The sequence below is a fragment of the Paenarthrobacter sp. FR1 genome (assembly GCF_051106045.1).
Lineage (GTDB): Bacteria > Actinomycetota > Actinomycetes > Actinomycetales > Micrococcaceae > Arthrobacter > Arthrobacter nitroguajacolicus_A.
Genome location: NZ_JBPFSF010000005.1, coordinates 280,517 through 336,691, shown reverse-complemented (window position 1 = coordinate 336,691; position 56,175 = coordinate 280,517). Strand labels below are relative to the sequence as shown.

The window sequence follows — 56,175 nt, the reverse complement described above, 5'->3', positions numbered from 1 at the left end:
AACAATGCCGTCAGCGACGCCAGGCACTGAAACAACCACCGGAACCCCCAAGAAAGCCGCGCTTGCCAGCTTCCTGGGCAGCGCCGTCGAGTACTACGACTTCTTTATCTTCGGCTCGGCTGCCGCCCTGATTTTCCCCCACGTGTTCTTCCCGGACGCAGACGCCAACGCGGCCATCATGTCCTTCGCGACCTTCGGCTTCGCCTACGTGGCCCGCCCCGTCGGCGCTGTCATCCTGGGCCACTTCGGTGACCGGATCGGACGGCAAAAGGTCCTCATGTTCACCCTCGTCCTGATGGGTGCCGCCACCTTCGTGATCGGATGCCTCCCCGACTTCAAGACCATCGGCTGGTGGGCGCCCGTCCTGCTGGTACTCGCCCGTCTTTGCCAGGGCCTCTCGGCCGCCGGCGAGCAGGCCGGCGCTTCCTCCATGACGCTGGAACATGCCCCGGACAACCGCCGCTCGTTCTTCACCTCGTGGACCCTGACCGGTACCCAAGGTGGCCAGATCCTGGCAGCCCTCGTCTTCATCCCCGTCGTGGCATTGCCGGACGAGATCAAGTACGGCATCGGCTGGCGCATCCCGTTCTGGCTGAGCGCCGTAGTAGTACTGGTGGCATTCTTCATCCGCCGCACCCTGCACGAGCCGCCGGCATTCGCCGAAGCCAAGAAGAACAATGAAATTTCCAAGCTCCCCGTTGCCGATCTTCTGCGCCTGCACTGGCGCGACGTTCTCCGCGTTGTCTGCTGCGCCTTCATCGCCGCAGTGAGCACGGTGTTTGGAACCCTGGCCATCAAGTACGCCCAGGACGTTGCCCACGTCAACAGCACCATCACCCTGTGGCTGGTGGTTGCGGCCAACGTGGTTGCCCTCGGAACCCAGCCATTGTTCGGCATGCTGGCGGACAAGATCGGCCGGAAGCCCGTCTTCATCTACGGAGCCGTAGCCAGCGCGATCATGACCCCGGTCTTCCTGCTGACTCTCGAGTCCGGCAATGTCCCGCTGATGTTCCTGGTCTCCATCGTGTTCTTCTCCTGCGGGTACGCTGCCGCCAACGCTGTTTGGCCGTCCTTCTACGGTGAAATGTTCAGCACCAAGGTTCGCTTCTCCGGACTGGCCATCGGTACGCAGCTCGGCTTCCTCATGGCAGGCTTCGCCCCGGCCATCGTGACCGCACTGGGTGGCACCAAGCCCGGCGGATGGGTCCAGATCTCCATCTTCACCGCCGTCATCTGCGCAATCGCAGCCGTTTCGGCCCTGACAGCCCGCGAATCAGCCAAGGTTCCCACCGCCGAGCTCGGCTTGCATAAGTAGGAACCCTGCGACGCAGAAATGCCCGGTATGTCTCCTGACATACCGGGCATTTCTGCGTCCTGCCGAGCCCAACAACCTACCGCGGGTTCAGCACCACGGGCTTGAACTTTCCGGCCCCTGTGCCGGAGTACATCAGCAACGTCCCGTCTCCGGCCACCCCCACCACCGATGGATCGCCCGTTCCCGTGAAGCCGTTGCCGAGAGCCGCGTAGGACGTGAACATGTTCCAGCCGGAACCCAGGGAGGAACGCGCCAGGAAACCACCGTTTCCGTTGCCGGGGTAGAGCCAGAGAACACCGTCCGTCCCGCGTGCCATGATGTCTTCCCGACCGTCGCCGTTGAAGTCGCCACCCTGCATGACCGCGTTGAAGATGTTCCAGCCCGTGCCGATCTGCCGCCACGGCTGGAATCCACCGGCACCATTGCCCGGGTAGAGCCACAGGGCCCCATCAGCGGCCCGTGCCACGATGTCAGCCCGGCCATCTCCCGAGAAGTCGCCCGGAGCCAGCACCTGGGTGAATCCTTGCCAGCCCGTTCCGATCTGCTTGCGGGCCAGGAACTGCCCCTTGCCGTCGGTCGGGTACAGCCATAGCAGCCCATCGGAAGCCCTGGCAATGAGGTCGGGGCGACCATCGCCGTCGAAATCGCCGGCGCTCAGGACCGCCGTGAAGACGTTCCATCCCGATCCGACCTGGACGCGCGGCAGGAAGCCGCCCGAACCGTTGCCCGGGTATAGCCACAACGCACCATCGGTGCCGCGGGCCAAAATGTCGGCGACAGCATCGCCGTCGAAATCTCCCGCTTCCCAGACCTGGCTGAACTGGTTCCAGCCTGTGCCGATCGTCAAGCGGTCGGCGAAGCCCGCACCGTCGCCCGGGTAGAGGCTCAGCTGGGAACCATTGGCAAGGACATCAGCGATTCTGTCGCCGGTAAAGTCCTGGCCGCCCATGATGTCACCGGCCAGGTTCCAGCCTGTCCCGACGGCGGCACGCGGCAGGAAGCCGCCCTTGCCGTTGCCCGGGTAGACGTAGAGGGTGCCGTCTGTGGAGCGGGCCAGGAGTCCGGCAGACCCTCCGCCGAAGGAACCTGCCGGGGCGAGGTTGTTGAAGGAGTCCCAGCCTTGGCCCACTTGGAGTGGGGCTTGGAACCCGCCCGCGCCGTTCCCGGGATACAGCCAGAGGCGGCCGTCGGGGTCGGCGGCCATTACGTCGCTTCGGGAATCACCGTTGAAGTCGCCCGGAGCCAGCAGTTGGGTGAAGCCCTGCCAACCCACACCTACTTGGGCCCTGGGCAGGAAACCGCCCTTGCCGTTGCCCGGGTACAGCCACAAGGCGCCGTCGCTGGATCGGGCAAGGATGTCCGGGAAGCCGTCGCCGTTGAAATCGGACGTGCCCAGCACCGCGTTGAAAATGTCCCATCCCGACCCGATCTGCACGGAGTCCTTGAGCCTGTTGCCCGGAAGCCCTCGGAACAGGAGCAACGAGCCATCCGCTTCGCGGGAAATCATGTCGGCCAGTTTGTCGCCATCGAAATCGCCGGCTGAGAAGCTGATCCGCGTCTTCAGTTTGGGATCGGCGTTGATGGTGATTGTCGCAGAGGTTTCACTGACCGCATTGATGGTGACTTTGGTGCCCGTGTAGGTGGTGAAAGTACTTCCGGCCTGCCAGGCGTGGTTCTTGCTGTACCAACCCGCGAAGGGTGTGGTGCTGGGCATGAGGATGAGCGATGAGGCAATGGTGGCGCCGCCGCGCTGGACGATTTTGACGCCCTTGTTGCCGCCTGAAAGGTAGCTGTCGTAAGCCCCCACAGGCTGCCGAAGTTCCAGGTAATAGACTTCGCGGCTGACGGGGTCGGTGAACTTGATGGCGCGTTGGGCTTCGGTCCCGCCCCACGGCTTCAGCGTGTAGCTCTTCACTCCCGTGGCGACCCCGACATCGCGGATTTCGTCTCCCCGGCCCAGGCCTGCGTAATCCCAGAACGTGGAACTGACCACCGGCTGGGCATACTGGGCCGCGCCCATGATGTCAGTCGTGTCGCCGTACTCGCGGATGTAGCAGGACGGGTCGGTGAACTGCCCGCTGCTGTTGACCCCCACGTCGGATGCACCGCTGGCGCACTGCAGCGCATCAGCGTGCATCAAACCAATGACATGCCCGAATTCGTGGCTCATGACGTTGTTGGAGAACGCGCTGATCTGCGGCATGAGTACGCGTCCGCTGTAACTGCCGCTGCTGTAGCCTGCGCCAAGAGCGTTTCCGGACAACGTGGCCGTGGGGATAAAGATGACCAGCGCCGTGTACGGAGTGGCTGCCCACTTCAGCTCACTGGTGATGGTGGACATGATGGTGCTGTAGCTGTCCGTGGACCTGGCTTTGGACTGGTGTCCGGCTACCTTGCTGTTCACGGTCATGGACAGCTTGTTGGCCGTCATCGCCTTCCAGTAGTTACTGGTTGCCACCACTGCCTTTTCGGCCTCCGCCATGGACACCGGGTTGGCGTTGTCAGCAAGCTTTGCCGTCACCAGCCGGACACGGATGTCCCCTCCCGGACCGGCCGCCGCCGCGCCGTCGCGGAGGAGGGACTCGACGTCGGCCTGTCCCTTCGGCGCCGCGTCAGTCGGAGGCGCGTCGAACGTATGCTCCGAGTGCGGCGTTCCCTCCACGAACTGGACATTCGGATTATCCGGTCCCGGTGCTGGTACGGCCGTGGCAGGGGCCTGTACGAAAAACAGGCCGGTGGCAAGCACCACCAAGCCTGTGGACAGCGCGATTGATCGCCGCAAAACACCCATGAAATCTCCCGGGGACGGAGCCTGTGGTTCCTGTGAGTCTCAAGAACCGAGATCAGGCTACAGCCGCCGCGGCAGTGTACCCGGAAGGCAGGGCTGGGCAGGCGGAAACGCAACCATCCCGGAATGCTAACCGGACCCTAACCACGCCGAAATACCGTGGCAACAATGCACCGCCACACTGGAATAGCCGGCAAGTGCAGGCACCAGCTCCAGCCAGGAGGACACCATGCTGAAGGAAGCCAAAACTCACACAACACGAATACGAGCGATCAGCCAGCTCCACCGCGGAGACGAGATCGAAGCCCGCCTGTCCGTGGGTCCCGCCTACGATGACGTGGTCATCCGCCGCGGACGGGTCCAGGAAACGGCACCGGGAATCGGCGTCGTCTGGATCATGGACCACGTCTCGGGCATGAGGAAAGCCATCAATACCGACGAATGCAGCGTTTGGCGCGTCGCCTGAACCCCGGCTCGACCCCAAACACCCGCTCAGCCACCGGCCACGGACTGGATAATCAAGACCTCCTGGCCGGCCGCAACCTCCGTTTCAAGACCTTTCCCACGCCGGATCTCGTCGCCGTTCACGTAAATATTCACGTAGCGGCGCAGCGCCCCGGTTTCATCACGCAAACGCCTGGCCAGCACCGGATAATCCCCGGTTACCGAGTCCAGCAACTGTCCAACGGTCACAGCCCCGTCGGCGGACGCAGTCAGATAGGACTGTCCGCCGACGAGCGGCTGCAGGACGCCAGGCAACAGGACCGTAAAGTCAGCCACAACGGGCCTAACCGGGTACCGGAGCGCTGGCATGTGCCGCACGCGCGGCGCTGCTTTGCTGACCAACCACGACGGCGGCCCTGACGCACAGCACGTCCGGCAGGTGCGATACCACTTCAGTAAAGGTGCCGCCCTCGTCGGCGCTGGCGTACACGGACCCGCCCCGGGTGCCGAAATACACGCCCACGGGCTCGGCGGTATCCACGGCCGCGGCATCGCGAAGCACGGCGTTGTACTCGTGGTCCGGCAGGCCCGCATGGAGTTCAGTCCACGAGTTGCCGGCATCATCGGTGCGGTGCACGCTGAGCTTGCTGTCTGGGGGGATGCGTTCGCCATCGGCCTTCAACGGAATGACCCAGGCCGTGCCCTCTCGACGGGGATGGGTCAGCATGACGAACCCAAAGTCGGCGGGCAGCCCCTCCGCGATGGAGTCCCAGTTCTCGCCGTCATCGTCCGTGCGGTACACACCGTGATGGTTCTGCGCGTACAAACGGCCCTCGACGGCGGCATCCGCCGCGATCTTGTGAACGCACTGGCCGAATTCGGGGTTGGGATCGGGCATGAAGTAGGCAGAGATTCCCTTATTGCGAGGCTCCCAGGACGTACCGCCGTCGAGCGATCTGTAAACGCCGCCCGTGCTCATGGCGACGTGCACCTTCTCACCGGACGGGTCCACCACAATCGAGTGCGCCGCCGCGCCACCGTAGCCAGCACCCCACTCACTGCGGTGGGGGTGGTCCCAGAGTCCGCGGTTCAGCTCGAAGTGCTCGCCGCCGTCGGTTGATTTCCACACTGAAATCGGCTCGCAACCAGCCCATACAACGCCAGGGCGGGAGTCGGCGTCGGGGTGGATCTGCCAGACGCGCTCCAGGGCAGCGTCGGTGCCATCCGGGAACTTGATGGCGCCTTGCTCGGGCTCGGTCCAGGTGGTGCCGAGGTCATCGGAGTGGGCCACGGTGGGACCCCAGTGCTCGGAACGGACGCCCACCATAATCCTGGTTTTGCCGTCCCGCGTGTCTATCCCGATGCTGGGTATCTCGCTCATCAGGAAGTGCGGGCCGGAGAGGGACCATTCTTTTCGGTCTGGGCTGGTTGCGAGCCACAAGCCCTTCTTGGTCCCGATCGCTAGGACATAACTCTCTGCGGTAGCCATGAACCCCATCGAACCATCAGGGCGGAAGGGTGGCAACGGTTTATTGGTGGGTTGTGGAAAGGGGTGCCAGCTAATACCGTCGCGACAAAAGCGGTTGCTCACCACAAGCGGAGGTACCTCATGCTTACTGAAGTCGCTGATGGCGTTCTGGTTCACCAGAGCGAGTTCATCCAGAGCAATTCAATTGTTGTGCAGGGCAGGGACGGCGTCTTGCTCATCGACCCCGGCATCACGAGCAGTGAAATGACATCCCTGGCAAATGACCTTCGCGGGTTGGGCCAGTCCGTGGTCGCCGGGTTCTCGACTCATCCTGATTGGGACCACGTTCTCTGGCACGCAAGCTTCGGCGACGTACCGCGTTACGGCACGGCCCGCTGCGCGGCAGCCATGCGTGAGCTGCTGGGCAGCGCGGACTGGGAAGCCCAAGTGGCTGAGGGACTCCCGCCGGAGTATGCCGGGGAGATCCCCATGGACCTGCTGGGCCTCATCACCGGCCTGCCCGTCTCTGCTGCGGAGATTCCCTGGGCAGGGCCCACTGTCCGGATCATCGAGCTTCAAGCCCACGCCCCTGGCCATGCGGCGCTATTGATCGAGGAGAGCCGCGTCCTGGTGGCCGGTGACATGCTTTCCGACATCCTGATGCCGTTCCTCGACCTGGCGGCCGCCGACCCGATCGGGGACTACCTCGCAGCACTGCAGCTGTTTGAAGGCGTGGTCAACAACGTGGATGCTGTCATCCCTGGCCATGGTTCCGTGGGCGGCGCAGGTCAGCTGCCCGCACGCATCGAACAGGATCGCGCGTATGTGGAGGACGTGCGGGACGGAGGTGTGACCAGCGACCCGAGGGTGGGCCCATCCGCTCCGCTGTATTGGCTCGCGGACATTCATGAATGGCAACGCCGGCAACTGACCCAAAAGGGGCAAAACGGGGCACCGGAATAGCAGTTTGTACACTGGGCGCTGGTCCTCGGAATGTAATTGTTCGTCCCCTGTTCACTAAAGGGAGAAAACATGCTTGACTGTTGGCTTTGCGGCCAAATTCGGCCACGGCAACAATGCTGGGGGATTAAGTGAATAACGGGGATGACAAGAATTGAGAACCATGGATGAGGGTTCCACGGTCGTCGGCCGGTAGCGGGACGACGACATGAGTGGAGTCTCAATGCAAGAAGGAGCCATAGTCCTTGACCCCTTCGCCGTGAGGATGGTCCTCGGTCTGGTGACTTTGATCCTGATAGTCCTCACCAGCGTCTCCTCCCGACGGCAACGGTCTCCTTACGCTGATTGGTGGCGGGTTGCCCTGTGCCTTTTCTTCCTAGGCAACGCCGCCTTCCTGCTGAACGGCACGCCGGCCCAACTATGGGCCAGCCCCATTGCAAAGGCACTGGTGGTGGCCGGAGCCTTCAGCGTGTGGGCCGGAGCCCGCACGCTCCGGAGCCACAAAGTAGGCCTGTGGCAGTTGTTGCCGGCGCCACTGATGGCTGGCTTGGCGTCGGTGGTGGATGACCCAGGGTCCAACGTCTGGTCAGGTGGTTTGGTTTACCTGATTCTGACGATGGCCGGAATCTTGATGGCCGCGGTAGAGCTCTGGTTCGCGAATCCCACGCGGTCCAGAATCACGAAATTCCTGTCCATCATGGCCGGAATAACCGCCTTCTATTACTTGGGCAGGGCCATTGCGTATGCCTTGGAAGGTCCGGCGGGCGAATTCTTCCGAACGTATTTCGGTTATGCACCAGCGGCCCTGATGCACCTGATCCTGCTGGTGGCGGTGTCCTCCACCATGAACACGCTCAGCAACAAACAGCTGATCAACCGCCTCCGGGAACGCGCCGAGCGCGACCATCTGACGGGCCTGCTCAACAGGGGCGCTTTCCTGGACCTGGCCGCCCGGCACCTTGTACGTGCCTCACCCGAACAGGGCGGGGCCCTGATCCTGGCCGACCTGGACAATTTCAAGGCAGTCAATGATGAGCACGGACACTCCGCCGGTGACGCCGCCCTCCGCGCCTTCGCCGACGCCTGCACCGCCTCGGTCCGGTCTACAGACCTTGTGGGTCGGTACGGCGGTGAAGAGTTCATTCTCTTCCTTCCGGGAGCCACGCAGGAGCGGGCCGAATCCATTGCCTGGGAGATCAGCAGCCGCCTTTCGGCAAAGCGCGGTCCGGATGGCCTCCCGTTCCCCACTGTCAGTTACGGCGTTACCTCTACCGGACCGGATGCCCCGGACCTGGCCTTCATGATTAACGTGGCAGACGCCGCCCTGTACAGTGCCAAGGCGCAAGGCAGGAACAGGGTGGTGGGAGCGGACCCGGTAGAGGCAGACTCGACAGAGGACCACACAACTCCGTAGCCGGTCAGCTGGCGCTGGTCCCCGCCACTGAGTGAACCATCGCGGTCTTCGGGTAGTTCCTTGGTTCCCGCTGTTCCGTGGCTGGAAATTCAAAGAGGTCGATCATGAGCTGCTGTTCGTAGGCCAGCTGTTGTGGGCTGTTCATGATGACTTGTCCGTCCACCGTGAAGTCCACTCCGTCCCCGGACCACCGGACACCGTAAGCGTGCGGCTTCGTGGCATCGATGGGTAGCTCGATGTCGCGGACGTCGTCGGTCAGTCGAGGATCATGGTGCGCTTTGATTCCCACCCGAACGGTGCTGCTGAGGGGACCGATCCTGTCGCCGAAAAGTTCGGCGACGCACAGCTCCCCGGAATCTTCCGGACCGGACTCCTCGAATCCCACCAGCCAGATTGCCAGCATGCAGGTCGAGTCGGCAGAAGCGCTCACTACCACCTCCAGTTCACCGGACGAGGGCGTCCACAGCCGGCGAGTGACCTGCGGAGTTTCCACCAGAAGCCCGTCGAGCCGGTGACGATGCGTGCCACGGGTGGTGCCGACAGCCCCGGAGAAGGTCCCGGTCTGGAGGTTGCTGACGCGAAACGATCCGTCGGCGTCGCGCCATGGCATCTGGTCGGCGTCGATGCGCAAGCGCAAACCATCGGTGGTGAAGTCGTAGCGGGCCCGGGATCTGGCGGGCTCGGACCACTGGGGAAGATAGTGGTCCACCCAGAGGTCCTGGTTGAGGGTAGGACCGGTAAAGCGTTCATCAAAGGATTCCGTGGGCACACGCAAAGCCTAAGCCAGCCCCAGGGAAATCCCCGGCGGCGTCAGTCGACGAACTCCGACTGCGTCTCGATGAAGTCCCAATCCTCCAACGTCAGGACGCCACTGACCTTGTCCGGATGGGGTCCACCGGCCTCGGCAATATGTTGGAGAACCTGCAAGGGAAGTTCTTCTGCGCGCAGGTTTTCGCGGAGCCATTCCTTGCTGTCCAAGTGCAGATCAAGCCACCACATGTAGATTTCCACCGCGGGACCACCTCTCGTCGAATTAACCGTAGGCCGGGGCCGGGGTGTCTTCAAGAGCCAGCACCCGTTGGGCCCTTGTAAGGCGCGAAGCGAAGGGCCAATCTATTCGTAAGGGCATCCGGCCCTCTGTTCTGGAGCCGGCCCACCCTTCGCAAAAGGGATCCGCGATGGACTGTGACATCGAGCTGGAAATAGATACCGGCTCCGCACGCGGTGAATACACGGTGCACGTGGTCCGTGCACCGGCGGGAGGCCACGCGTCCGGAGTGTTCACCTTGGATGTGGATGGCATCCTGGACCGGCTTCCGCAGCTCGAAGCCACTGTCCTGGCGTCAGCCGTCGCGGCCCGGCGGACCATGCCCGTGGCCGAGATGGCCGTCCGCGAAGTGGGCCAGGAACTGTTCCAGGCCCTGTTCACCCGCGAGGTTTACGGAACGTATCGGGCTAGTTTGGGCGCCGCCCAGCACGCCGGCCAACAACTCAGGGTGGTCCTGAGATTGGCGGCCCCCGAACTTGCCACCATGCCGTGGGAAACCCTCTTTGATCCGGAGACTGAGACGTACCTCTGCCAGACCGAGCCCTTGCTTCGGCACGTCCCGGCGCCGGATTACCACCAGAACCCCCTGGATGTGGCTCCCCCGCTGCGCATCCTGGGAATTGTTGCATCTCCCCGGGACCTCCCTGCCTTGGACGTTGCCGCAGAAAAGGAACACTTGGGCAGGGCACTCGCTGGGCCGGTGGCGGAAGGCCGCGTGGAGCTGGTCTGGGCCAAGAGCGGGACGTGGGATGACGTGCAGTCCATGCTGCTGGCGGGTCCTTGGCACGTAGTTCATTTTGTAGGCCACGGCGACTACGACTCCCGGACCGACGAAGGCAGGATCGCGCTGGTCGGCTCCGATGGCAGGGCCTCGATGGTCCGCGCCGTCCGCTTGATGGCGCTGCTCAGCGTCGCCGCGCCACGGCCACGGCTGGTGGTGCTGAATTCGTGTTCCTCGGGTGAAATGGGCCAATCGGATCTCTTCTCCGGCACCGCCTCGGCCCTTGTTCGCAGCGGAATTGGTGCCGTGGCCGCCATGCAGTTCGCCATCAGCGACTACGCGGCCATCGCGTTCGCCCACGGTTTCTACGCCGCCATAGCCAACGGCAGGACAGTGGACGAGGCCGCCCGCGTCGGCAGGATCTCGGTGATGGCCAGCCCGGACGGCACGCTCGAATGGGTCACACCGGCCCTCTATGTCCGTGGCGGTTCCACGCAGCTGTTCACCCTGAAAGGCACGCCGCGCGCGCCGGCTTTTGTTGAAGGCACGACGGCGGCGGCGTTCCAGGGCGGTCCGGCTCCGGTTCCAGCTGCCACGGGTCAGGCGGCCCCCACCCAAGCCACGCAAGCCCAGGCCAACGCCGACCAAGCAATGAAGCGCGCCCAGCTCCGGGCACTCTACGTGCAGGCGTCCGCAGAGTTGCGCGCCCGACGCTTCGAGCAGGCTGTTGAATTGTTCGACGACCTCCTCACCCTCGAACCGGACTACCGGGACGCACCTGCGCTGAGGGACACTGCACGCAGACGCCTGGACATGGCCCGCGCATACCGCGAAGCGCTTGAAGCAGAAGAGGCGGGCGACTGGCTGGCCGCCGCCGACGGGTTCGCCGTGGTCCAGGACGATCCCGAGTTCCCCGAGGCCGCGGCACGGAAACAGGACTGCGAGCGCCGCCAACGCATCTCCGACCTGCAGGGCGAACTGCGCTACCACTCGTCCCTGGGCTCTTGGGAAGCGGTGTTGGATGTGTCTGCGGAACTGGAGTCAGTGGATGCCGCTGCGGCCGACCCCGATGGACTCGCTACTGCGGCGCGGGTTGAGATCGAGAAAGCCAAGCCTAAGGAACCGCCCAAGCCTGAAGCACCTGAGGTCGATGCTGAGGCACATGGTTCATATACCGCCGTATCCCCGCCGCCAACTCCACCAACGCCACCGCGGAAACCGCCGGAGAGCGCCGCTGCCGCAGCGAGCGCCAGGCAAACAGCGAAGCCAGCCACAACCCCACCCCGTGCAGCGCCGCTTGCTGGTGTCCCGGCGTCGGACGCTGGCGTTTCGGCGTCCCGCCTCGACTCGGCGCCTCGTCCTGGCCCGGCGCCTCGTCCTGGCCCGGCGCCGCGTCCTGAACCCGTGCCGATGCCGCTCGCTTGGGTTCTGCTCGCCTGGGGCGGTGCAGCCCTGGCCTTGGCGGGCGGACTCGGGGCTTGCTTCGCGATCTACTTCCTGTGGTTCGACGACAACTACTGGTACGAGAGCGGCGGAGATGGCTCCCTCCGTGTGGTTTATGGCTTGGTCGCGCCCTTTGGCTACCTGCTGCTGGCGGTTGCCGGACTTCCGGATCGGACCATGCTGGGACGGCTGGTGATGGCCGGCGTGGTGGTGTCCATGGCGGTTTTCGGGCTGTCGGGGCTCAATTACACCGTGGAACTGACCGCCGTCGTGGCCAGCTTTGTACACGCGGGCTTCGGGCTGTGGGCTGGGATCCTGGCCATCCGAGCGCGGAAATCCCAACCGTTGGGATGGTTGCTGTTGTGGCCCACGGTGACCATTCCGTTCGTCTGGATCGAGGACAAAGGGGTGTTCCTTGAATCCTGGTATCGGACGCACGCCTACTTCGTCTTGATACAGCTCTTGGTGGTGTGCGCAGCCGGTATCGGCCTCTTGGTCGCCGCCCGCCGCCTGAGGCCACGGTCGGCAGAAAGGACTGGAACATGAGCAGGTTGGTTGAGTTCACCACTGACGACGGCGGCACGGTGGTTGTGGAGGTCGCGAGCGCAGCGGGGAGCCTGGTGACAAGGGGCGGCGACCACGCGGGCGACCATTCGGGCGTGTTCGCGAGGGCCCAGCAGACCTTCGAGCGGGCGTTGGCGCATGTCCGTCCCGCGGTTCAAGGCGTGATCGACGAGCTGCTGAGCCTGGAGAACCGGCCGGACGAGGTCAGCGTGGAGTTCGGCATCGACCTTCATGCGGAAGCAGGGGCGTTTATTGCCTCGGCCAGTACGGCGTCCAACTTCAAGGTGCGGCTCACGTGGAACAAGCCATCTCCGCCCACCTAGGTTGGGTGGGAGACAGCCTGTTCAACGGCACCCCGCGGCGCAACAATAAGGGTATGGCTGCGGAGAATTTCAGCGGACGGATTCCCTTGGTGGTGGGCGTCTTGCCGGACCAGCATTTGGAAGTGCTGCAGACCGCCCGGACTCTCGCCGAGCAGCTCGGCGTGCCCTTGGTGTGCGCTTATGTGGATGAGGCCAGTTATCTGGTGGAGTGGGACCCGTCGCGCGAGACACACCGGATGTCCCTTCACCCGGAGAAGGATGACGAGGATGTCGCCGCCGTTCGTGACGGTCTTGGCAAAGTGATCGGTGACGCCATGGGTGGCGGCACGGCGGATTGGACGTTGCGGTTGTTGGCCGGCGATCCCGCCCGTGCCCTGGGCCGCTTGGCCTCCGATATCAATACTTCCATGATCATTGTGGGTACTCCCGAGCCTGGTTTGGGCCATCGGATTTCCGAGGCCTTGAACGGTTCGGTGGCGGCGTGGCTCAGCCATCACCAGCGCCGCCCAGTGCTGATCGTCCCCCAGAAAAAGAGGCCTGAAGCGGCACATAAAAACTAAAGCGAAAGTACTTATTCGAGGTGGTGGCAATGGGGTCTCACGCGACGTAGAGTAATTACTGCAGGACGGCGAAAGCCCCTGCTCAAAGACCGCTCCGGAGTGCGTATCCCCCAATAACGCACTCCGGAGCTCTTTGTTTTAAGTGCCGGTTTCAGGCTCACCAAGTCACGACGCCGGCACCCGGGTTGGGTGCCGCAGGGTCACCTGACGAACGTGTACAGCAGGGCCGCCATTCCGAAGCCCACAATGGACAGCACGGTTTCCAGCACGGTCCAGGTCTTCAAGGTGTCCTTGACGGACATATTGAAGTACTTGGAAATGATCCAGAATCCGCCATCGTTGACGTGGCTGGCGATGATGGAGCCCGAGGAAATGGCCACCACGATCAGCGCGAGCTGGGGTTGCGAGTATCCCGAGGCCAGGCTCGGCGCGAGAATGCCGCCAGTGGTCACGATCGCAACCGTGGCCGAGCCCTGCGCGATGCGCATGCCGGCGCTGATCACGAACGCGGACAGGATGATCGGCAGGCCGGCTTGGGACAGTGAATCCGCCACGGCTTTGCCCACACCGGTGGCCGAGAGGACTGCTCCGAAGAAGGCGCCGGCACCGACAACCAGCAGGATCATGCCCACCGGACGCAACGAGGAACCCGTGATTTCGCTGAGCTCGGCGGAAGTCATGCCGCGCCGGATACCCAGGAGCCACATGGCCAGGAGCACGGCGACGGTCAGCGCGATGGCCGGGTTGCCGAAGAACTGGAGGACGTCACGGAACGTGCCTGCGGGAGCGAAGATGTTGCCGAAGGTGCCGCCGAGGATCAGGATCATGGGAAGGCCGATGGCCAGGAGCACCAGGCCGATGGACGGTTCGTGGCCCTTGGCTTCCTCGGCCTCGGGAACAATGCGGTCCTCCGGCACGGAAACCATCACACGCTTGCCGATCCACGTGCCCCACAAGATGCCGGAAGCGAACCAGGCCGGGATACCGCAGATGAGGCCCATGAGGATGATCCAGCCGAGGTCCACGCCGAACAGGCCGGCCGCAGCAACGGGACCGGGGTGCGGCGGAAGGAAGGCGTGCGTCACGGAGAGGCCTGCCAGCAGCGGCAGTGCGTACAGTGCCAGGGACTTGCCGCCACGGATCGCGGCAACATAGACCAATGGCGCCAGGACAAAGATGCCGATATCGAAGAACACCGGAATACCCAGCACAAAGCCGGTGATGCCCATGGCGAGCGGGGTGCCCTTTTCACCGAAGATCTTCACGAGCCGTCCGAGCAGCACCTCAGCACCACCGGAGCGTTCCAGGATGGCGCCAAGAACGGTACCAAGGCCGATGATCACCGTGATGTGGCCAAGGATGCCTGCGAAGCCCTTCTCAATGAGGGCGTCGCTGCTCTTGGTCGCCGAGCCCACCAGGGCTTCCACGGAGATCCCACCCACCAGGGCCACGATCACACCGGTTCCCACCAAGGCGATGAACGGTTCGAGCTTGACCTTAATGATCAGGAATAGCAGCAGGGCGATGCCGGCACCTGCCAGGAGGAGCAGGCCGGCGGTGTCGTGCCGCAGCCATTCAAGGAATTCAGTCATGACGAGTCTTTCTGGGTAAGTCCTACTTGAGGGTGCCGGTGAAGGCTGCGGCACGTGCCGCGATGTCTGCCCAGTCACCTGCAGCGACGGCTGCGGGCGGGACTACGCTGGTGCCGCAGCAGACTGCGGCAGCACCGGCGTCGAGGTAGCTCTTGGCGTTGGAGGCGTCGATGCCCCCCGAAGGCAGCAAGCGGATGCCCGGGTACGGGCCCTGCAGGTCCTTCAGGTACGCCGGACCGAGCTGCCGGGCGGGGAAAATCTTGACGGCGGCCGAACCCAGGTCCAGGGCTTGGGCCACCTCGGTGGGGGTCATGGCGCCGAGGCTGAACGGGATTCCCGCAGCCACGGCGACGGCGGCGACCTCCGGCCTGAGGCCGGGCGTCACCAGGAACTGCGCCCCGGCGTCGATCGCTGCGCGGGCTTGGTCGCCGGTCATCACCGTGCCGATTCCGACGGCGGCACCGTGGTCCGCCGCCGTCTCCGCCGCGCGCTTGACGTGCTTGAGCACATCCGGCGTGGTGAACGTGAGCTCGACGCTGCGGATGCCGCCGTCGGCCAGTGCCCGGCAGAGATCCGCGGCATCGGTGATGGACGGCGCGCGGACCACGGCCAGGGTGCGGTCCGCTTCGAGCTGCTGGAGGAATTGTTCGGGGGTCATTGTTGTCCTTCTCGGGTGAGGCCGTCACTGTGTCGGCGCAGGGCACGGCCGGCGCGGGCGCCGGTGGGCTGGCCGCCGTCGATCGCTGCGGTGCCGTTGACGAAGACGTACTGGATGCCGCTGGCGGCTTGGCGGGGGTTCTCAAAAGTGGCTTCGTCTCGGATGGTCTCCGGGTCGAAGAGCACGACGTCGGCTGCGTAGCCTTCGCGGACCAGTCCCCTCTTGTGGAGCTTGAGTCGTGCGGCGGGGCGGCCACTAAGGTGGTGGACTGTTTCCTCGAGGCTGAGCAGGCCGAGGTCGCGGGAGTAGTGGCCGAGGTAGCGCGGGAACGTACCCCAGGCGCGGGGGTGTGGTTTGGCGCCGACCAGGAGTCCGTCGCTGCCGCCGGTGTGGGTGCGGTGCTTCATGATGGCCTGGACGTTTTCCTCGTGACCGACGTGTTGCAGGATGCCGGTGCCGAGGCGGTCTTCCGTGAGGATGAGCGCGAACACGTCGAACGGATCCTGCCGGGCTTCGGCCGCGATGTCCCGGACGGTCTTGCCCACGTAGCCTGCGAGCGCCGGGTTCTGCACTCCGCTGATCTCCAGGGTGTCCCACTCGGCAACGACGCCGTGGCAGCCGTCGGAGCCGTAGACCTCCACGGCTTCACGGATTCTGGCTCTTGTTCCGGGGTCGGCCAGCCGGGCCAAGGTGGCCTCGGTGCCGCCGGATGAGGCCCAGCTCGGGAGAATGGCACTGAGTGTCGTGGCCCCCGGGAGGTACGGATACGTGTCCAGGGTGATGTCCACACCCTGGTCCAAGGCTTGGTCGATCAGCTCCAGGAGTTCCCCGGCACGGCCCTTGTTCTCCGCGAAGTTCATGGTGGCGTGGGACAGGTGCAGGGCGCAGCCGGTGTCGCGGCTGAGTCCGATCATCTCCCCGTAGGCTCCCAAGGCGCCTTTGCCGTAGGAACGGTGGTGGGGTGCGTAGAAGCCACCCAGTTCACCCACCGCGCGGAGGAGCCCGGCCAGTTCCTCGGTCTGCGCGTACATACCCGGCGTATAGGTCAGGCCCGAAGACATTCCCACGGCTCCCTCTTCCATCGCCGTGCGGATGACGTCCTGCATCTGCTGTTGTTGCTCCGGCGTGGGGTCTCCCTCGGCGAAGCCCATCACCATGGCCCGGACGGTTCCTTGAGGTACCAGGTAGGCGGCGTTGGTGGCGATGCGGCCGCCGTCTTCAACCCTGTCCAGGCGGTCGAGATACTCGCCCACGGTCCGCCAGTTCCAGTCGAAATCAGCCGGATTGTCGTTCCAACCAGCGATTTTCTCCCGTACACCGGCGAGGGTTGTGTCATCAACCGGCGCGTAGGAGAGGCCGTCCTGGCCCAGCAATTCCGTGGTGACGCCTTGGCTGAGCTTGGCGTAGTGGTCCCGGTTGACCAACAGTTGCAGGTCCGAGTGTGCGTGCATGTCGATGAAACCGGGGCTCAGGACCAGCCCGGTAGCATCGATGACACGCTCTGCGCCCGTGTCCGCTGCGGTGAGGCTTCCGGCGTCGACGACGGCGGCAATCACCGCACCGTCCAGCAGGACGTCCGCTGGGCGGCGGTCCGCTCTGGTTCCGTCCACCAAGGTGGCGTTGCTGATGAGGGTCTTCATGGCAGGGGTCCTAGAAGAAGGTGTGGATGAGGTCGACGACGGTCTGATCGCCGCCGGGCGTGGAATCCGCGAGGACGGGGATGACGGTCCACTTGTCGAACGCTGTGCACGGGTGGGACAGGCCCAGCCGGATCACGTCGCCGGGCCTGACGGTGGTGGTGCCGGCGTCGAAGGTCATGAAGCTGTGCTGGTCATTGACCGAGGTGATTTCGGCTCCAACCAGGGGCTCCATGGCTCCGCCGAGGGTTGAGCCGATGAGCTGCGGCTCGGGCAGGCCTTCGTCGAACGGGAGGTCGCGCTTGCCGGCATCGAGGATGGCCAGGCCGGGTTCCGTCTGCGAAACGACGCGCGCCCAGCCGTGCATTCCGGCCGTGAACGGCTGATCGCCCACGCGGGAGAACGGCGAGATTCCGCGGTAGAAGCCGTCGTCGTGGATGATGTAGGCGCCGCTGCGGATCATGAGGTCCACTTTCAAGGAATGAGACACAGTTGGGGCCGCCTCTGCTGTGGTGCTGATGCACGGTGAGAGGACCGTGACGACGTCGTCGAAGTACGCGCTGCCACCGGCTGTGATGATCACGGAGCCGGAACCGTAAAGGTCCGCGGCGAGTAGCTCCTCATGAAGGAGCCGCATCTGGGCGAGGTAGCCACGGACGGCGGCCAGGCCGGCGTCGTCCGCTGTGTGCGCGAGCGAGCCCTCGTAGCCACTGACGCCCACCAAGCGCAGGTTTGGCGAGGCCGAGATCGCGCGGGCAATGTCCATGGCGGCGTCAACGCCGCGGGCGCCGGTCCGGCCACCATGGGCGCCGAGTTCCACCAGGACGTCCAGTTCGGTGTCGGTGCCGGCGAGGGTCCGGTTGATGACGTCCACGGTTCCCAGGGAGTCGACCCAGGAAAGGATGGTGGCGTCCGCGGGCTGCTCGGCGACCCATTGGATGGCCTGCGGATCCGTGAGGCTGTTGGCGAGCTGCAGGTTCCGGACGCCGAACTCGCGAGCCACCCGCAGCTGCGCAAAATTGGCCAGCGTGATACCCCAAGCACCCCGGTTGAGCTGTTCGGTCCAGAGCTGGGGCGCCATCGTGGTCTTGCCGTGCGGCGCAAGCAGGACGCCGTGGTCCGCACACCACTCCGCCAGGCGATCGGCGTTGGCTTGAAGCGCAGCGGCGTCGAGGGTGAGCAGCGGCGTCTGGAAGTCGGACAGCGTGTGCTTGGCGGCCAGGAAGTCCGCGTGGGTGGCCCCGTTCTCGGCGGCGGGCACGGCTTTGTGGCGCCAGTCGAGACGGCGTTCAGCCAGGCCTGCCACGGCGGCTGCCGAGATGGCTTCGGAAGTGTTCACGCGTTTGGTTCCCTTCGCGGTGCTGCGTTTTTGAAGCTGCGTTGTGGGGTTGGTGGAGTGAGATTGCTTGCGTTGCGTATTTTGCAACGCTGGTTGCAAACCTGCTGGTGATATGTCTAACATGGTGGCGGATCGAGAGTCAAGGCCGCTGAGAAGCGCACGAACTAGTGGGAGAACGATGCTTTCAGCTGTATGCGTGGGCGAAACCATGGCCATGCTTACCCCTGTCCACGCCGTCCCCCTGCACCTGGCAACCGAACTCCACTTCGGGATCGGCGGCGCGGAATCCAACGTCGCCATGGGCTTGGCCGCCATGGGCCTGGACACACACTGGATCAGCCGGGTGGGCAACGACGGCTTCGGCACCCGAATCCTCCACGACCTCCGCGATCACGGCGTAGGAGTAGCCGGCGTCGAGATCGACCACGCCCTGCCCACCGGCCTCTACGTGAAAGTCCCCGCCCAGGACTCAGACCCCGACGGCGGCAGCTCGGTTTTGTACTACCGGCAAGGCTCCGCGGCATCGGCCATGGGACGCGACACGCTCTCCAATCCTGCCGTTTCCACGCTGCTTGAGAACGCTGCGCTCATCCACCTGAGCGGGATCACCGCAGCTCTCTCCCCCGAATGCCTTTCCCTGTTGGAAGCAATCCTCACCGCGCCCCGCAACGGCCGCACCATCAGCTTTGACGTCAACTGGCGCGAAGCCTTGTGGGCAGGCCAAGACCGTTCCGTCCTGCAGCGCCTGGCGAACCTGGCCGACGTCGTGCTTGTTGGGAAAGACGAAGCCGAACACGCCTTCGGCACCACCGACGAAGCAGAACTCCGCCGCCTGATGCCCGACCCGGAGGTCCTGGTCATCAAGAACGAGGCCATCAGCGCCATCTCCTTGGACCGGAGCGGCACCCGGGAAGAGGTTCCCGCCCTGTCGGTCGCCGTCGTCGAGCCTGTTGGCGCCGGTGACTCGTTCGCCGCCGGCTACCTCAGCGGCATGCTGTTCGGGCTGGGCCAGAAGGAGAGCCTGCGCCGCGGCCACGTTGCTGCTGCGTGCACCCTGACCGTCCACGGCGACCGCGGCCCCCTGCCCGACGCCGCCGAGCTCGCCGCCATCCTCGATTCTTCGGATGCCGCCTGGGCTGCTATCCATGTTGAAGACGGACAATTCAACACAAGAACCGGAGCGTGACACCGTGAGCCAGAGCCTCATGCGAGCCATCGACCTGCTCGGCGAGCTCGCCGCAAAACCAGCAACCCTGGACGAACTCGCCTCTAAGGCCGCCGTGCACAAGACCACGGTGATGCGGCTCCTGCACGCCATGGAAGAAAAGCGGTTTGTGGTGCGGGACGAAGAGCAGCGGTTCATGCTCGGTTCCAAGCTGTTCGAACTGTCCTCGCTGGCACTGGAACAACGCGACATCCGTAAGGTGGCCCACCCGCACCTGGCCGAGCTCAACGGCCGCACCGGGCACACGGTTCACCTCGCCGCCTTCGAAGGGAATGAGGTGGTGTACATCGACAAGTTCGAGTCCCACCACCCCGTCCGCATGTACTCGCGCATCGGCCTGACTGCATCGCTGCACTCGGCCGCTGTGTCCAAAGTCCTCCTCGCCGACATGCCGCGAAGCCGGCAGCAAAAGATCGCCGCGGGGCTGGACTACGTCAAAGTTACCGAGAACACCTTGACCTCGCCGGGGGCCCTGTTGGCCGAACTCGAGCAGGTCAAGGAGCAGGGCTGGGCCCATGACAACGCTGAGCACGAAGCCTTCGTGCACTGCATCGCGGCCCCCATCCGCGACGCCAGCGGCGCCGTTGTTGCCGCAGCCTCTTGTTCGGTACCGGTAGTGATGCTCAGCTATGAAGGCTTGCTTGAGCTGCTGCCCGACCTCAAAGCCAGCACCGAGGCCATCTCCAACGACCTCGGCTGGATCAGCCACGAAAGGAACTCAGCATGAGTGAAAAGACCGTAGTACTGACCGACAATGCCCCCGCCCCGGCGCACGTTTTCTCCCAGGGCATCAAGAAGGGCGGCATGTTCCAGGTTTCCGGTCAGGGCCCCATGGACCCCGCCACCAACCAGTACATCGGCGAGGGCGACGTCCGCGTCCAGACCCGCCGCACGCTGGAAAACGTGAAGGCCATCCTGGAAGCCGGCGGATCCTCCGTTGAAGACGTCCTCATGTTCCGCGTCTACCTCACCACCCGCGACGACTTCGCCGCCATGAACGAGGTCTACGGCGAGTTCATCCGCGAGAACGTCCCCAGCGGCCAGCTGCCCAGCCGCACCACCGTGTTCGTGGACCTGCCGCACGAGGTCATGCTGGTGGAGATCGACGCCCTGGCTGTCACCGCCTAAGGGACCCTCTCTCACATCCCTACCGTTTTCGAGGGACCCTCTCTCACATCCCTACCGTTTTCGAGGGGCCCTCTCTCACATCACGCCGGTAAGGCTCGACGGCGGCACTCACTTGGGTGCCGCCGTCGGGCTTTAAGAGGTTGCCGCCCTAGAAGGCGGTCACCCGTGCGGGTGCCTCCACCTTCTGGAAGCGGAGCTTCCACGGGGTGAGCGCGGATTCGAGTTGTTCGCGAAGGTCCATCTTGGATGCGCCTTCCACCCGCTCTTCAAAATGAATGGGAACCTCCATGATCTTCAGGCCGTGCCGGGCTGCCCGGTAGTTCATCTCCACCTGAAATGAATATCCGTCACTTTGAATGGACGTCACATCGATCTGTTGCAGCGCAGAAGCTGTCCACGCCTTGTATCCCGCCGTAGCATCCTTGACCTTCAACCCCAGGATTGCACCGACGTAGAAGTTGGCCCACGCCGAAAGGGCCTTGCGGTGCCAGGGCCATTCGGCCGCAGTGGAGCCGCCAGTGACGTAGCGCGAACCAATCACGAGCGCCGCCCCGGAATCCTGGATCCGTTCAAGCATGGTGGGGATTGCCGCTACAGGGTGGGACAGATCTGCGTCCATTTGGATGATGATCTCCGAGTTCCCGGCCAGCGCCTCGGTCATTCCCGCCACATAGGCCCGGCCCAGTCCATCCTTTTCCTTCCGGTGCAGGACGGACACTGTTCCCCGGGATTCCGCCGACAATTGATCAGCCACCACCCCTGTCCCGTCAGGTGAGTTGTCATCAACAACCAGCACGTGCAGATTCGGAATACTGAGTGCCTGGAGCTGGGCGACAAGAACCGGCAGGTTCTCGCGCTCATTGTAGGTAGGCACAACGACGGTAATTTTCGGAAAAACAGCAGTCAAAACGAGGGTCCCCAATTCGGTGTTCGCTAATTGCCGGGGCTCAATGCTGCTATGCGCGGCCCCGGGCACCGCCAGTCTATTGAGCCAAGCTGAAGAATCGTGGAAAGCTGTAGCTCCACGACCCGCTTTGAACTTGAAACGCCCCCGACACGCCGGAAACGACGGCGTGTCCCGGCACTCCCGGCTTGAAAGAGGGTCAGGAAGAGACGCGGCGCCCAACGACCGAGGCAGGGACGGCCGGAATTCGCTGCCGTTTGGCGTAGACCCTCGCCCGCTGGCTGGAAAGTGCCAGGAGAACCAGGATGTCGGTGGCCAGGCCTGAAAGTCCGGCTTCGAGGGTGATGTTCGTGCTTCCGGTGAAGTAGTCAATGGCTTGGACAACCACCGAAATGGAACTAAGGCCCATGGCGATCACCCGGGCTCCGTTGCTGCCCAGGAAAATCCGCCAGGCAAGGAAAATCTCACCCAGGCCGAACAACAGCACCGCAATGGCAACGAAGGTGACCACCGCCGTCGTGGTTTGCGGGTCAAGGGGGTCGCCGTCGGCGGTGAGGTCCGTGAAGACCTCGGACGAAGTCAGCAGCGTCAGGGCGAGGACGAAGGCAGCGATGGACCTGGCCACCACCAACGCGGCACCCATCATGGTGGGTGCCGGCCGCCTGTCACGGCTGTCAGTGGGACGGGAAGGCTGGCCGGCCGGGACAGTCACGGACCGCGCGTCGATAATGGGCAGGTCGCCGTCAGTGGAGATTGAATCCCCGCCGCCGTTCCGCGAGTGGTAGCCGGTGGAGAAGTCCTTGATCACGTGAACGGACACCGCGGGCCCGGCGTCGGAAACTGTCCGCACGATGTGGTCACGCTCAACGTCCGTGTTTTGCTCAATCTTGTGCGTGATCTGGAGGGTGAACAGCGAGAAACCGACGCTGCGGTCGTAGGTTCCGGCGGCAAGCCAGTCCACCTTGTGCCCGCCCGGCAGGAGCCAGCCTTCGGGGCAGCGCCAGAACCGGACGTGGTGGCGTTTGCCGGGGTTGTTGTCCACTTCCTGCTGATAAGCGAAATCCTGTTGCCGGTCGAACAGGTAGAGCGGGCTGACCGGCGCCTCGGAATAGCTTTGCCTGAAAATGGTGGAGCTGATGATGCGGCGGCTGCTGCCGAAGGTGACGTCGTCCGCCTGCGTCCAGCCGGCAGCGCGCATGATGGCGTGGATTTGCGGCTCGTGGCCGAGCAACGCGACGTTCACGGGATCGCCCAGGAGTCCGTCACTGGTCCGGGCGCGCCCGATGAAGTAGCCCGGAACGTAAATAGTGGTCAGGATGCGGTGCAGGCGGGGCAGGAGCAGATAAGCAAGAAATGCCCAGAAGAAGAAGTAGAACCACACCTGGCCCCAACCCAGATGGAAGCTCTCCCCCAGCAGCAGGAACGCCAGCCACACCGCAGCCGCCCCGCCCAGGATGAAGAACGCATGGTCCAGCCGGCTGTCAGTCACGTCCCTGCTCGGCGCCTTGTACACAGAGAGCCCCCTTTGCTTGCTTCAAGCTTCGGGCCTCGCGCGGGGTATGTACAGATACCGTTCAGGTTCAGGCGGGGCTGCTGACCTGGAGTTGCCCGTGGTCAACGAGCCAGCGCAGGGACTCGTGCACGGCCTGTTCGGGCTCGTAGCGTGGTGCGTAGCCCAGGAGGGATTTGGCTTTTTCGATGGTGAGGCAATGGTTGCGGGACAAGTGGGCCCAGCTCGTGTCAGCGTGTTCGGGCGTGCTGGTCCGGCGAAATTCATCCCATCCGACCGTCTCAAGATGCGGCTCCTGGCCGAACCAGGACGCCGCAATCCTGGCGTAGCCCCGAACGCTCAGGGCCGTGGGAGCAACGATGTTGAAGTCTTCGCCGGCCGCCGTATCACGGCGGTCGATGGCCTTCTCAAAGGCCTGGGCGAGGTCGTCGGCATGGACGTGATGCATCATTTCCGCACCGCTTCCCGGCATGAGCACTGTCTGTCCGCCGGAGATCTTATGCCACACCGTGGGATCGAAATTCCCAAGCGGTCCCACCGGGCGCCAACCCGGCCCCACGATATGCCCGGGATGCAGCGACGTCGTGACCAGGCCGCCGGACGCCGTCTCCTCCTTCAGCATGCGGGCGATGTCGCGTTTCTGGATGCCGTACTCATCAGTCGGTTCGAGGGCGGAATCCGAGCCCTCCGCCAACGGCAACTTCAAGCTCTCGCCGTACCGCCAGATGGATCCACAGTGCAGGAAATGTCCCACCTCGCCACGGAGACGGTTCACCAGCGCGGTGGCCGAGTCGAGCGTGAAGCAGACAAGGTCAACCACGACGTCGGCACCCAGCTCCGCGACCCTGTCACCGAAGATGCCGGCCCGGTCCTCCTGCTCACGGTCCGCGGCGACTTGGCGGACCTGCTGCCATTCGGGTGAATCCGTGTAGGGCGTGCTGGTTCCGCGGCTGATGTTGACCACCTCATGCCCCGCACGGACGAGCCTGGGAACGAGGAAGGAGCCGATGTGGCCGCTGCCTCCGACGACGACTGTCTTCATGGTGTCCACTTCGCCTTTGCTCCGGGGCCGGGAGTTCCAGCGTAGCCGGGCTTGGTGGTTTACAGCAGGGCGATGGCGTTCGCCGGCGAACCCGTGCCTCCCACGATGTTGAGCGGCTTGATGCTGACAAAGGCGTCCCAGTTTCCGGTGGACCTCATGTGCCGGGCCAACGGACCCAGTCGCCAAAGCTCACCGAGGGGCATGCCGAGTTTGGCGAGGAGTTGCTGGTGCATCATGCCGTTGTCATTCGGCGCCGTCTCCAGGAACGGGCTGCCTGCCACGGCCGGGAGGCATTCGAAGGCGAAGTTGTCGGCGGCCAGCAGCGCAATGTGGTTGTCCCACGCCCAGGCGACGAATTCCTGGGATTGTTCCACGCCTGATGCCTTCCTGCTGGTTCAGCCCAGTGGAGTCCGTCACCGACAAAGCGCTGAGGGCCGGCGTACCGGAACTCAGGCGTGCAGCGGGCCGGCTTTCGGAGCTGCTGGAAGGGTCCGTCTACTAACGCAGCAACAGTCTTCGGGCGGACATTAGCCAGTAACCTGACGACTCACTTCTCCCAAGTTCGACAAACCGCATGCGGTCGTGCCTAGCATGAATACTCCGGGTAAGCCCGGCTACGTGAACTCTTGAACGACCCCCTCGGACGGTCGGCGCCAGCGCCGGCCACGTAAAGGAGAATGCTGTGCGGGAGCCTGTAATCAACGAGAGCGCGGCAGAAGTCAGCGCTGATCCATCTGAATCACAGGAAGAACCGCAGGTAACTGAGGAAACCGCAACAGAGTCACCGGAAATCACGTTCGACGAGCAGTTCTACCCTGCGCGGCCCAAAGCGCTGAGGCCGATTGCCCGCCGTCGTCAGTTCTTTGCAGCCCGACCGTCCCTGGAGTTCGACGGACTGAACTCCACGTACGTCGATTGGCTGCGCAATCAGTCCATGCTCGGCGACGCCAACACCATGGCCCGGCAGCTTTCGGGGCAAGCCAGCATGTGGCAGAACTCCTACGCCAGGCCGAACCCGCGCTCGGCAGTGGAGCGCGCACCTGTCTGGTTCACGGCCTACCCCCTGTCCTTCATCACCAAGGACGGCCAGTCGTTCCTTTCCGCGCTCGGTGACCCTGCACTGTGGGACGCATTCAGCCAGATCGGCATCCGGGGGCTGCACACGGGGCCGGTCAAGCTTGCCGGCGGCATCCGCGGGTGGTCGCAGACACCCAGCGTCGACGGACACTTCGACCGCATCAGCATGGCGATCGACCCTGCGTTCGGCACCGAGGAAGAATTCCGGCAGATGTGCGAGGTCGCCGTCGAGCACGGCGGCACGATCATCGACGACATTGTTCCCGGGCACACGGGCAAGGGGGCTGACTTCCGGCTTGCTGAAATGAACTTCCGGGACTACCCCGGCATTTATCACATGGTGGACATCCCCGAAGAGGACTGGCACCTCCTTCCGGACGTTCCCGAGAACGAGGACTCCGTCAACATCAGTCCCGAGACGGAGAAGGCCCTCCAGCAGGCCGGCTACATCATCGGCCGCCTGCAGCGGGTCATCTTCTACGAGCCCGGCGTGAAGGAAACCAACTGGAGCGCGACCAAGGCAATCGTCGACACCACCGGCAAGAAACGCCGCTGGGTGTATCTCCACTATTTCAAGGCCGGGCAGCCGTCCATCAACTGGCTGGACCCCACCTTTGCCGGCATGCGCCTGGTGGTGGGCGATGCCCTGCATTCCCTGCTGGACCTTGGAACGGGCGCACTGCGCCTGGACGCCAACGGCTTCCTGGGTGTTGAGAAAAGCGCCGAGGAGGAGCCGGGCTGGTCCGAAGGCCACCCGTTGTCCGAGGCAGCGAACCAGCTGATCGGCTCGATGATCCGCAAAGTGGGTGGCTTCTCCTTCCAGGAACTCAACCTCACCATTGATGACATCAAGGCCCAGTCCGAGTCGGGTCCGGACCTGTCCTACGACTTCGTCACCAGGCCCGCCTACCACTACGCCCTGGTGACCGGCGATACCGAGTTCCTGCGCCTGACCTTGAAGCTCGCCATGGAGATCGGCGTCGACCAGGCGTCCTTGGTCCACGCACTCCAGAACCACGACGAACTGACCTACGAACTGCTGCACTTCGCAGCCGGCCACAGGGACGACATTTTCGAGCTTGGCGGGGAAGAACTGACGGGCGCGGAGGTGGCCGAGAAAGTCCAGGACACCCTGCGGGAGCGCCTCACAGGTGAGAACGGCCCTTACAACGCCGTCTTCACCACCAACGGCATCGCCTGCACCACCGTCAGCTTCATCATGGCCACTTTGGGGATCAAGGACCCGGACGCCATCACGGCGGAACAGGAAGGCCAGGTCCTGGACGCCCACGTCCTGCTGTCCATGTACAACGCTTTGCAGCCGGGCGTTTTCGCGCTGTCCGGTTGGGACCTCACCGGCATTACCGCCCTGGACCGCGAGACTGTCCGCGAGTTGACATCCCAGGGCGATACCCGCTGGATCAACCGCGGAGCCCACGACCTTATGGGGACCAGCCCGGACGCAAAGACCTCCTTGGCGGGCATGGCCCGGGCACGCAGCCTCTACGGCCCGCTGCCCGAGCAGCTCAAGGATCCGGCGTCCTACGCGCGGCGGCTCCAACGGATCCTCACGGTGCGGGAAGAGTCCGGGATCGCAACCAGCACGCTCCTGGATGTCCCGGACGTGTCCAACCGTGGACTGTTGGTGATGGTCAACCAGCTCGCTGACGGAGCGGTGCAAGTGACGGTCCTGAACTTCTCCGACCAGGACATCGCAGGCAGCATCCAGTCCTCGCATCTGGTGCCTGGCGCGACCGTCCACGATCTGTTCAGCGGCGAAGACGTGGGCCAGGTGGATGACCTCGGCAGCTTCTTCCTGGAACTGCGGCCCTTCCAGGGCACGGCCCTCCTGTTGAAGGATCCGGTCGCCGAGGACGAAGCTACCGAATAGGAAGCCCGACGTTCCGCGAGTTGGCATTTAGTGACAATGTTTCCCAAAAACATGGGCATTAAATGCCAACTCGCGGGCTCACCAACTCTGAACCAGGAACGCTGCACCGGTCGGAGAGCACACGCCGGGGTCCTTGGTGCCGGGCGCGAGTCCTCCTCCGAACGCAAAGTCTTCGCCCACATTGACTGCAGTTCCGTCGGGCAAAATGACTCCCGTCCCGGTGACCTGGGTTCCGAAGGGGAAGATGAGGCCCGTCGATGTTCCGTCCGGGCGGATTTCGGCGAAGCACCCTCCGCTGTTCAGGCCGAGCTTGCCTGAGTTGAGGGCATCCATGAAGACGTTGACGCCTTGATCCGTAGAGACGGCGGCCTTGTTGCCGTTGCCTCCGACGACGATTTCGGCAGCGCCCGTCGCCGCCTTGGCGCCAATAATTTCGGGCAATGATGGAGACGCGGACGATTCCGTCTCCGGTGCGGCAGCAGACGGGGTGACGGCTGGACCCGCCTGCTCATTGAGCGGCGAGGACAGGGACGACGCCACGAAAATACCGGCGAGGACTGCCGCTGCCGCCAACCCGGCCCCCGCAGCCAGCCGGAAACGTCGACGCGGGCGTCGCTGATGGAAGGCGTCGATGGAGCCGCCAGGTACGAGTTGCTCCGAGTCAGTGAACCTGACGGCAAGGCTTTTCTCCCGGCTCCGGGCCAGTTCCTCTTCCGTGACGGCCACGCCCGGATCGGCGTCCGTCAATCGTTCCAAAGCGGCCGTTTCCTCATGCCTCATCGCTGCACATCCTCTGTCTCTTGCTCTGCCCGAAGTAGTTGGCTGAGATGTCTTCGAGCCCGGTGCAGCCGCATCCTGACAGCGGTGGCCGAGACTTCGAGCAGTTCCGCAACTTCGGACGAGGTGAAGCCGTCCCAGTACGTCAGGAGGAGAACCTCACGGTCCTCGGGCTTAAGCCGGTCCAGCGCGTCCCGCACCTCGCCGTCGTCGCTAACCGGTTCCCTGGTCTGCTGCCGTTCCAGTTGCTGCGCGAGGTTCAGCGAGCGGACGGCGGAACGGTTGTGGTTGCGGAGAACATTCCGGGCAATACCGAACACGATCAGCACGGACAATTCCTGGTCCTGACGGCACTTCTCCCAGGCGATGCGGAAGACTTCGGCGCATAGGTCCTCCGCAGTGGACGGGTCCCCGGCGCGGCGTCGGAAATAGCGATAGACCTTGTCATGGCAGGCCGAGTGGGCTGCCAGGAAGTGTTCCTGTCTGGCCGGCTCCACACGATCTCCTCGGTCCGTCTGCACGCTCATACCCGGTTAATGTCCGGCAGTCAGAAGAATGTAACGGAACTTTTCAGGAAAAGCGCGACGTCGGCACTTGCGGTGAGTGCCGACGTCGCGCTTCGCCGGGTTCTGCGCGTGGAGCGACTAGTCGCCTACAGCGTCGCGGCCGCGTCGGAGGATCAACGGATCGGCCTCGAAGACCACCGTGGTGTCCTTGTCCTCGTAGTCGAACTGGTTGAGGAAGTAGCGCATTGCATTGATGCGGGCGCGCTTCTTGTCGTTGGACTTGATGGTGATCCACGGTGCGTGGTCCGAGTCCGTATGCAGGAAAGTTTGTTCCTTGGCGTCGGTGTATTCGTCCCAACGGTCCAGCGACGCAAGATCCATCGGGGAGAGCTTCCAGCGCCGGACTGGGTCGATCTGGCGGATTGCGAACCGGGTGCGTTGCTCTTGGCGGGTGACGGAGAACCAGAACTTGGTGACGTGGATGCCGGCGTCGACGAGCATCTTCTCGAAGACTGGAGCCTGGCCCATGAACGTGCTGTATTCGTCGTCCGTGCAGAATCCCATAACGCGTTCCACGTTGGCCCGGTTGTACCAAGAGCGGTCGAACATCACAATCTCGCCGGCGGTGGGAAGGTGCTGGATGTAGCGCTGGAAATACCACTGGCCCTGTTCGCGGTCCGAGGGCTTGGCGAGGGCCACGGTCCGTGCCGAACGGGGATCCAAGTGCTCGGTGAAGCGCTTGATGGTGCCGCCCTTGCCAGCCGCGTCCCTGCCCTCAAAGACAATCACGTGCTTGAGGCCACGGTCCTGGCCCCAGTATTGAAACTTCAGCAGTTCGATCTGCAGGCGGTACTTCTCAATTTCGTACTCATCCCGCGTCATGCGCTGTTGGTAGGGATAGTCCTCGTTCCACGTTTCCACTGCCGATCCACCCGGGTCGATGAGGTCCGGGTCTTCGCCTTGGCCCCCGCTGATGGTGTAGCCCAGCTCAACAAGATGGTCGATGGTCTCACGCAGGTTGTCCCTGACCCACCAATCGTCCAATGATGTGGCTGGTGGGGTTGCCTCCGACATACGGTCCTCCTGGTTTGCCTGCTGGTGCGCGGCAGCCTAGCAGTGCTTGGTGACGGGAACGTGAACGGGCCGGGAGGCGGTCAGCCGTGGTTGCGTTGGGCCTCTCTCTGTGAAAAGAGCAACCAGCTCAACCAGACCCCTGCCAGGATCGCGGCGCCAGGCAGCAGGTCTACAGGTGCGAGTTCCCGGCCAGCAGGGAGCACTCCAAAGGCAATCCAAACAGCTACGGCTACCACCGCCAGGCTGATGGCGTCCGAAATCATTACGACTGACCGGCGCCGCACAAGCTTGACCACCAACTCCCCTACCATGATCAGCACAATGGCCGCCCCCATTCCCAACGGATAGGCGCTGAAGCCCGGCACGAAGTCCTGGGTTGCAGTCCACGCCATGAAGACAAGCAGGCCCACAAACAATGCAAGGGACTTGATCAGTGAGGCAACGATGGTCATCGCTGTCATCCGACGATCCATGTCATGGCGCTTCCGGGGAATGTAATCCCACGCCCCGCGAGTGAGCTTGGCGCCGAGCCATCCCGCAATCACCACCATGATCAGCGGGACAAGAACGGGCGTAACGTAGTTGTTGCTGACGGCCCAAAAGAAGGCCAGGAGCGCGGTGTAGACCTGGGGCGTGGCAACGATTCCCAACCACCAGCCTGCCAAGAACTCCTTGCGGGCCCCTGGCAGGTCCAGGGGATGGACAAGAAATTGGGTCTGCGGGTCCGGCAAGTGGACCTTTTCTTCGATGGATTTCATGGCGTCCTCCATGGGACCTGTTCGATGTAGGGCGGACGAAGGCCTGCCCTGGCGATCTCGTATACCTTCTGACGCGCCACACCGAGCTCGCCTGCCACGGTCACAGCGCTGTATTCATCCAGGAGCTCGGCCACCGCCGCTGACCTGATTCCAGACGCCCTCGAGTTCACATGGGCCGCGAACATGCTGACTTCTGCAGACAGAAGTGCTACGGCCAATGGACCGCCGAAGGGTTCAGCCCAGCCTGCCTTGCCACTGGCCGCCGCAGCATAGAGAGCATCACCGCAGTCGGCCAGCACTGCCCTGACCTGGTTCGGTGTAATGCCTCGTTCAGCGAACCTCCTGGCTGCGATGTCGCGGGATCCGTCGTCATCAGAACGGTGGGTGAGGACGCGCAGCCATTCATTGTCGACGGCTTCGATGCCCCGCATGTCACCCCTGGGTTGACTGGTCATGCCCCCATGATGCCTGCGCTGGAACGCCAGCGTCAACCCCAGGGTGACAGGAGTGCTAGTTTGTTGGAGCAGCGAGGTTGATCCAGTAGCGACGGAAAAGGTCCCCATCGGCGTCAATTCGTGCATCTTCCAAAACCCCGCCTGCGCGTTCAATGGTCTTGGCGGAAGCGGCGTTCGAGTCATCGCAGGTCAAAAGAACGCGGTCCGGCTCTCCCTGGGCAACCAGGCGAGCACACAATTCCTGGAGAGCCCAGGACGCCACCCCTTGCCCACGTTCAGACGGTCGCACACCGTAACCGATATGCCCGCCCGAGTTCAGGAGGGCAGGGGTGAGGTGATGGCGGAACGCTATGGAGCCCACATACCGCGCGCCCTTGGTCATCCACAAATAGGTGCACGGAACAATCCCGTCCTTTTCAACAGCCCGTTCAGCGGCAAGCAACTTGCGGACCCAGGCCTCAAAACCCTCTTGACTGGTGATGTCATCGCCCGGGAACAGCCCGGTACCGTCCTGGTGGGCTCCGGCCCACTCGCTGTGGGACTCGGTAAACGACTGATAAAAGGAAGCATCCGGAGCAACAAGTGTGAGCATCACACGACTATATGCCGCTACGCCAGCCCATGCCCTCGCGGCAGTTTCCTGCCCTGCACGGCCGCGTGAGTCTTACGCAGCGCCGAGATGGACGCCTCGTACGAATGCTGGGCAACTCCCACGAAGAGGCAATCCACCACCATCATCTGGGCGATCCGACTCCCCATCGCGCCCGGCCGGAAGGGTGTCTCACGCGCTGCCGTGCTGAGCACAATATCGGCAGTCCGTCCCAACGGCGAGTCAGCATGGTTGGTGATGGCAACAGTGGTGGCCCCGGCTTCCTTGCCCGCCTTGAGGAAATCGACCGTGTCCACGGTGGTGCCCGAGTGCGAGATGCCGACGGCGACGCCAGCGCCGTCGAGAAGCGCTGCCGAGGTCAACGCCACATGCACTTCGGGCCAGTTGAAGGAGGTGAGGCCTATCCGGTGCAGCTTCTGCTGCAGGTCTTGACCGACCAGCCCTCCGGCACCCACCCCGAAGATGTCGATCTTCCGTGAGCGGGAAATGACTTCAACCGCCGAGGCGAGCTTATCGACGTCGAGCACCTGGGCGGTGTCAGCGATGGACATCGTCTCGTTGAAGGCGATTTTGGAGACGATGTCCTGCAGCGAATCAGACGGGTTGATGTCTTCATAGATCGCAGCGGGCGCGTTGCTGGCCGAACTCTCGCGAGCTGTTTCCCGGGCAAGGTCCAGCCGCAGCTCGGAGTATCCGCGGTAGCCCACTTTCCTGTAGAAGCGGACTACTGACGTGGTGGAGGTTCCGCCTTGCTCCGCAAGGTCGCCAATGGACAACATCGCAGCCCGCGAAGGGTCCGCAAGGACCAGCTCGGCAACAGAGCGCTCTGAGGGGCGCAACGCTGGCAGGGCAGCGCGGATCCGAACCAAAACAGTTCGCGATGCCTGCGTGTTCAGCTCCTGCTCCACGGCGGACTCCTTCCATCGGCTGGGCCCAAAGTACCGGGCCTGTAAATAATTTACCTAACCGCCGCAATGAAGGTAAGTCATTGACGCAGCTCCGCCGGGGGAATACGGTCGATGTTAGGAAAATCACAAAAGTTGTCAAGGAATCCCCACCTGAGCACGGCAGCACCTTTCCGAAAGGCACCCCATGAACCTCGACCGTAGAAGATTGATCCATGCCTCGGGGCTGGCCGCAGCGGCCGCCGTCGTGGCACCCTTCGCCCCAGCCGCCGTCGCCCAACCTCCAAGTACGCGTCCCGGAAAACCGGGTGTCCCCGTCAGCGGGGCCGACCTCGCCGCCGCCGATAACTGGAGCATTTTCGCCGGGCGCAAAGTAGGTGTCATCACCAATCCCACCGGCGTCCTGGCCAACTTCCGCTCCATCGTGGACGACATGGCAGACAAGGGCGTCGACGTCGGAGCAGTCTTCGGGCCCGAGCACGGCTTCCGTGGAACCGCCCAGGACGGCGGCAGCGAAGGCACCTCGGTGGACCCGCGGACAGGCATCACTGTGTATGACTCCTACGGCGCCGAAGTTGCCGACTACGTGGGCTTTTACGAAGCATCCGGAGTGGACACCATCTGCTTCGACATCCAGGACGTCGGGGCAAGGTTCTATACGTACATCTGGACCATGTGGGGAGCCATGCAGGCGGCATCCCGGACCGGCGCCACGTTTGTTGTCCTGGACCGCCCCAATCCCATCGGCGGCCAGGCGCGCGGACCGGTCCTCCAACCCGGGTTCGAGTCCGGAGTGGGACGGTTGGGCATCGCCCTGCAGCACGGCATGACGGTGGGCGAACTCGCCACCTACTTCAACGCTGTCCACCTGCCGGCCGCCGGTCTCACGCCCATCAAGGACCTTCACGTGGTGCAGGTTCAGGGCTGGCGCCGCGAAATGACCGGACCGGATAACAGGGCAGCCTGGATTCTCCCGAGTCCCAACATGCCCACGCCGGAAACCGCCACCCTGTATCCCGGCACAGCCTTGTTCGAGGCGACCAACATGTCCGAAGGCCGCGGGACCACCCGCCCGTTCGAACTCATCGGCGCGCCTTATGTGGACTACCGATGGGCCGAAGCGTTGAACGGCAAGGGTCTCAACGGCGTCACCTTTCGTGAGGCTTACTTCCAGCCCACGCTGTCGAAAAACCAAGGCCTCATCTGTGGGGGCGTGCAGGTGCACATCACCGATGCCACCCGCGTTGAAGCGCTTGAAGTGGGCACCCACATGCTGGTTGAAGCCAAGCGTCTGTACCCGGGCTTCGACTGGCGCGGCGACGGTGGCCGCTGGATGGGCCTGCTGAGTGGTTCGGCACGCTTTGCAGAACAGCTCGACGGCGGCGCTGACGCCAGGACGATCCTGGATAGCTGGCGGCAGGAACTGGGCCAGTTCGTTCGCGATACGCGCCAGTACCTCCTCTACAACGGACCACGCTAAGCACGCAGAAACACCAGCCTCAACCAACAACCAGGACGATGGGATTGGGATCCACATGCACAGAAAAGGAACTACGCTCATGACGGCGGCCGCCACGGCGCTGCTCATGACCGGCGCGGGCACCGCAGTTGCCGCCGTGCCCACCAGCACAGTGATGACGACGGCGGTCTCCGCCTCCCCGGATATCGACGCGACGATTGCGGGCATGACGCTGGACGAAAAGATTGGCCAGATGACCTGGACCCATGTCTATGGTTCGTCCGCGGATGACACGTCCATGGCGGCAAGCAACCAAGAGCGGTACGGCGTCAATACGCCCGCCGAGGTGGTGGAGAAGTACAACCTGGGCGGGGTCCTCTACTTCGCGTGGTCCGGCAACACGGCCAACCCCGGGCAGGTTGCGGGCCTTTCCAACGGCTTGCAGCAGGCAGCAGTGGGAGCAGACGGAAAAGGCATCCCGCTGGCCGTCACCATCGACCAGGAAGGTGGGCTGGTTGCCCGCATCGGCCCTCCCGCCACTGTACTCCCGGGCAACATGGCGCTGGGTGCCACCGGAGATGAGGACCTTGCCCGGGAACAGGGCGAAATCCTGGGTTCGGAGATGCGCGCCATGGGCATCAACGTGGACTTCGCCCCGGTGCTGGACCTCAACTCCAATCCGGACAACCCGGTCATCGGAATCCGGTCCATGGGTGAAGACCCCGCACTGGTCAGCAAACTTGGCGTCGCCCAGATCAACGGCATGCAGGCACACAACGTAGGGGCCGCGGCCAAGCACTTCCCCGGCCACGGCGACACCTCGGTGGACTCCCATTACGGACTGCCCACAGTTACCTACGACCGCGAAACCCTGAACAAGCACCTCCAGCCGTTCAAGGCTGCGATCGATGCCGGCGTGGACATGGTCATGACAGCCCACATCATCGTCGAGGCCATCGATCCGGACATGCCGGGCACCCTGTCCCACAAGGTCCTCACCGGGCTGCTCCGCGATGAGCTCGGCTTCAAGGGACTCGTCACCACGGACGCATTGGACATGGCCGCGATGGCCGCCGAATGGCCCCAGGAAGAAATCGCGGTGAAGGCCATTCAGGCCGGATCCGACATCCTCCTCAACTCCCCCGATGTGGATGCGTCGTTCGCTGGGGTGCGTGCCGCCGTCGAGTCCGGTGAGATCACCGAGGCCCGCCTCGACGAGTCCGTTCGACGGATCCTTGAATGGAAGGTCAAACGCGGAGTCTTCGCGCAGCCCATGGCCGACCCCGGCACCGTGGACACGCTTGTTGGCACTGCGGAAAACCTTGCCACCGCCAACCTGATCTCTGACCGCGCCGTCACGTTGGTCCGCAATGAGAACCGGGTCCTGCCGCTCAAGTCCGGCAGCTCGGTGCTCATGGTTGGTTCAGGTTCAGCGTGGCCGGAACTCGCGGGTCCCATGCTCAAAAAGCAAGGATTCACGGTCACTGAGGACTACGAGAATGGCGCTTCGCCGTCCGCGGCTTACCGCGCACGTGCGGTGGCCGCTGCCGGCGGCGTGGATGCCGTGGTCTTCGCTTCGTACAACGCCACCAGCAACGCTGCGCAACAGCAGATGGTGGCTGAGCTTGCTGCGACCGGGAAGCCGGTGATTGTCCTTGCAACCCGCAATCCCTACGACATCAACGTCTTCCCCGGTGCCGATGCCGTGCTGAACAGTTATGGGGTCAAGGAAGTCAACTTCCATGGCGCCGTCCGCGCCATTTCCGGTGCGGTTAACCCCAGCGGCAAACTGCCGGTGAACGTCCCGGAGGCCGACGGCGACGGGGTACTCCTGCCGCTCGGCTTCGGCCTCAGCTATGACACCGCGACGCCGGCAGCTGTCACCTTTACGGACCGGCCGGGCAAGGGCCAAGACGCGTACACCATCCCCGCAGTTCCGGGCGTGGCCTACTTTGTTGACGGCAAGGAGGTTGCAGCAGGGTCCTACAGGAAGCCTGCCGGTACCGTGACGGTCACGGCTGCACCTGCCAAGGGGTACATCTTCACGAATGGCGCAGTCACCGAGTGGAGCCACACCTTCACCACGGGGCTCCCCAACCCTTAGGGAAGAGCTACACCACCGGCGAGTTCATCAGTGCGACCGTGATGAGCAGGGCAATCCCGAACATCGGCAGGCAAAGAACTGCGTTGGTCAGGCGGTTGTCCCTCATCACGGCCACGAACTCACGAAGGAACGCGCTGGGCACAAAGTACCTGGCGGTCGGAGCACCCACCACCTCCGCGTTGATCTTCTGCCGACGGGACAGAAGGGCGGCGCGGAGTACGTGGTAATTGTTGGTGCACACCAGCAGCGGCCCCTGAATGCCTCTGTCGGCCAGCAACGCCACGGAGTACGCCAGGTTCTCACGCGTGGTGGTGGCTTTGTCCTCTTCCACCACGTCGCCCGGAGTGGCGCCCTTGGCCACCAGGTACTCCTTCATGGCCGAGGACTCGGGCCGTGGTTCATCCGGGCCTTGGCCCCCGGAAGGTACCAGGATGGGCCTGACCGATGTGACGCCGTCGTAAATTTCCAAAGCCTTGTTCAAGCGTGCGGCGAGCAGCGGCGGGACCTTGCCGTCAATCAAGCCGGATCCCAGGACGATCACTGCTGCGGGATTCGGGCTGAAGCGCATCTTGGAATACACCACCGCGTACCCCAGGAACACCACGAACGCGCAGCCGAGGTAGGCACAGAGGAAGAACGCGAGGGCTGCGATGCCGGCCAGTACGGGCTGCCCGCTCAGCACAAAAAGGAACGCGACCACCGGTGCGAGGAAGACCGCCATCCCCACTGCCAGCGGCAGAAAGCTGGTGATGCTCGTCCCTTCCCGGCGGACCATGGTGACGCCGTTCGCGATCAGGAAGCCGGCGAACACGAAAATGCTCACCACCGGCACCACCAACACCACAAGGTTCAGCCACTCGAACCACGGATTCAGGTCGATCAGGAAGTCCAGGAGGGCCTGCAGCAGGAACCACGTGGCTACCAGCAGGAGCACGCCGTTCCGGAGCCGGCGACGGTCCGATTGAAATGAGGCAAGGAAGAGGCCCGCGAAGAGAAGTCCTAGGACCAGGGTCAGCATGATCCAAGCCTATGCGGTGGCGCTACCGCTCACGGGGTGCCTCGTACGATTCGGGCATGAGGCCTTGGTCAGTGGCCACGTGGGTCTGCATACCGGGGACGATGTCCGAAGTCGGCATCCTCCACGAAGAGCTCTGCAAGGGCTCGGTCTCATGGAAGCGGTCCTTCGTAGGTGGCGAGGCAGGGAGTAAAAAACGTTCGACGGCGGCACTCAGGTGAGCGTCGCCGTCGAGCCTTACGTTGAAGGCAGCTGTTGCAGCCGCCACGCGATGATTTCGCGGATGAGCTCGGTGGGGAGTGGCGTTTTATGGGGCAGCTTGATGGCGTGCTCGGTGGTTCCGTAATCTGCCAGTTCCGCCGAGAAATGCGCGATCGCATCCGGCGTCGGATAGAACCCGACGTGTTGCTTTGTTCCGGTGAAGAAGAACAGCGGCTCTGTGCCGAGCTTGAAGGTGGGCATCCTCCAGCTGATCGATTCCACTGCATCATCCGGTACGGCCGTCCGGATCATTTCGTACACGGTCAGCAGCCGTTGCCGCACTTTGCCGTCGTACTGGTCGATGTACTCGCTGATCGAACCCGGTGTCATGGTGGCCTCCCCTTGAGCGATGGTGCACACCCGATCCTATTCCGTCTAGGGTGGAATGCACGGTCTCATGGAAGCCTCGGGCTACAGAACCACACTGGAGCTATTCCCAACGCCTTGATAGCTTCAAGCCCATGGCCATCAAACTTGAGAACGTCGGTATTGCGGTACGGGACATCGAAGAGACCATCGCGTTCTTCACCGACCTGGGTCTGACCGTGATGGGCCGAGACACTGTCAGCGGCGAGTGGGCCGATACCGCCGTCGGGCTTGATGGCAACCACGCGAAAATCGCGGTGCTCCAAACCCCGGATGGTCAGGGTCAACTTGAACTCTTCGAATACATCCACCCGGATGCGATCGAGACGCACCCCACCCGTCCGAACGACATCGGAATGCATCGCGTGGCCTTCTCAGTTGACGACATCGACGAGGCCCTTGCGATTGCTGCGAAGCACGGATGTACCCCCTTGCGCGGCGTGGCCACCTACGGTGACGTCTACAAGCTCACGTATCTCCGCGGGCCCAGCGGGATCCTGGTGATGCTCGCGCAGGAACTGAAGAAAGCCTGACCCCGCGGCTATCTAGCTTCCAACAATCCGCTGGGCGAAATGATCGAGAGCGGCTGCTACAGCGCCTGGATTGCTCAACGTGGCGTAGTGACCGCCAGGGATCTCTACCGGTTCGATTCCCAGCCGGTCGCGTATTTGGCGCCTCATGAACGACGGTGGAAAGAACAGATCGTCACGGCACAGAATCCCCAAGGTTGGCACGTCCGGATGCTTGCCGGGCCAAGGTCCTGCCATCCAGGCGCCTTGCTGGTCGCGCTCCCTGTCGGTGGCTTGCCTCGCCAAATCTTCAGGGACGAGATTGAAGTATGGCTCTTCGGGAATGGTCTCGCGGTCATGACCGGTGTTGGTCCACCAGTCGCCGAAGCTCTCGCCCGGCATCGGAATCATTGCCGAGAGGTACACCAAACCGTCGGAGCGGAGCTCTTCGCAGACCAATGGTGCCGTGAAGCCGCCCAGCGAGTGCCCCACCACGATGGTGCACTGAGCATCGCCAACTGCTTCCGTTACGGTACGGGCGTAGTCCTCCAGCCGCGCATCAACATCTTCGATGGGCAAGTCGACTGCCACCACACCATGCCCGGATGCTTCAAGCAGTGGGCTGACCAGATGCCAGTCCCACGCGGTGGAGCCACCACCGTGAATAAGGACGAAACCCGCCATCATGCCCCCGTTTCATGTCAGGCCTTGTGTGCTGTCACCAGCGCATCCGGCTTATTCTGAACGGCACCCGCCGCTGTTTCCACGGGTAGCCCGTTCCGAATCCAATATTCGATACCGCCGATCATTTCCTTCACGGAGTAGCCGAGTTCCGCGAAGGCAAGCGCAGCGAACGTACTGCCATTGCACCCAGGACCCCAGGAGTACACCACTATCTGCGATTCAGCCGGGATGAGGTTCGGAGCCCGCGCCGGAATCTGTGCAGTCGGCATATGTACGGCGCCGGGAATATGTCCATGGTCCCACGACGATTGCCGGCGTGTGTCAACCACCACCAGCGAGCCCGGCCCGGACTCTGCTACTTCCATGACGTCGATCTCGCACTGAAGCTTGGCGCGGAAGTATTCAGATGCAGTAATACTCATGCGAGTTTCGCCAGCTTCGCAGACGCCCGGCGGGAACCGAGCTTGGCGGAAATCCGGAGGCTCGTCTCCGCCGCCATCGGTCCGACTTCCCGGACGCGCTTGGCAGTCATACGCGACGACAAAGAAGACACGGACAACGCCGCCACCACGAGATCGTCATGACCAAAGATCGGGGCGGCTACGCAGCGAACCTCCGGCTCATTCTCACGATCGTCAATGGAGTAGCCGCGCCGCCGGATGGCTTCGAAATCAGCCCGGAGCAAGGCGGGATCCGTGATGGTCTTGTCAGTGAGCGGATGAAGCTCGGCGGCAAGGATCGGCCCCACCACTTCCTCAGGACTGAACGCGAGCATGGCCTTGCCGACGGCGGTGCAATAGGCGGGCATGGTGGCACCCACCCGCGACGCCATGCGCACCGTGGCCTCGTCCTCCACCTTGTCCAGGTAGACCACGTCGTGCCCGGAAAGCACCACCAAGTGGCACGTGCTTTCCGTGGCACGCATGAGGCTCCGGAGCTCAGCGTTGGCAACGCTGCGCAGGTCCACACGGTCAAGGTATGACTGCCCCAGCCGTAAACAGCCGTGGCCCAGACGGAACTTGCCGGTCTCGTGGTCACGCTCCAGCAGGTTTTCTTCCAGCAACGGTGCGGCCAGACGCAACAACGTGCTCTTGTTCAACCCGGAGAGCCGGGTGAGCTCCACGAGCGCAAGCCCATCACCGTTGCCCGGCTCCTCGGCCACCACAGTCAACAAAGCCAGCGCTTTGCGGAGTGATGCCGAGGAATTACGGGCATCCTTGCCTTCAGTAGTCACTCAGTTCCTCACGAGCTGCTCGGCGTCGTAATCGCGTTTCCAACCCTCCACGCCCGGCCGCTGCTGCCACGGCGCCGGACCGGACAACGGCCGGTATTCCACGCCCATGGCCTCGAGTCGCGCCAGATGTGCACCGTTGAGTCGCGTCAGGAACTCATCGTAGTCCCGGCCCTCGGGGTTGGACCAGAACACTTCTGAGATGGCACTAAGGCGCGGGTACGCAGCGAACTGCACGCGGCGCGGTGAATCCAGGTGCTCGCTCCAGATGTTCGCTTGGGCTCCCAAGAGACGGCCAGGGAAGTCCGTGCCCTCAAGGCCGGGTAGCGGGTCAAACTCGTAGACGGCCTGCAGGGTGGTCACGAAACCGACGGGTATCGGCTCGTCGTCGCCGTCGGCCTGCCGGTGGTCGAGGTAGAGCTTGTGCTCGGGGCACATCACCACGTCGTAGCCGTTGCGGAGGGCGTCAATGCCGCCTTCATATCCGCGCCAAGACGCCACGAGTGCACCGTCCGGAAGGCCGCCGTCGCCAATTTCGTCCCACACGGAGGTTGCGCGGCCGTGGCGCTGCAGGTGCAACGCCAACTGTCCGACGAACCAACTGTGAAGACCCGAGACGTCGTCCAGGCCGAGCTCGGCAGCCTTCGACTGCGCGTGGGCGCTGGCCTGCCACTGGGTAAGTGGCACTTCGTCGCCACCCAGACTTATCCACGGGGAGGGGAAGATCTCCACCACTTCGTCCAAGACGTTCCGGTAGAACTCCAGTGAAGTTTCGGACACTTCCAGGACGGTCTCGTTGATACCCCAACGTGTCCACACCTCCACAGGCGCTGAGGCCTCGGCGGAGCCCGCACCCAGCTCCGGATACGCTGCGATGGCCGCCTGGCTGTGGCCGGGAACGTCGATCTCCGGGATGACGGTAATGTGCCGGGCAGCGGCGAAAGCCACGATCTCCCGGAGATCGTCCTGCGTGTAGAAGCCGCCGTGCGGGCGACCGTCGAAAACGCCTGCACGCCAGGAACCAAGCGACGATTCACGGCGCCAGGCCCCGGTTTCGGTCAGCTTCGGGTAGCGCTTGACCTGGATCCGCCAGCCCTGATCGTCCGTCAGGTGCAGGTGCAGGACGTTGAGTTTGTGCATGGCCATCACTTCGATGAACCGGAGCACGTTGTCCTTGGGCATGAAGTGCCGCGCGACATCCAGCATGGTGCCGCGGTAGCCGAATCGCGGCTTGTCCTCCACAGAAACGCGCGGCACCGACCATCCCTCAACAGCCGCAACAGGCGCCTGCCGCAGCGCAGCCGCTCCCATCAACTGCAAGAGCGTCTGTGCACCGTAGAAAGCGCCTGCGGCACCACCCGCAGAAATCACGACGGCGTCGCTCACGTCCAGGCGATAGGCCTCGGCGTCGAGCGCGGGGTCAAGCAGGAGGCGGATGCCCGCCCCGCCGGCCGGCGCGGGAGCCAAGTCCCAACCTGTAGCAGCGCCCAAAGCCCGGGCGAGCCAGCGGCGAGGACCGCTCAGTGCGGGGTCGGCACCCAGGGTAGTGCCGGCGTCGAGCTCCAACTCGCCTGTCCCCGCGGAGAAGGCCCACGGCGCTGGGACCAACTGGTGAAGCGCGCTCATCCCTTCACCGCCCCAGCCAGTCCGGACACGAGCTTGCGCTGGACAGATACGAAGAAGATCAGCACAGGAATGGTCATGATCACCGAACCGGCCATGATGGCGCCCCAATCGTTTTGGTCGGGCTTGAAGAACGTCAGCAATGCCATGGGCAGAGTCTGGTTCTCCTGGGCGGAAATGATGAAGGTCTTGGCGAACAGGAAGTCGTTCCACGTGGAAATGAACGAGAACACCGAACATGCCACCACGCCCGGTGCCACCAACGGGAACAGGATGGAGCGGACAAACCGGAAGCTGCTGGCGCCGTCCAAACGGGCGGCCTCCTCAACTTCCAACGGAACAGCGGCCACGAAGCCCCGAAGCATCCAGATGGCGAACGGAATGCTGAACCCCACGTGGACCAGCACCAGCGAGCCCAGTTGGTTCAGGCCCACCAAGGGAATGGCTTCGCCGGCGTTACGGAGCAGGAAGAACAGCGGAATCGTCAGGGCTTCAACGGGCACCATCTGCGAGACCAGGATGATGATCAGCAGCTTGGTCCGCATCTTGAAGTTGTAGCGGGTCAACGCCACTGCCGCGAGGAACGCCAGGATAGTGGACAGCACCACCACCACCAGCGCCACAATCACGCTGTTCAGGAAGTACTGGCCAAAATTGTTGACCCCAAGGACGCGCCCGAACGAGTCCAGCGACGGTTCCAGTGTGTACGGCGCCGCGTCCCCGGCGTCGAGCGCTGTTTTGGGTTTCAGCGCTGACAGCACCATCCAGAACAGCGGGAAGGCAACGATCAGCGCGATGATGATCGCCGCAGCGTCGGCGCCAAGACGGCGCTTGCCTTGCTTGCGAAGCTTCTGCGGGGCATCAGTTGTGGCGGTTCGGCGCGAGACCGATGAAACGTCGACGGCGGTCATAGGGCTTCGCCTGTTCTCTTGAGGATCCGGAGGTAGACCAGCGTGATGACCATGAGCAGTGCCGTCATGATCACGCCGAGTGCAGAACCGAGGCCATAAAGGCTCGCAGCGAAGGCCTGCTGGTAGCCGTAGACGTTGAGCACCAGGTTCTGGCCGGCGATGCCACCACCGTTGGTCATGATGTAGATCTGCGAGAAGATCTTGAAGTTCCAGATGATGGACTGGATGGTCACCACGATCACGATTGGCCGGAGCATTGGAAGCATGATGCTGCGGGCAATCCGGGGCATGGACGCACCGTCGATCCTTGCGGCTTCAATGACCTCAGTGGGGATCGCCTGGATGCCCGCGTAGACCGTGACCAGCACGAACGGGAACGAGCACCACACCACTTCGCTGGCCACCAACCCGAACGCCGACCATTTGTCGTAAGTCCAGGAGTACCCCTCGAACTGCGTCAGACCGATGGCCACCAGCGACTTGTTGACCAAGCCCAGAGTTGGTTCGAACAGGAACAACCACACCGCGCTGCCCGTGACCGCGGGGGTTGCCCATGCGCCCAGCGACACCACGAACAGCATCGAGCGGACCCACGGGCGCAACCTCGTAGCCAGCACCGCCAGCGAACTGCCCACCAACAACGTGAAGACCACGCAGGCAGTGGCGAAGACGACCGTGTTGCCAAGGACAGTCCAGAACTGCGGATCGGCGAAGAGCTTCTGGTAGTTCTCCAAACCCACGAAGTTCAGGGGTGCCTTGCCGCTGACCTGCGCCTGGCGGTAGTCATACAGCGAGACGTTGATCAGCTGGAAGATCGGGTAGCCGAGCAGTGCAATCAGGACAATGAAGGCCGGGGCAAGGTAGAGCCAGGGCTCCAGTCCGCGCTTTCCGTTGGCGAAACGCTGGGACTTGCGTGCCGCCGTCGTCGGGCCTTTAGCTGGCGTGCCGCCTTGTGGCGCCTCGGGCAGGACGGGGGTGAGCGCTGTCATGATGTGCCCTCAGTTGGTGTTGTGGTGCCGCCTGGTGATGGAGTGCAACGCATTACTTGGATCCGAATGCCGTGTTCATGGCGGTTGCGGCCTCGGTGGTTGCCGCGTTCACGTCAGCCTTGCCCGTAACCACCTTCTGGTACATCCCCGTGAAGACACCCTGGGCGTCGATGGTGGACCAGTTTTCGGTCACCGGAACAAACTTGGTCCCGGCACCCAGAGTATTGATGAACGGTTCAACCTGCTTGTTGTTCTCCGCCACGGACTTCTGGACGTCGCTGAACGTGGGGAGGTTGCCCATGGAGTCGAACATCTTCTGCTGGTACTTCTTGCTGGCCAACAGCTTTACGAAGTCAGCCGCGAGGGTGCGGCGTTCGCTGCTGTTGAAGACACCCAGATTGTTGCCGCCGGCAAAAGCCGGCGCGATGGAACCGGCAGTCTTGCCGGGAACCGGAACCACGGCGAACTTGTCCTTGATGGCGCTGGCGGCAACAGCCTTGTAGTTGAAGTCACCGCCGATGGTCATGGCGGACTTGCCCGCGATGAACTGCTGGACGCTGGCGTTACCACCGAACTCGGCGCAGGTCTGGGCCGGGCAGATGTCGTCCTTGAGGAGGCGCGTGTAGGCCGCAACGCCTTCACGGGACTCCTTGGAATCCAGGCCGGCAACGAACGTGTCGCCTTCCTTCGTGGCGATCTCGCCGCCGTTGGCCCACAGATACGGCATGGCGGAGAACTGGGCGGCGCCTCCCACAGAGATGCCCAGCAGGTCCGGGTTCGCTGCGCGGACGGCGCGGGCAACGGTTTCTACCTCGTCCAGGGTCTTGGGAACCTCAAGGCCGAGCTGCTGCAGAAGATCAGTGCGGTAGTAGAGGGCACGGACGCCGACGAACCACGGCACACCGTAGTTCTTACCGTCGATCTCGGTGGTGTCCAGGATCTTCTGGTCCAAATCCTTGGCCTCATCCCAGGACTTGATGTCCTCGGTGACGTCCGCCAGGCCGCCGGATGCCACGTAGCTGGCCAGGTCCGTGTTACCGAACTCAGCCACATCCGGTGCGCTGGAAGGATCGTTGAAAGCAGCCTTGAATCGTTCGGCGCGGCTGTCAACGGGAATGTACTGAACGTCGATCTTGGCACCACTGTGTGCCGCTTCGAATTCAGTAACGGCTTCCTTGACCACTGCGGACTTGGGATCCTGGTTGACCTCGGAGAAGAGCCAGACGCGGACAATGCCAGTCTGCTCGTCCGAGCTGGAGGCTGCGTTGTTTGACGTGGGCGGAGCGCAGGCGGTCAATGCGAGCGCTGCGATGGCTATTGCCGCGGCGGAGCGTGCGAGTTTCAAGTGTCCTCCATGGAGAAAAGTTGGGTTCCGCGGGACTTCCCCCTCCGCGGCTATGAGACCAAACACTATGAACGCGGGAGTGTGGGCGGAAGCACATTTACCAAAAGGTTTGCAATGCAAAACAAGAATCCAATTTTTAGGCATTTTGGTCTATACCAAGGTGACTTTTGCGCCGCTTGGGCCGGCTTCCGCCTGACGTGACGCCGCCCACGCGTTGGTAGAGTGAACCATCACTTACACCGGCCGGCGCCCCGGCCGCTTCTTGGGGGATTTTGTGGACTCTCGCTCTGCCCAGCTTTCGCCTGCCAGCCTGCGGCGATATGCCGCCGTCGTTCTTGCCGTTGTCCTGGCGGCTTTCCTTCTGGTGGCGCCAAACACGCCCGCTGCGGCCGCCGATCCGCTGGTGTTTACGTTCAAGCGCACGACGCCGGACACCCTGGCCGCCGGACAGGCTGCGACCTTCGAATTCACGGCTTCGAGACCGGTGAGTCGTGTTGAGATCCGGGCTTCGGACGCCCTCGGAGACTACCGCGGCTACTTCACCGAATGGACCTCATCAAGCCCCGCGACTTCCGGCACCGTCTTGCTGCAAGTGCCGGCGGAAAAATGGCCGGACGGGAAAGCGACCATCCAAAACGTTGGGGTCGAGGTAGCGGGAATGCAGTACCCAATCTCCTTCCTGCGCGAGGGAGCGGTCTTCTCCTATGGAACACCGGGCGGCGGAGCGAATTCCCTAGGGCACCTTTCGGCCTTCGACTTCACCGTCTCCAATCCAGCGCTTCCCCGGAGGGCTCCCGCACTTACGGCTCTTTCCGGGCCCTCCAACCCGGTTTTGCCAGGACACAACGCTTCCGTGCAGTTCGCCCTAAGCCTCCCCGCCCAAGAAGTTGAGTTGCGCTATATCAACGACTCGGGGCAGTCCGGACCGTCCGATGTCCTGCTCACCTGGACCGGTCCGGCGTCGACTACTCCAGCCAGCGGCACAGCCACTGGCCCCATCACGACAGCGACGTTCGACGGCGGGTACACACTTGCGCGGGTACGGGTCACCTACCTGGGCAGTTCCTCTGTCACCTACTACCGGGATGGCCGCTACGACGGGTTTGAGAAGCCTTACCCGGAAACCTGGGTGGCCCTGGGAGGCGGAGACTTCCAGGTACTTAATGCACACAAGGTCCTCCAGCCGGTTTCCTTCCCCTCCGGTGTCAGGATTGCCACCGACTTCCAACTCGGAACGTATCCAACTGCCGACGTCGGAGCTGTGGAACCCATCGATGCCAAACTCAAATACGAATGGTTCAAGGACGGCCAGCCTGTAGAGGAGTTCTACGATGGCACTCCACTACTCGCCGAAACCAATGGTGGCTCCGTCCTGACCCTTCGGGTCACCGGCAGTGCCACCGACAGGCTACCCGCCACCGTCATGTCAGCTCCGATCGGCCCCATGCCGCGGCGGCTCAACACCGAGCTCATGTTCATGCGGGGCAAGGCATCCCTGGGCGGGCAACTGTTCCCCGAGTGGTCGATGCCTCCCACCGTCTACCCTGAGGGCGGCACCCCCACTTACACATATGCCTGGAAACGGGACGGTGTACTGATTCCGGGCGCTAACAACGCCATTTACACGGTCGCCAAAGCCGACCTCGGACGTACGCTGACGGTGGATGTCACGGTCATGTACGAACCCCTGACGCAGAAAACGGTCAGCGCCGATGTCCCCGTTCCGCTCGCACCTCGCGGCGAGGGCTTCAACTCAGACCGGACCGCGGATATTTTTGCCCGCACATCCTCAGGCGACCTCCTGCTGTACCCCGGCAATGGCAAGGGCGGCTGGCTCCCCGCACAGACAATCGGCCGCGGTTGGGGCATCTTCGACACGCTTTTGGCACCAGGCGACTTCGACGGCGACGGCGCCACTGATGTGATCGGCCGTGACAGCGCTGGCCGTTTGTTCCTGTACTCCGGCAACGGCTCCGGAGGCTGGAAGGGCAGCCGCCAGATCGGTCAGGGGTGGCAGGGCTTCAAGGAGATCGTGGCACCCGGGGACTTCAACCGTGACGGAGCCAACGACCTCTTGGCCAAGGACAGCGCAGACCGCCTGATTCTTTACCCCGGCGACGGGGCAGGCGGATGGCGCTTGCCGGTCACCGTGGGCTGGGGATGGGGTGGATTCTCCCGCCTCATCACCCCGGGGTGGTGGACCGGATACCACGAGACAAACATCCTGGCTCAAACGACGTCCGGCGAACTCAAGCTCTACTACGGGCTCAGCGAGGGGTTTGCTGACATGCCGGTCAGTACCGTCGGTTGGGGCTGGAATTCGGCCGTCAGGGCAGGTGGACCCGGCGACTTCAATGGCGACGGCAGCCCCGACGTCTTCGGCGTGGATGCCAACGGCACCATGACTATGTACTGGGGTAACGGGACCGGCATCAACGGATGCGGTCTGGGCTGCGGCGCCTGGAAGGGATCGTCCGCCGTCGGCTGGGGCTGGGGCGGCTTCACGGCGGTCTTCTAGGCACGTGGTCCAGGCGCTGGGTGGTCATTACGACACCCAGCGCCTTCTTGGTATTGATACCCCCCAGGGGTACTTGATTTGATACCCCCATAGGGTATATGTTGGCGGTATGAGCAAGGTAGACCTGAGTGTCAATCACCCGAGCGCGGATGTTCCTGTCATCGAAGTGGACCTGGAGCACGCGCCACCGCATGGATACACCAGCAACAAGGACGCGTACCTCAAACGGCTGAAACGCATTGAAGGCCAAGTCCGTGGAATCGCGCGCATGGTGGAGGACGACAAGTACTGCATCGACATCCTCACGCAGGTTGCCGCTGCCACCAAGGCCCTCCACGCGGTCAGCCTTGGGCTTGTTGAGGAGCACATCGGCCACTGCGTGGTCGGGGCCGCCTCCGAGCCGGATCCTGAAGCCCGCGCCGAGCAGATCGATGCCAAAGTCAAGGAGGCCACCGATGCCATCGGGCGCCTGCTGCGGTAATTCCGCTCCCACTCATCACACCATCCAACTCAGCACCAAGGAGCACGCCATGAGCCAGACAATCCAGACCAACGTGAACGTTTCCGGCATGACCTGCGGCCACTGCGTCTCCAGCGTGAGCGAAGAACTCGAAGCGCTGAGCGGCGTCCAGGATGTCGCCGTGGACCTCAACCCCGGCGGCCTGTCCACCGTAACCATCACCTCAACCAGCGAGCTCTCGCCATCGGAAATCGGCGAGGCCGTCGCAGAAGCCGGCTACCTGGTGGTAGCCAACGAAGCTTAGGAGTCCTCTTGAGTAGCCAGGAGACTTTCAACCAGCCCGCACACAGGGTGATCGAACTCGACATCGAGGGCATGACCTGCGCCTCGTGCGTCAATCGAGTGGAACGAAAACTGGGCAAGCTCGACGGCGTCGAGGCAAGCGTTAACCTGCCCCTCGAATCAGCCCATGTGACGGTCCCCGCCAGCGTGACCGACCAGCAAATCGTGGACACGGTCAACGCAACGGGTTACAAAGCAACCGTTCGCCAGGCCCCGGCACCACACACTCGCGAACACAATACCCACGAGCACCACCACGGCGACGAGGCTCCGGAAGCAGAGCACGCAGCGCACGAAGATCATATGGAGCATGGCCCCTCCGCGTCGACGCTCCGTCCGCGCCTGATTGCCGCAGCGCTGCTGACCGTGCCGGTGTTCGCGATCTCGATGATTCCCGCGCTCCAGTTTGCCAACTGGGGATGGGTAGTCGGCGCCTTGGCTTTGCCCGTGGTTAGCTGGGCGGCCTGGCCGTTCCACCGGGCAGCGGCCATCAACGCCAGGCACTTCGCGTCCACCATGGACACCCTCGTTTCCATAGGCGTCATCGCCGCTTACCTGTACTCGGCATGGCAGTTGTTCGCAGATCCCCGCATGACAGAGCACCCCGGCATGGAAAGCATGTCCGGCGGTGGGCTGTACTTCGAGGTCGCGGCAGTGGTCACCACCTTCCTGCTCCTCGGGCGCTACCTGGAGGCCAACGCCAAGGCCAAGGCAGGCAATGCACTCAAGGCACTGCTGAACCTGGGAGCCAAGGACGCCACAATTCTGGTGGACGGCGTGGAGCAGAAGATTCCAGCCGACCAACTCCTGGTGGACGACCTCATCGTGGTCCGCCCAGGCGAGAAAATCGCCACCGACGGCGTGGTCACGGACGGCGCTTCCGCCGTCGACGCTTCCTTGGTAACCGGCGAATCGGTGCCGGTTGAAGTGGGACCGGGCAGCCTGGTGACGGGAGCGACGATCAACACATCCGGCCGCTTGCTGGTGCGGGCAACACGTGTCGGCTCCGACACGACGCTCGCTCAGATGGGGCGCTTGGTCAGCCAAGCTCAGACGGGCAAGGCCCCGATCGCCAGGCTCGCAGACAGGATCAGTTCAGTCTTCGTGCCGATCGTGCTGGTCATTGCCTTGGTGACGTTCCTGCTCTGGCTGTTCTTCTCCGGCGACCTCAACGCAGCTTTCACGGCCGCCGTCGCCGTCCTGGTGATCGCTTGCCCCTGCGCCTTGGGCCTTGCGACTCCCGTTGGACTGCTGACGGGGACGGGCCGCGGTGCGCAGCTGGGCATCCTCATCAAGGGCCCGCAGGTCCTCGAGGACACCCGGCACGTGGACACCATCCTGCTGGATAAGACCGGAACCGTGACCAGTGGCAAGCTTGCCGTTGACCACACGTTCGCTTTAAATGGCTACTCCCCAACCGCCGTACTCACCTTGGCTGGTGCTGTCGAGTCAGCGTCGGAGCACCCTATCGCCCACGCGATTGCGGCTGCGGCGAAGGACGCTATGCCCGACGCCGGCGCCCTCCCTTCCGTTCAAGGCTTCAGTTCCGCTCCCGGCGGCGGAGTGCGGGGAACCGTGGTGCTGGACGGCACTGCACAGACGGTAGTAGTTGGACGCTCCGGCTGGCTCGAGGAAAACAGCATCTCCCTCGACTCAGACCAACGGGACACCTTGGCCGCTGAGGAAAACGGCGGTGCCACAGCCATCTGGGTTGCCGTGGACGGTCAGCCAGCAGGGATAGTCAGCCTGACCGACACCATCAAGCCTGGTTCCGCTGCAGCCATCCAGCGGCTGAAGGACCTGGGAATCCGCCCCATCCTGTTGACCGGTGATAACGCCGCCGTCGCCGCGCAAGTGGCTGCCGCCGTCGGGATCGCCCCGGACGACGTCTTCGCCGGAGTCCTGCCGGAAGGCAAAGTGGACGCGGTTCGGAAGCTGCAGCAATCCGGTGCCACGGTGGCCATGGCCGGCGACGGTGTCAACGACGCCGCGGCCCTGGCACAATCGGACCTCGGAATCGCGATGGGCTCGGGCACGGATGTTGCTATTGAAGCCTCTGATCTGACGGTGATGGGTAGCGATCTTGGTCAACTGGTGCAGGCTATTGAGCTCTCCCGAAAAACACTTTCCACCATCAAGACCAATCTGTTCTGGGCCTTTTTCTACAACGCGATCGGCATTCCGGTGGCAGCACTCGGGTTCCTGAATCCGATGATCGCAGGGGCAGCCATGGCAGCGAGCTCAGTGCTGGTAGTAGCCAACTCGTTGCGGCTGCGCTCGTTCGGCAAGTAGGCCCAACTGACTGGCAGTAGTGGTTGCTCTGGGTCCCCAGAACAACCACTACTGCCAGCTACTTTTGCGTGGAGCTAGGCCGTCCCGAAGCGGACAGCAGCCCGGGCCTTGGCCTTGGCAGCTTCCTCGTCGCGGTTCTTCGCCGGCGCATGGCTCACCAATGAGTCCAAGAGATGCTGCGTAATATGGGCGATCTCGTGAACAGCCTCAGCGAAGGCTTCCTCGTTGGCCTTGGACGGGTGCGTTGCTCCGCTGATCTTGCGTACGTATTGCAGCGCAGCAGCCTCCACCTCCGCCGTCGTAGCTCGTGGTTCAAAGTTATGAAGGGTCCGAATATTGCGGCACATAACCCCATGCTAACTATGGGCAGTGCTGCATGGGGAGGGGTGCCCATCGACGGGTTTACGATTCCCGGGATAGGTTTTAGCTATTGGATCTTCCGGATGAGCCGGAGGCCGCTGGGGATGCCGAAGAGCTCGGGTCCGAACAAATGAAGGAGAATCTCATGGCTATTTGGGGTGCAGATGTTGATCAGCTTCGTCAGCTCGGTAACAAGCTGAAGGCAGGTGCCGAGAACATCGAGCAGCAGCGTTCACAGCTGAAGGGTGCTCTTGACGGCACTGACTGGAAGGGCCCGGACGCTGACAAGTTCCGCGGCGAGTGGGACAGCCAGCACGCTTCCAACCTGAAGAAGGTTGCCGACGCACTTCGCGAAGCCGGCGATCGCGCTCAGAAGAACGCTGAGCAGCAGCAGCAGGCTTCCAACTAAGACAGTTGGGAAAGGCCCCGGACGCACGAGCGTCCGGGGCCTTTCGCTGTTAGGAATCAAACCCCTGCTAGTGCCGCGATACCTTGGTGACATGCCCGGAAGGGACGGGTTCGACGTCGTTCGGGTGATCCAGGGCCCTTGCCGCTGCGGCAGCCTCGCGTCGGTCCCCGCGCAGCTCGTCAACGCGGACCAGGACTACGCCTCCCACGATCAGGAGTCCGCCCAGAAGTTGAATCGAACCCGGCAGTTCGCCCAGCAGCAGCCACGCCCACAACACGGCGAAGAGCACTTCAGTCAGGGACACGAAGGACGCCACCTTGGAGCCCAGGCTTCGGGCAGCCATGATCCCGGAAACGTAAGCCAGAACGGTAGCGAGGATGACAAGCCCCAGCGCCGAAACCCACCATGGCGTGGTCCACGGACCCAGGGTGGTGTCCGCGGTGCTGAACGTCATGGGCAACAGGCCCACGAGCCCTACCAGCCACATGGTGAGTGCGCCTACCACCAGGCCACCGGAGGCAAGGACCAGCGGGGGAAGTGTGTCATTTTCCTTGGCGGTGATGAAGAAATAGATCACCAGGCAAACGGCCGCCGCCATGCCCCAGAGGACACCGATGAAGTCCACCTTTACGGCGCCCGTGAGGTCCAGTACCAGCACCAGGCCGCCCAGTGAGAGCAACGCCCCCGCAGCAGTGAGGGCGCGGGGCCGGCGTCGGCTGGCGATCCAGAGCCACAGCACGATCATCACCGGGGCCAGGTATTCGAGCAGCAGCGCAACACCTACGGACAGCCGGGCCACGGCGTTGAAGTAGAACAGCTGGCAGCCCGCCACACCAATGAGACCGAACAGAAGGATGGTGAGCCAATTGTCCTTCAGTTGGTGCCAGCGGCCGCGAAGAACCACGACGGCGGGAATCGCCAGAATCAGCGCCGCACCCGTGAGGCGCACGGCAACCGCGGCGCCGGGTGACCACCCGGTTTCCAGCATCGATTTGGCAAACGAGCCGGAGGTGCCGAAAACAGCGGATGAAAAGAGTGCGATGCCGAGTCCTGATGCCAGGAAACCTTTTGCATCAGCCTTCGTCGTTGGAGCTGACACAGCAGCCTCCTGTCAGGAGTAAAGTGGGCTTATGGTCATGACAGTACTCCCGATTTATGTAAGGAGTCAAAGTGCTTTTTGCGCCTGACACCGAGGTGGCCCTCCGCAGCGTCGTTAATTTGATCAATACAGCGGCCAACGGAGCGGATTCGCTTGCCTCCGTAGAGGATCTGGACGCCTTCCTGGATGCCGAAGAGTTCACAGGTTCACGGACAAAATCGACTGCGGAGCTGAGCAGCATTAAGCGACTTCGCAGCGCCCTGGGCGCATTGTGGAGCTCCGACGAAGACACCGCCGCCAAGTCCGTCAACAAGCTGCTGGCCGATGCAAAGGCCCTGCCCCAGCTCGTGAAGCATGACCACTGGGATTGGCACCTCCACGCCACCACACCCGAAGCTCCGCTGGCCGACCGGATGGGCACCGAAGCCGCGATGGCCATCATTGACGTGATCCGCAGCAAGGAAATGGAGCGCCTGCGTGTGTGCGCGGCCGACGACTGCGACGCCGTGGTGCTGGACCTCAGCCGCAACCGCTCCAAGCTTTATTGCGACACTGGAAACTGCGCCAACCGCGCCCACGTGGCGGCCTATCGGGCTCGTAAAGCCGCGGAGGGCGAGTAGTCGGTGCCGCTGACGCCACGGAGATTCGCTGGCGCCACGCAGATTCGTTGACGCCACGGACCCGGACCAGCGCCACTCGGATGTGCCTGGCACCGGACCGATTCAGTGGCACACATGGTTTTGGGTGTCCTCACGCAGCAGCGAAACCCCGGCGGCAAACGAAAAGCGCTCCCCCACCACAGTGAGGAAGCGCTGGAAGGTTAGCGGCCGGCGTCGGGCGTTTCCGGCTCGTCAGGCGAGTCCGGGGCCGCCGAACCGCCATGACCCGGACGCTTCGAGCTGAGGTTGACGCCGGAGCCCTTGCCCAGGTGGTCGGCGTTCTCCTTATGGCTCATGGAAAGCATGGCTGCCACCACAAGGCTCACAATGAACGCGATGCCGGCGCCGGTAAAGGCGAGGTCGAACCGCGGGGCGCGCGCACTGCCGCCCGAAGCGAAGATCAGCACGGCGATAAAAGCCAGTACGGCAAAGAACGCGGAGAACATGAGGGGTCCCTTGACCGAGGTCCGCATCTTGCGCGGTTCTCCTGGTGTCTGGTCTTCCACGGTCATTCCTCCAATGATGGCGGTTCAGCGTCCGCCGGTCTGCAAAAGTTCTACAACGAGTAGAACGTCCAGCTACTAGTTTACGGCCTCGGGCGAAGCGCCGGGCGCAGCAGCCTGGGCCGAGCCGCCGGCTCCGGTCCGGGCGTCATGCCGCAGCGTCAGTCCGGACAGCACCCACAACACTCCGGAAAGGATGGCTCCACCTCCGGCTACGCCCAACAGCGCATGTGCTCCCAGCGAAGTGAAGAACGGGAGTGCCACGGCAGTGCCTACCGAGATAACGCCGGAAATGAGCCAGTCGCGGGCCAATACGTCACGCTTCCGGAGGCCGTGGGCGAACTCAAGAAGGCCCAGCACCAGCAGCGCCAACATGGCAGCAAGCGCCACACCCTCGTCCGACTGAGTGACCAAGGCGCCGACGCCACCGAGCGCCATCACCACAGGCACCGCCACCGGCAAAGCGCGGGACATCCACACAGCCACTGCGGTCACCAGCAGATACAGTCCCACAGCCCATGCCAGCACGTGCACTGACGGCGAAGCCCAGAAGATGGTGACCGCGCCGAACAACAATGCCACCGTCGCACGGATCAGCACGGGTTTCCAGAGCCCGGCCACGGAGGCAGAAGGAGTCTGGGCAGGAGTCGCTGGGAGAGTCACCCATCCAGTTTAGTGGGAACCCAGCACCATCCACCGATCGGTCCGCGCGCGCAGCCCCAAAGTCACCCCGCGTGCCAACATGTAGCCCAGCGCAAACGCGGCCCACAACCAGAGGAGCCCGGCCTCGCCGTCGGGCCTTACTTGATGGATGATCACCAACAGCGGCAAGTAGACAGCCAGATTTACGACGCCGGCAATCGCCAGGTAGCGCGCGTCACCGGCGCCTATCAGGACACCGTCGAGGACGAAGACGTACCCGGCCAGTGGTTGCCCCACCGCGAGGACCCAGAGGGCAACAGTGAGGGCGGAGCGGACGCCCGAGTCGGAGGTGAAGAGGTATCCAGCCCACGGCGCCGCTATGGCCAGGAGTACGCCCGTGATCACTCCGAACCCGAGACCCCAACGGATCATGGTGCGGGTCAATTCACGGACACGCTGAGCATTCCTCGCGCCGAGTTCCTTGCCGATCAAGGCCTGCGCGGCAATGGCCAAGGCATCCAGGGCGAACGCAAGAAACGAGAAAATGGTCATGGCCAGCTGGTGCGCTGCCAGGTTCACGGCGCCTTGGGCCGTCACCACCAGGACGGTGGCAAGGATGGCGAGGCGAAGGCTGAGGGTCCGCAGCATCAGCCATGACCCCACCTTGGTCATGGCCCGGATTCCGTGCCAGTCAGGCCGCAGGGATACGCCATGATGCCGGGCGTTCCGGCTCACCATCACCAAATAGACGGCCGCCATGGCCCATTGGGCAATGCTCGTACCGATCGCCGACCCCGCCACGGACAGGTTCAGCCCGTAGACCAGGAACACGTTGAGGGCGATGTTCAGGGCGAAGCCGGCCGTCGCCACCAGCAGCGGAGTCCGGGTGTCCTGCAGGCCGCGCAGCACACCGGTGCCCGCGAAGATGAGGAGCATCGCGGCCAGGCCGGGCATGCTCCAGCGCAGGTAATCGACGGCAAACCCCCGCACTTCGCCAGTAGCACCCATGAAACCCACCAAGGGCTCAGCCGCAACAAAGCCGACCACCGCGAGCGCCAACCCGAGCAGCAGCGCCAGCCATACGCCGTCGCGCCCTGCCGCCAAAGCCTTCCCCAACTTGCCGTCGCCGATCGCCCGGGCGACTGCCGGCGTCGTCGAGTACGCCAGGAAAACCATCAGCCCCACTGCGGTGTGCAGGATGGTGGACGCGAGCCCCACGCCCGCCAGTTGGTCGACGCCCAGGTGCCCAACGATGGCGGAGTCCGCCAGGAGGAACAGGGGCTCGGCGATGAGGGCGCCGAAAGCAGGAACGGCCAGGCGCAGGATCTCCCGGGCGTTGGAGCGAGGTGTGGTGGTTGTGGTTTGAGGCACTAAACAAGCCTAGTCCGCCGGGAGCCGGGTAAATTTGGGGCCGTGTCCAACGAGCATCCCGTCACCGTTTCCGTGGCCCGCACCATCCTCCCCGGCTACACCCGTCAAGCGAACGCCTGGGCCCATGCAGGCCAGGAACTCGCCCGTGAATGGCCCGGATATTTGGGGTCGGGGTGGGTACGCAATGGTGCCGGCTCCAATGAGTGGCACATGCTGTATCGCTTTGCCGACGCCGGGTCACTGCAGGAGTGGGAGGACTCGGAGGAGCGTCGGTGGTGGATTGACAGCGCCAGGGACATGATGGAGACCACCCGCGTGGAGCGGCACACGGGGATCGAGGGTTGGTTCTCGCGGCCGGGTGACGTCTCGGTGGTGGTGCCCGAAACCGTGGTGCCACCGCGGTGGAAGCAAGCCATCAGCATCTTCCTGCCGTTCTTCCCGCTCAGCCTGCTGGCAAATTTCCTGCTGCATCCACTGACGCAGGAATGGCCGCTGGTTCTTCAGGTTCTCCTCAACATCGTCATCCTGACGCCGCTGATGACGTACATCTTCCTGCCCATCACCACCAGGCTCCTGCAGCCGTGGCTTCAAAAGCCGGCCAGGAAGCGCCGGAATCAGGCGAAGGGGACACGATGACGTTCTTCCTCTCCACTGACAAGGACCGCGTGGATCGCGATTGGCTCTGGACCCAGCTCTCCACGAATGTTTACTGGGCAAAGTGGCGCACGCGGGCCGACGTCGAAGCGCAACTGGACAACGCGTGGCGGATTGTGGGCGCGTACGACTCTGGAACAGGTGCCATGGTGGGCTATGCCCGGGCGTTCTCCGACGGCGTCGCCCTTGCCTATCTTGCCGACGTTTATGTTCACGAATCGGCGCGGGGCCAG

Annotated in this window: 55 protein-coding genes and 2 pseudogenes (2 of these 57 only partly in view); 23 read left to right on the top strand and 34 right to left on the bottom strand. The window is 63.5% G+C overall.

Translation table 11 applies throughout. The features are described 5' to 3' along the window. Positions 1-1,315 carry the 3' portion of an MFS transporter gene (locus ACR30Z_RS12620; RefSeq protein WP_144648774.1) on the top strand. 8 nt of this gene lie to the left of the window's left edge, so 1,315 of the gene's 1,323 nt are visible here — the last part of the coding sequence; its start codon lies beyond the left edge, outside the window; its stop codon occupies positions 1,313-1,315. Positions 1,316-1,391: 76 nt separating this feature from the next. On the opposite strand, the gene ACR30Z_RS12615 is transcribed toward ACR30Z_RS12620, so the two are convergent. Next, positions 1,392-4,106, bottom strand: a complete 2,715-nt coding sequence (locus ACR30Z_RS12615; protein ID WP_434372864.1) for an FG-GAP-like repeat-containing protein — start codon at positions 4,104-4,106, stop codon at positions 1,392-1,394. 226 nt (positions 4,107-4,332) lie between these two features. Here ACR30Z_RS12615 and ACR30Z_RS12610 point away from each other — a divergent pair, with 226 nt between their 5' ends. Further along, entirely contained in the window at positions 4,333-4,569 is a 237-nt protein-coding gene (locus tag ACR30Z_RS12610; protein WP_144648776.1) for a hypothetical protein, read from the top strand. Positions 4,570-4,595: 26 nt separating this feature from the next. Here the strand turns inward: ACR30Z_RS12610 and ACR30Z_RS12605 are convergent, their stop codons facing one another. Both ACR30Z_RS12605 and ACR30Z_RS12600 read right to left on the bottom strand, forming a co-directional pair. Beyond that, entirely contained in the window at positions 4,596-4,883 is a 288-nt protein-coding gene (locus ACR30Z_RS12605; protein ID WP_434372862.1) for a MoaD/ThiS family protein, read from the bottom strand. A 7-nt stretch (positions 4,884-4,890) separates the two neighbouring features. After that, positions 4,891-6,045 carry a WD40/YVTN/BNR-like repeat-containing protein gene (locus ACR30Z_RS12600; RefSeq protein ID WP_434372861.1) on the bottom strand — a complete coding sequence of 385 codons (1,155 nt, stop codon included), beginning with the start codon at positions 6,043-6,045 and terminating at the stop codon, positions 4,891-4,893. Between the two features lie 111 nt (positions 6,046-6,156). Here ACR30Z_RS12600 and ACR30Z_RS12595 point away from each other — a divergent pair, with 111 nt between their 5' ends. Next, the gene (locus tag ACR30Z_RS12595; protein ID WP_434372859.1) at positions 6,157-6,978 is read left to right on the top strand and encodes an MBL fold metallo-hydrolase; all 822 of its coding nucleotides are present in this window, start codon (positions 6,157-6,159) and stop codon (positions 6,976-6,978) included. A gap of 205 nt (positions 6,979-7,183) precedes the next feature. Beyond that, positions 7,184-8,389, top strand: a complete 1,206-nt coding sequence (locus tag ACR30Z_RS12590) for a GGDEF domain-containing protein (RefSeq protein WP_434372857.1) — start codon at positions 7,184-7,186, stop codon at positions 8,387-8,389. A gap of 4 nt (positions 8,390-8,393) precedes the next feature. Here ACR30Z_RS12590 and ACR30Z_RS12585 read toward each other — a convergent pair whose 3' ends face one another. Both ACR30Z_RS12585 and ACR30Z_RS12580 read right to left on the bottom strand, forming a co-directional pair. Continuing rightward, positions 8,394-9,158 (bottom strand): hypothetical protein, encoded by a 765-nt coding sequence (locus ACR30Z_RS12585; RefSeq protein WP_434372855.1) that lies wholly within the window; start codon positions 9,156-9,158, stop codon positions 8,394-8,396. Positions 9,159-9,199: 41 nt separating this feature from the next. Then, a complete protein-coding gene (locus ACR30Z_RS12580; RefSeq protein WP_434372853.1) occupies positions 9,200-9,400 on the bottom strand; it encodes a hypothetical protein in 201 nt (66 codons plus the stop codon). Between the two features lie 167 nt (positions 9,401-9,567). Between ACR30Z_RS12580 and ACR30Z_RS12575 the strand changes: the two genes are divergently transcribed. From ACR30Z_RS12575 to ACR30Z_RS12565, 3 genes are read left to right on the top strand one after another with little or no spacing between them, the layout of a single operon-like run. After that, a complete protein-coding gene (locus tag ACR30Z_RS12575; RefSeq protein WP_434372852.1) occupies positions 9,568-12,147 on the top strand; it encodes a CHAT domain-containing protein in 2,580 nt (859 codons plus the stop codon). After that, positions 12,144-12,488: a CU044_2847 family protein gene (locus tag ACR30Z_RS12570; RefSeq protein ID WP_434372851.1), complete on the top strand. Its 345-nt coding sequence runs from the start codon at positions 12,144-12,146 to the stop codon at positions 12,486-12,488. The genes ACR30Z_RS12575 and ACR30Z_RS12570 overlap by 4 nt, the downstream gene beginning before the upstream one ends. Positions 12,489-12,541: 53 nt before the next feature. After that, positions 12,542-13,048, top strand: coding sequence for a universal stress protein (locus tag ACR30Z_RS12565; RefSeq protein WP_434372850.1), 507 nt, complete (start codon positions 12,542-12,544; stop codon positions 13,046-13,048). Between the two features lie 200 nt (positions 13,049-13,248). Here the strand turns inward: ACR30Z_RS12565 and ACR30Z_RS12560 are convergent, their stop codons facing one another. Genes ACR30Z_RS12560 through ACR30Z_RS12545 form a run of 4 tightly spaced genes read right to left on the bottom strand, consistent with a single transcriptional unit; the run spans position 13,249 to position 18,274 of the window. Continuing rightward, positions 13,249-14,640: a GntP family permease gene (locus tag ACR30Z_RS12560; protein ID WP_014923241.1), complete on the bottom strand. Its 1,392-nt coding sequence runs from the start codon at positions 14,638-14,640 to the stop codon at positions 13,249-13,251. A 22-nt stretch (positions 14,641-14,662) separates the two neighbouring features. Continuing rightward, positions 14,663-15,298 carry a bifunctional 4-hydroxy-2-oxoglutarate aldolase/2-dehydro-3-deoxy-phosphogluconate aldolase gene (locus ACR30Z_RS12555; RefSeq protein WP_434372848.1) on the bottom strand — a complete coding sequence of 212 codons (636 nt, stop codon included), beginning with the start codon at positions 15,296-15,298 and terminating at the stop codon, positions 14,663-14,665. Next, positions 15,295-16,938 (bottom strand): N-acyl-D-amino-acid deacylase family protein, encoded by a 1,644-nt coding sequence (locus ACR30Z_RS12550; protein ID WP_434372846.1) that lies wholly within the window; start codon positions 16,936-16,938, stop codon positions 15,295-15,297. Before ACR30Z_RS12550 ends, ACR30Z_RS12555 begins: the two co-directional genes overlap by 4 nt. Before the next feature lie 10 nt (positions 16,939-16,948). Beyond that, positions 16,949-18,274 (bottom strand): alanine racemase, encoded by a 1,326-nt coding sequence (locus ACR30Z_RS12545; protein ID WP_434372845.1) that lies wholly within the window; start codon positions 18,272-18,274, stop codon positions 16,949-16,951. Between the two features lie 178 nt (positions 18,275-18,452). On the opposite strand from ACR30Z_RS12545, the gene ACR30Z_RS12540 reads away from it, so the two are divergent. Genes ACR30Z_RS12540 through ACR30Z_RS12530 form a run of 3 tightly spaced genes read left to right on the top strand, consistent with a single transcriptional unit; the run spans position 18,453 to position 20,627 of the window. Further along, positions 18,453-19,460: a sugar kinase gene (locus ACR30Z_RS12540; RefSeq protein WP_144648790.1), complete on the top strand. Its 1,008-nt coding sequence runs from the start codon at positions 18,453-18,455 to the stop codon at positions 19,458-19,460. Between the two features lie 4 nt (positions 19,461-19,464). Next, positions 19,465-20,226: an IclR family transcriptional regulator gene (locus ACR30Z_RS12535; RefSeq protein ID WP_434372843.1), complete on the top strand. Its 762-nt coding sequence runs from the start codon at positions 19,465-19,467 to the stop codon at positions 20,224-20,226. Further along, positions 20,223-20,627: a RidA family protein gene (locus ACR30Z_RS12530; RefSeq protein WP_144648792.1), complete on the top strand. Its 405-nt coding sequence runs from the start codon at positions 20,223-20,225 to the stop codon at positions 20,625-20,627. Before ACR30Z_RS12535 ends, ACR30Z_RS12530 begins: the two co-directional genes overlap by 4 nt. A 148-nt stretch (positions 20,628-20,775) precedes the next feature. Here the strand turns inward: ACR30Z_RS12530 and ACR30Z_RS12525 are convergent, their stop codons facing one another. The 4 genes and pseudogenes from ACR30Z_RS12525 to ACR30Z_RS12510 form a co-directional block, all read right to left on the bottom strand. Next, entirely contained in the window at positions 20,776-21,603 is an 828-nt protein-coding gene (locus ACR30Z_RS12525) for a polyprenol monophosphomannose synthase (RefSeq protein ID WP_434372842.1), read from the bottom strand. Between the two features lie 127 nt (positions 21,604-21,730). Continuing rightward, positions 21,731-23,044 carry an LssY C-terminal domain-containing protein gene (locus ACR30Z_RS12520; RefSeq protein WP_434372841.1) on the bottom strand — a complete coding sequence of 438 codons (1,314 nt, stop codon included), beginning with the start codon at positions 23,042-23,044 and terminating at the stop codon, positions 21,731-21,733. Between the two features lie 67 nt (positions 23,045-23,111). Next, a complete protein-coding gene (locus tag ACR30Z_RS12515) occupies positions 23,112-24,083 on the bottom strand; it encodes an NAD-dependent epimerase/dehydratase family protein (RefSeq protein ID WP_434372839.1) in 972 nt (323 codons plus the stop codon). Positions 24,084-24,142: 59 nt separating this feature from the next. After that, positions 24,143-24,475 (bottom strand): annotated as a pseudogene (locus ACR30Z_RS12510) (cyclase family protein); the annotation flags it as partial. Between the two features lie 5 nt (positions 24,476-24,480). On the opposite strand from ACR30Z_RS12510, the pseudogene ACR30Z_RS12505 reads away from it, so the two are divergent. Next, positions 24,481-24,585 (top strand): annotated as a pseudogene (locus ACR30Z_RS12505) (IclR family transcriptional regulator); the annotation flags it as partial. Positions 24,586-24,765: 180 nt separating this feature from the next. Continuing rightward, positions 24,766-27,051, top strand: coding sequence for a maltose alpha-D-glucosyltransferase (gene treS / locus ACR30Z_RS12500; protein WP_434372837.1), 2,286 nt, complete (start codon positions 24,766-24,768; stop codon positions 27,049-27,051). Positions 27,052-27,129: 78 nt separating this feature from the next. On the opposite strand, the gene ACR30Z_RS12495 is transcribed toward treS, so the two are convergent. From ACR30Z_RS12495 to ACR30Z_RS12465, 7 genes are all read right to left on the bottom strand, one after another. Then, positions 27,130-27,831: a hypothetical protein gene (locus ACR30Z_RS12495; protein ID WP_434372835.1), complete on the bottom strand. Its 702-nt coding sequence runs from the start codon at positions 27,829-27,831 to the stop codon at positions 27,130-27,132. After that, positions 27,828-28,325, bottom strand: coding sequence for an RNA polymerase sigma factor (locus ACR30Z_RS12490; RefSeq protein ID WP_434372834.1), 498 nt, complete (start codon positions 28,323-28,325; stop codon positions 27,828-27,830). Before ACR30Z_RS12490 ends, ACR30Z_RS12495 begins: the two co-directional genes overlap by 4 nt. A 147-nt stretch (positions 28,326-28,472) precedes the next feature. Further along, positions 28,473-29,408: a polyphosphate kinase 2 gene (ppk2, locus tag ACR30Z_RS12485; protein ID WP_434372833.1), complete on the bottom strand. Its 936-nt coding sequence runs from the start codon at positions 29,406-29,408 to the stop codon at positions 28,473-28,475. 80 nt (positions 29,409-29,488) lie between these two features. After that, entirely contained in the window at positions 29,489-30,166 is a 678-nt protein-coding gene (locus ACR30Z_RS12480; protein ID WP_434372831.1) for a hypothetical protein, read from the bottom strand. Next, positions 30,163-30,621, bottom strand: a complete 459-nt coding sequence (locus tag ACR30Z_RS12475; RefSeq protein WP_434372829.1) for a hypothetical protein — start codon at positions 30,619-30,621, stop codon at positions 30,163-30,165. Before ACR30Z_RS12475 ends, ACR30Z_RS12480 begins: the two co-directional genes overlap by 4 nt. A 55-nt stretch (positions 30,622-30,676) precedes the next feature. Beyond that, on the bottom strand, positions 30,677-31,213 hold the full coding sequence (locus tag ACR30Z_RS12470; protein ID WP_434372828.1) for a GNAT family N-acetyltransferase: 537 nt from the start codon (positions 31,211-31,213) through the stop codon (positions 30,677-30,679). A 17-nt stretch (positions 31,214-31,230) separates the two neighbouring features. Next, on the bottom strand, positions 31,231-32,139 hold the full coding sequence (locus ACR30Z_RS12465; RefSeq protein WP_434372827.1) for a MurR/RpiR family transcriptional regulator: 909 nt from the start codon (positions 32,137-32,139) through the stop codon (positions 31,231-31,233). A gap of 184 nt (positions 32,140-32,323) precedes the next feature. On the opposite strand from ACR30Z_RS12465, the gene ACR30Z_RS12460 reads away from it, so the two are divergent. Then, entirely contained in the window at positions 32,324-33,616 is a 1,293-nt protein-coding gene (locus tag ACR30Z_RS12460) for an exo-beta-N-acetylmuramidase NamZ family protein (protein WP_434372826.1), read from the top strand. Between the two features lie 79 nt (positions 33,617-33,695). Further along, positions 33,696-35,699: a glycoside hydrolase family 3 N-terminal domain-containing protein gene (locus ACR30Z_RS12455; RefSeq protein WP_434372824.1), complete on the top strand. Its 2,004-nt coding sequence runs from the start codon at positions 33,696-33,698 to the stop codon at positions 35,697-35,699. 7 nt (positions 35,700-35,706) lie between these two features. Here the strand turns inward: ACR30Z_RS12455 and ACR30Z_RS12450 are convergent, their stop codons facing one another. Together ACR30Z_RS12450 and ACR30Z_RS12445 are read right to left on the bottom strand one after the other, a co-directional pair. Further along, positions 35,707-36,717 (bottom strand): YdcF family protein, encoded by a 1,011-nt coding sequence (locus tag ACR30Z_RS12450; RefSeq protein WP_434372823.1) that lies wholly within the window; start codon positions 36,715-36,717, stop codon positions 35,707-35,709. Between the two features lie 234 nt (positions 36,718-36,951). Beyond that, positions 36,952-37,305: an iron chaperone gene (locus ACR30Z_RS12445; RefSeq protein WP_434372821.1), complete on the bottom strand. Its 354-nt coding sequence runs from the start codon at positions 37,303-37,305 to the stop codon at positions 36,952-36,954. Positions 37,306-37,436: 131 nt separating this feature from the next. On the opposite strand from ACR30Z_RS12445, the gene ACR30Z_RS12440 reads away from it, so the two are divergent. After that, entirely contained in the window at positions 37,437-37,874 is a 438-nt protein-coding gene (locus tag ACR30Z_RS12440; protein ID WP_144648808.1) for a VOC family protein, read from the top strand. Between the two features lie 12 nt (positions 37,875-37,886). Here ACR30Z_RS12440 and ACR30Z_RS12435 read toward each other — a convergent pair whose 3' ends face one another. From ACR30Z_RS12435 to ACR30Z_RS12405, 7 genes are read right to left on the bottom strand one after another with little or no spacing between them, the layout of a single operon-like run. Next, positions 37,887-38,537, bottom strand: coding sequence for an alpha/beta fold hydrolase (locus ACR30Z_RS12435; protein WP_434372820.1), 651 nt, complete (start codon positions 38,535-38,537; stop codon positions 37,887-37,889). A 14-nt stretch (positions 38,538-38,551) separates the two neighbouring features. Next, entirely contained in the window at positions 38,552-38,956 is a 405-nt protein-coding gene (locus ACR30Z_RS12430) for a rhodanese-like domain-containing protein (RefSeq protein ID WP_434372819.1), read from the bottom strand. Then, positions 38,953-39,768 (bottom strand): IclR family transcriptional regulator, encoded by an 816-nt coding sequence (locus tag ACR30Z_RS12425; protein WP_434372818.1) that lies wholly within the window; start codon positions 39,766-39,768, stop codon positions 38,953-38,955. Before ACR30Z_RS12425 ends, ACR30Z_RS12430 begins: the two co-directional genes overlap by 4 nt. After that, the gene (locus ACR30Z_RS12420) at positions 39,769-41,391 is read right to left on the bottom strand and encodes a beta-N-acetylhexosaminidase (protein WP_434372817.1); all 1,623 of its coding nucleotides are present in this window, start codon (positions 41,389-41,391) and stop codon (positions 39,769-39,771) included. It abuts the gene before it with no gap. Beyond that, positions 41,388-42,299, bottom strand: coding sequence for a carbohydrate ABC transporter permease (locus ACR30Z_RS12415; RefSeq protein ID WP_434372815.1), 912 nt, complete (start codon positions 42,297-42,299; stop codon positions 41,388-41,390). Before ACR30Z_RS12415 ends, ACR30Z_RS12420 begins: the two co-directional genes overlap by 4 nt. After that, positions 42,296-43,288 carry a carbohydrate ABC transporter permease gene (locus ACR30Z_RS12410; protein WP_144648813.1) on the bottom strand — a complete coding sequence of 331 codons (993 nt, stop codon included), beginning with the start codon at positions 43,286-43,288 and terminating at the stop codon, positions 42,296-42,298. The genes ACR30Z_RS12415 and ACR30Z_RS12410 overlap by 4 nt, the downstream gene beginning before the upstream one ends. Positions 43,289-43,340: 52 nt before the next feature. Next, positions 43,341-44,633, bottom strand: a complete 1,293-nt coding sequence (locus ACR30Z_RS12405) for an extracellular solute-binding protein (RefSeq protein ID WP_434372813.1) — start codon at positions 44,631-44,633, stop codon at positions 43,341-43,343. Between the two features lie 274 nt (positions 44,634-44,907). Here ACR30Z_RS12405 and ACR30Z_RS12400 point away from each other — a divergent pair, with 274 nt between their 5' ends. From ACR30Z_RS12400 to ACR30Z_RS12385, 4 genes are all read left to right on the top strand, one after another. Further along, the gene (locus ACR30Z_RS12400; protein ID WP_434372812.1) at positions 44,908-47,151 is read left to right on the top strand and encodes an FG-GAP-like repeat-containing protein; all 2,244 of its coding nucleotides are present in this window, start codon (positions 44,908-44,910) and stop codon (positions 47,149-47,151) included. Between the two features lie 109 nt (positions 47,152-47,260). Further along, positions 47,261-47,632: a metal-sensitive transcriptional regulator gene (locus ACR30Z_RS12395; protein ID WP_144648816.1), complete on the top strand. Its 372-nt coding sequence runs from the start codon at positions 47,261-47,263 to the stop codon at positions 47,630-47,632. Between the two features lie 49 nt (positions 47,633-47,681). Further along, complete coding sequence (locus ACR30Z_RS12390; RefSeq protein WP_167510419.1) at positions 47,682-47,915, top strand: heavy-metal-associated domain-containing protein; 234 nt, start codon at positions 47,682-47,684, stop codon at positions 47,913-47,915. 8 nt (positions 47,916-47,923) lie between these two features. Continuing rightward, complete coding sequence (locus ACR30Z_RS12385; RefSeq protein ID WP_434372809.1) at positions 47,924-50,245, top strand: heavy metal translocating P-type ATPase; 2,322 nt, start codon at positions 47,924-47,926, stop codon at positions 50,243-50,245. A 74-nt stretch (positions 50,246-50,319) separates the two neighbouring features. Here the strand turns inward: ACR30Z_RS12385 and ACR30Z_RS12380 are convergent, their stop codons facing one another. Beyond that, positions 50,320-50,592: a DUF2277 domain-containing protein gene (locus ACR30Z_RS12380; RefSeq protein ID WP_144648819.1), complete on the bottom strand. Its 273-nt coding sequence runs from the start codon at positions 50,590-50,592 to the stop codon at positions 50,320-50,322. 158 nt (positions 50,593-50,750) lie between these two features. Here ACR30Z_RS12380 and ACR30Z_RS12375 point away from each other — a divergent pair, with 158 nt between their 5' ends. After that, positions 50,751-51,014 carry a WXG100 family type VII secretion target gene (locus ACR30Z_RS12375; protein ID WP_011776688.1) on the top strand — a complete coding sequence of 88 codons (264 nt, stop codon included), beginning with the start codon at positions 50,751-50,753 and terminating at the stop codon, positions 51,012-51,014. 67 nt (positions 51,015-51,081) lie between these two features. Here ACR30Z_RS12375 and ACR30Z_RS12370 read toward each other — a convergent pair whose 3' ends face one another. Next, the gene (locus ACR30Z_RS12370; protein ID WP_144648820.1) at positions 51,082-52,113 is read right to left on the bottom strand and encodes an EamA family transporter; all 1,032 of its coding nucleotides are present in this window, start codon (positions 52,111-52,113) and stop codon (positions 51,082-51,084) included. Between the two features lie 71 nt (positions 52,114-52,184). On the opposite strand from ACR30Z_RS12370, the gene ACR30Z_RS12365 reads away from it, so the two are divergent. Continuing rightward, complete coding sequence (locus ACR30Z_RS12365) at positions 52,185-52,733, top strand: CGNR zinc finger domain-containing protein (protein ID WP_434372806.1); 549 nt, start codon at positions 52,185-52,187, stop codon at positions 52,731-52,733. Between the two features lie 200 nt (positions 52,734-52,933). On the opposite strand, the gene ACR30Z_RS12360 is transcribed toward ACR30Z_RS12365, so the two are convergent. The 3 genes from ACR30Z_RS12360 to ACR30Z_RS12350 form a co-directional block, all read right to left on the bottom strand. Further along, positions 52,934-53,284, bottom strand: coding sequence for a hypothetical protein (locus ACR30Z_RS12360; protein ID WP_144648822.1), 351 nt, complete (start codon positions 53,282-53,284; stop codon positions 52,934-52,936). A 69-nt stretch (positions 53,285-53,353) separates the two neighbouring features. Beyond that, positions 53,354-53,938 carry a hypothetical protein gene (locus tag ACR30Z_RS12355; protein WP_434372805.1) on the bottom strand — a complete coding sequence of 195 codons (585 nt, stop codon included), beginning with the start codon at positions 53,936-53,938 and terminating at the stop codon, positions 53,354-53,356. A 9-nt stretch (positions 53,939-53,947) separates the two neighbouring features. Continuing rightward, complete coding sequence (locus ACR30Z_RS12350) at positions 53,948-55,288, bottom strand: MATE family efflux transporter (RefSeq protein ID WP_144648823.1); 1,341 nt, start codon at positions 55,286-55,288, stop codon at positions 53,948-53,950. Positions 55,289-55,330: 42 nt separating this feature from the next. Here ACR30Z_RS12350 and ACR30Z_RS12345 point away from each other — a divergent pair, with 42 nt between their 5' ends. After that, the gene (locus tag ACR30Z_RS12345) at positions 55,331-55,924 is read left to right on the top strand and encodes an antibiotic biosynthesis monooxygenase (protein WP_144648824.1); all 594 of its coding nucleotides are present in this window, start codon (positions 55,331-55,333) and stop codon (positions 55,922-55,924) included. Beyond that, on the top strand, positions 55,921-56,175 hold the 5' portion of the coding sequence (locus tag ACR30Z_RS12340) for a GNAT family N-acetyltransferase (protein ID WP_144648825.1). Its footprint extends 156 nt past the window's final position; only the first 255 of its 411 coding nucleotides appear in the window; its start codon is at positions 55,921-55,923; its stop codon lies beyond the right edge, outside the window. The genes ACR30Z_RS12345 and ACR30Z_RS12340 overlap by 4 nt, the downstream gene beginning before the upstream one ends.

Excerpts from the sequence above, each read along its gene's own strand:
- ACR30Z_RS12470 (WP_434372828.1), bottom strand. The coding sequence starts at position 31,213 with ATGCTCACACTTGTTGCTCCGGATGCTTCCTTTTATCAGTCGTTTACC.
- ACR30Z_RS12460 (WP_434372826.1), top strand. The coding sequence starts at position 32,324 with ATGAACCTCGACCGTAGAAGATTGATCCATGCCTCGGGGCTGGCCGCA.
- ppk2 (WP_434372833.1), bottom strand. The coding sequence starts at position 29,408 with ATGTCGGAGGCAACCCCACCAGCCACATCATTGGACGATTGGTGGGTC.
- ACR30Z_RS12590 (WP_434372857.1), top strand. The coding sequence starts at position 7,184 with ATGAGTGGAGTCTCAATGCAAGAAGGAGCCATAGTCCTTGACCCCTTC.
- ACR30Z_RS12450 (WP_434372823.1), bottom strand. The coding sequence starts at position 36,717 with ATGCTGACCCTGGTCCTAGGACTTCTCTTCGCGGGCCTCTTCCTTGCC.
- ACR30Z_RS12530 (WP_144648792.1), top strand. The coding sequence starts at position 20,223 with ATGAGTGAAAAGACCGTAGTACTGACCGACAATGCCCCCGCCCCGGCG.
- ACR30Z_RS12550 (WP_434372846.1), bottom strand. The coding sequence starts at position 16,938 with ATGAAGACCCTCATCAGCAACGCCACCTTGGTGGACGGAACCAGAGCG.
- ACR30Z_RS12455 (WP_434372824.1), top strand. The coding sequence starts at position 33,696 with ATGACGGCGGCCGCCACGGCGCTGCTCATGACCGGCGCGGGCACCGCA.
- ACR30Z_RS12445 (WP_434372821.1), bottom strand. The coding sequence starts at position 37,305 with ATGACACCGGGTTCGATCAGCGAGTACATCGACCAGTACGACGGCAAA.
- ACR30Z_RS12375 (WP_011776688.1), top strand. The coding sequence starts at position 50,751 with ATGGCTATTTGGGGTGCAGATGTTGATCAGCTTCGTCAGCTCGGTAAC.
- ACR30Z_RS12515 (WP_434372839.1), bottom strand. The coding sequence starts at position 24,083 with ATGAAGACAGTCGTCGTCGGAGGCAGCGGCCACATCGGCTCCTTCCTC.
- ACR30Z_RS12475 (WP_434372829.1), bottom strand. The coding sequence starts at position 30,621 with ATGACCAGTCAACCCAGGGGTGACATGCGGGGCATCGAAGCCGTCGAC.
- ACR30Z_RS12570 (WP_434372851.1), top strand. The coding sequence starts at position 12,144 with ATGAGCAGGTTGGTTGAGTTCACCACTGACGACGGCGGCACGGTGGTT.
- ACR30Z_RS12540 (WP_144648790.1), top strand. The coding sequence starts at position 18,453 with ATGCTTTCAGCTGTATGCGTGGGCGAAACCATGGCCATGCTTACCCCT.
- ACR30Z_RS12420 (WP_434372817.1), bottom strand. The coding sequence starts at position 41,391 with ATGAGCGCGCTTCACCAGTTGGTCCCAGCGCCGTGGGCCTTCTCCGCG.
- ACR30Z_RS12395 (WP_144648816.1), top strand. The coding sequence starts at position 47,261 with ATGAGCAAGGTAGACCTGAGTGTCAATCACCCGAGCGCGGATGTTCCT.
- ACR30Z_RS12380 (WP_144648819.1), bottom strand. The coding sequence starts at position 50,592 with ATGTGCCGCAATATTCGGACCCTTCATAACTTTGAACCACGAGCTACG.
- ACR30Z_RS12410 (WP_144648813.1), bottom strand. The coding sequence starts at position 43,288 with ATGACAGCGCTCACCCCCGTCCTGCCCGAGGCGCCACAAGGCGGCACG.
- ACR30Z_RS12560 (WP_014923241.1), bottom strand. The coding sequence starts at position 14,640 with ATGACTGAATTCCTTGAATGGCTGCGGCACGACACCGCCGGCCTGCTC.
- ACR30Z_RS12495 (WP_434372835.1), bottom strand. The coding sequence starts at position 27,831 with ATGAGGCATGAGGAAACGGCCGCTTTGGAACGATTGACGGACGCCGAT.
- ACR30Z_RS12440 (WP_144648808.1), top strand. The coding sequence starts at position 37,437 with ATGGCCATCAAACTTGAGAACGTCGGTATTGCGGTACGGGACATCGAA.
- ACR30Z_RS12575 (WP_434372852.1), top strand. The coding sequence starts at position 9,568 with ATGGACTGTGACATCGAGCTGGAAATAGATACCGGCTCCGCACGCGGT.
- ACR30Z_RS12390 (WP_167510419.1), top strand. The coding sequence starts at position 47,682 with ATGAGCCAGACAATCCAGACCAACGTGAACGTTTCCGGCATGACCTGC.
- ACR30Z_RS12615 (WP_434372864.1), bottom strand. The coding sequence starts at position 4,106 with ATGGGTGTTTTGCGGCGATCAATCGCGCTGTCCACAGGCTTGGTGGTG.
- ACR30Z_RS12600 (WP_434372861.1), bottom strand. The coding sequence starts at position 6,045 with ATGGGGTTCATGGCTACCGCAGAGAGTTATGTCCTAGCGATCGGGACC.
- ACR30Z_RS12565 (WP_434372850.1), top strand. The coding sequence starts at position 12,542 with ATGGCTGCGGAGAATTTCAGCGGACGGATTCCCTTGGTGGTGGGCGTC.
- ACR30Z_RS12360 (WP_144648822.1), bottom strand. The coding sequence starts at position 53,284 with ATGACCGTGGAAGACCAGACACCAGGAGAACCGCGCAAGATGCGGACC.
- ACR30Z_RS12435 (WP_434372820.1), bottom strand. The coding sequence starts at position 38,537 with ATGATGGCGGGTTTCGTCCTTATTCACGGTGGTGGCTCCACCGCGTGG.
- ACR30Z_RS12430 (WP_434372819.1), bottom strand. The coding sequence starts at position 38,956 with ATGAGTATTACTGCATCTGAATACTTCCGCGCCAAGCTTCAGTGCGAG.
- ACR30Z_RS12480 (WP_434372831.1), bottom strand. The coding sequence starts at position 30,166 with ATGAAATCCATCGAAGAAAAGGTCCACTTGCCGGACCCGCAGACCCAA.
- ACR30Z_RS12555 (WP_434372848.1), bottom strand. The coding sequence starts at position 15,298 with ATGACCCCCGAACAATTCCTCCAGCAGCTCGAAGCGGACCGCACCCTG.
- ACR30Z_RS12610 (WP_144648776.1), top strand. The coding sequence starts at position 4,333 with ATGCTGAAGGAAGCCAAAACTCACACAACACGAATACGAGCGATCAGC.
- ACR30Z_RS12415 (WP_434372815.1), bottom strand. The coding sequence starts at position 42,299 with ATGACCGCCGTCGACGTTTCATCGGTCTCGCGCCGAACCGCCACAACT.
- ACR30Z_RS12595 (WP_434372859.1), top strand. The coding sequence starts at position 6,157 with ATGCTTACTGAAGTCGCTGATGGCGTTCTGGTTCACCAGAGCGAGTTC.